General features: G+C 51.4%; 56 protein-coding genes. 19 read left to right on the plus strand and 37 right to left on the minus strand.

Annotated features, from left to right (window positions below):
- Positions 1 to 446 precede the first annotated feature (446 nt).
- Positions 447 to 578, plus strand: coding sequence for a hypothetical protein (locus JXQ85_RS00005; RefSeq protein WP_421746794.1), 132 nt, complete (start codon positions 447 to 449; stop codon positions 576 to 578).
- Positions 579 to 668: 90 nt separating this feature from the next.
- Here the strand turns inward: JXQ85_RS00005 and JXQ85_RS00010 are convergent, their stop codons facing one another.
- The 9 genes from JXQ85_RS00010 to JXQ85_RS00050 form a co-directional block, all read right to left on the minus strand.
- Positions 669 to 2,075: a phosphomannomutase gene (locus JXQ85_RS00010; RefSeq protein ID WP_421746795.1), complete on the minus strand. Its 1,407-nt coding sequence runs from the start codon at positions 2,073 to 2,075 to the stop codon at positions 669 to 671.
- Positions 2,076 to 2,277: 202 nt separating this feature from the next.
- Positions 2,278 to 2,616 carry a cupin domain-containing protein gene (locus JXQ85_RS00015; protein WP_421746796.1) on the minus strand — a complete coding sequence of 113 codons (339 nt, stop codon included), beginning with the start codon at positions 2,614 to 2,616 and terminating at the stop codon, positions 2,278 to 2,280.
- Positions 2,617 to 2,751: 135 nt separating this feature from the next.
- On the minus strand, positions 2,752 to 4,032 hold the full coding sequence (locus JXQ85_RS00020; protein WP_421746797.1) for a TRAP transporter large permease: 1,281 nt from the start codon (positions 4,030 to 4,032) through the stop codon (positions 2,752 to 2,754).
- A 1-nt stretch (position 4,033) separates the two neighbouring features.
- The gene (locus tag JXQ85_RS00025) at positions 4,034 to 4,582 is read right to left on the minus strand and encodes a TRAP transporter small permease (RefSeq protein WP_421746798.1); all 549 of its coding nucleotides are present in this window, start codon (positions 4,580 to 4,582) and stop codon (positions 4,034 to 4,036) included.
- A 60-nt stretch (positions 4,583 to 4,642) separates the two neighbouring features.
- Positions 4,643 to 5,632, minus strand: coding sequence for a TRAP transporter substrate-binding protein (locus JXQ85_RS00030; protein WP_421746799.1), 990 nt, complete (start codon positions 5,630 to 5,632; stop codon positions 4,643 to 4,645).
- A 332-nt stretch (positions 5,633 to 5,964) separates the two neighbouring features.
- Positions 5,965 to 7,473, minus strand: coding sequence for an ABC transporter permease (locus tag JXQ85_RS00035; protein WP_421746800.1), 1,509 nt, complete (start codon positions 7,471 to 7,473; stop codon positions 5,965 to 5,967).
- 11 nt (positions 7,474 to 7,484) lie between these two features.
- Positions 7,485 to 8,537, minus strand: coding sequence for a quaternary amine ABC transporter ATP-binding protein (locus tag JXQ85_RS00040; protein WP_421746801.1), 1,053 nt, complete (start codon positions 8,535 to 8,537; stop codon positions 7,485 to 7,487).
- Between the two features lie 73 nt (positions 8,538 to 8,610).
- Positions 8,611 to 9,573, minus strand: coding sequence for a glycine betaine ABC transporter substrate-binding protein (locus JXQ85_RS00045; RefSeq protein WP_421746802.1), 963 nt, complete (start codon positions 9,571 to 9,573; stop codon positions 8,611 to 8,613).
- Between the two features lie 49 nt (positions 9,574 to 9,622).
- Positions 9,623 to 11,950 carry a DUF1989 domain-containing protein gene (locus JXQ85_RS00050; RefSeq protein ID WP_421746803.1) on the minus strand — a complete coding sequence of 776 codons (2,328 nt, stop codon included), beginning with the start codon at positions 11,948 to 11,950 and terminating at the stop codon, positions 9,623 to 9,625.
- A 95-nt stretch (positions 11,951 to 12,045) separates the two neighbouring features.
- Between JXQ85_RS00050 and JXQ85_RS00055 the strand changes: the two genes are divergently transcribed.
- Positions 12,046 to 13,071, plus strand: coding sequence for a LacI family DNA-binding transcriptional regulator (locus tag JXQ85_RS00055; RefSeq protein WP_421746804.1), 1,026 nt, complete (start codon positions 12,046 to 12,048; stop codon positions 13,069 to 13,071).
- 1 nt (position 13,072) lies between these two features.
- On the opposite strand, the gene JXQ85_RS00060 is transcribed toward JXQ85_RS00055, so the two are convergent.
- A complete protein-coding gene (locus JXQ85_RS00060; protein WP_421746805.1) occupies positions 13,073 to 14,341 on the minus strand; it encodes a 3-deoxy-D-manno-octulosonic acid transferase in 1,269 nt (422 codons plus the stop codon).
- Positions 14,342 to 14,435: 94 nt separating this feature from the next.
- Positions 14,436 to 15,341 carry a lysophospholipid acyltransferase family protein gene (locus tag JXQ85_RS00065; protein WP_421746806.1) on the minus strand — a complete coding sequence of 302 codons (906 nt, stop codon included), beginning with the start codon at positions 15,339 to 15,341 and terminating at the stop codon, positions 14,436 to 14,438.
- Positions 15,342 to 15,615: 274 nt separating this feature from the next.
- On the opposite strand from JXQ85_RS00065, the gene JXQ85_RS00070 reads away from it, so the two are divergent.
- From JXQ85_RS00070 to JXQ85_RS00080, 3 genes are read left to right on the plus strand one after another with little or no spacing between them, the layout of a single operon-like run.
- Positions 15,616 to 16,380 (plus strand): sugar phosphate isomerase/epimerase family protein, encoded by a 765-nt coding sequence (locus tag JXQ85_RS00070; RefSeq protein ID WP_421746807.1) that lies wholly within the window; start codon positions 15,616 to 15,618, stop codon positions 16,378 to 16,380.
- Positions 16,373 to 17,497: a Gfo/Idh/MocA family protein gene (locus JXQ85_RS00075; RefSeq protein ID WP_421746808.1), complete on the plus strand. Its 1,125-nt coding sequence runs from the start codon at positions 16,373 to 16,375 to the stop codon at positions 17,495 to 17,497. The genes JXQ85_RS00070 and JXQ85_RS00075 overlap by 8 nt, the downstream gene beginning before the upstream one ends.
- Positions 17,498 to 17,505: 8 nt before the next feature.
- Positions 17,506 to 18,564, plus strand: coding sequence for a sugar phosphate isomerase/epimerase family protein (locus JXQ85_RS00080; RefSeq protein WP_421746809.1), 1,059 nt, complete (start codon positions 17,506 to 17,508; stop codon positions 18,562 to 18,564).
- A gap of 2 nt (positions 18,565 to 18,566) precedes the next feature.
- On the opposite strand, the gene JXQ85_RS00085 is transcribed toward JXQ85_RS00080, so the two are convergent.
- Positions 18,567 to 19,598 (minus strand): LacI family DNA-binding transcriptional regulator, encoded by a 1,032-nt coding sequence (locus JXQ85_RS00085; RefSeq protein WP_421746810.1) that lies wholly within the window; start codon positions 19,596 to 19,598, stop codon positions 18,567 to 18,569.
- 181 nt (positions 19,599 to 19,779) lie between these two features.
- Here JXQ85_RS00085 and JXQ85_RS00090 point away from each other — a divergent pair, with 181 nt between their 5' ends.
- The 5 genes from JXQ85_RS00090 to JXQ85_RS00110 all read left to right on the plus strand — a co-directional run bounded on the left by JXQ85_RS00090 (position 19,780) and on the right by JXQ85_RS00110 (position 25,192).
- Complete coding sequence (locus JXQ85_RS00090; protein WP_421746811.1) at positions 19,780 to 21,012, plus strand: ABC transporter substrate-binding protein; 1,233 nt, start codon at positions 19,780 to 19,782, stop codon at positions 21,010 to 21,012.
- A 195-nt stretch (positions 21,013 to 21,207) separates the two neighbouring features.
- Positions 21,208 to 22,035: a carbohydrate ABC transporter permease gene (locus JXQ85_RS00095; protein WP_421747452.1), complete on the plus strand. Its 828-nt coding sequence runs from the start codon at positions 21,208 to 21,210 to the stop codon at positions 22,033 to 22,035.
- Positions 22,032 to 22,937: a carbohydrate ABC transporter permease gene (locus tag JXQ85_RS00100; RefSeq protein ID WP_421746812.1), complete on the plus strand. Its 906-nt coding sequence runs from the start codon at positions 22,032 to 22,034 to the stop codon at positions 22,935 to 22,937. Before JXQ85_RS00095 ends, JXQ85_RS00100 begins: the two co-directional genes overlap by 4 nt.
- Positions 22,938 to 22,941: 4 nt before the next feature.
- Positions 22,942 to 24,030 (plus strand): ABC transporter ATP-binding protein, encoded by a 1,089-nt coding sequence (locus JXQ85_RS00105; RefSeq protein ID WP_421746813.1) that lies wholly within the window; start codon positions 22,942 to 22,944, stop codon positions 24,028 to 24,030.
- 19 nt (positions 24,031 to 24,049) lie between these two features.
- Positions 24,050 to 25,192, plus strand: a complete 1,143-nt coding sequence (locus JXQ85_RS00110; protein WP_421746814.1) for a Gfo/Idh/MocA family protein — start codon at positions 24,050 to 24,052, stop codon at positions 25,190 to 25,192.
- A gap of 40 nt (positions 25,193 to 25,232) precedes the next feature.
- On the opposite strand, the gene galE is transcribed toward JXQ85_RS00110, so the two are convergent.
- From galE to JXQ85_RS00135, 5 genes are all read right to left on the minus strand, one after another.
- Positions 25,233 to 26,228, minus strand: coding sequence for a UDP-glucose 4-epimerase GalE (galE, locus tag JXQ85_RS00115; RefSeq protein WP_421746815.1), 996 nt, complete (start codon positions 26,226 to 26,228; stop codon positions 25,233 to 25,235).
- Positions 26,229 to 27,119, minus strand: a complete 891-nt coding sequence (gene galU / locus JXQ85_RS00120; RefSeq protein WP_421746816.1) for a UTP--glucose-1-phosphate uridylyltransferase GalU — start codon at positions 27,117 to 27,119, stop codon at positions 26,229 to 26,231.
- A 218-nt stretch (positions 27,120 to 27,337) separates the two neighbouring features.
- Positions 27,338 to 28,219, minus strand: a complete 882-nt coding sequence (locus tag JXQ85_RS00125) for a glycosyltransferase family 2 protein (RefSeq protein ID WP_421746817.1) — start codon at positions 28,217 to 28,219, stop codon at positions 27,338 to 27,340.
- A gap of 27 nt (positions 28,220 to 28,246) precedes the next feature.
- Positions 28,247 to 28,933, minus strand: a complete 687-nt coding sequence (locus JXQ85_RS00130; protein ID WP_421746818.1) for a sugar transferase — start codon at positions 28,931 to 28,933, stop codon at positions 28,247 to 28,249.
- A gap of 146 nt (positions 28,934 to 29,079) precedes the next feature.
- Positions 29,080 to 31,170 carry a GumC family protein gene (locus JXQ85_RS00135; protein WP_421746819.1) on the minus strand — a complete coding sequence of 697 codons (2,091 nt, stop codon included), beginning with the start codon at positions 31,168 to 31,170 and terminating at the stop codon, positions 29,080 to 29,082.
- A 202-nt stretch (positions 31,171 to 31,372) separates the two neighbouring features.
- Here JXQ85_RS00135 and JXQ85_RS00140 point away from each other — a divergent pair, with 202 nt between their 5' ends.
- A complete protein-coding gene (locus JXQ85_RS00140) occupies positions 31,373 to 32,827 on the plus strand; it encodes an oligosaccharide flippase family protein (RefSeq protein WP_421746820.1) in 1,455 nt (484 codons plus the stop codon).
- Positions 32,828 to 32,835: 8 nt separating this feature from the next.
- On the opposite strand, the gene JXQ85_RS00145 is transcribed toward JXQ85_RS00140, so the two are convergent.
- Both JXQ85_RS00145 and JXQ85_RS00150 read right to left on the minus strand, forming a co-directional pair.
- The gene (locus JXQ85_RS00145; protein ID WP_421746821.1) at positions 32,836 to 33,798 is read right to left on the minus strand and encodes an acyltransferase family protein; all 963 of its coding nucleotides are present in this window, start codon (positions 33,796 to 33,798) and stop codon (positions 32,836 to 32,838) included.
- Positions 33,789 to 35,192, minus strand: coding sequence for a hypothetical protein (locus JXQ85_RS00150; protein WP_421746822.1), 1,404 nt, complete (start codon positions 35,190 to 35,192; stop codon positions 33,789 to 33,791). Before JXQ85_RS00150 ends, JXQ85_RS00145 begins: the two co-directional genes overlap by 10 nt.
- A gap of 127 nt (positions 35,193 to 35,319) precedes the next feature.
- Here JXQ85_RS00150 and JXQ85_RS00155 point away from each other — a divergent pair, with 127 nt between their 5' ends.
- Positions 35,320 to 36,426, plus strand: coding sequence for a glycosyltransferase family 4 protein (locus JXQ85_RS00155; protein WP_421746823.1), 1,107 nt, complete (start codon positions 35,320 to 35,322; stop codon positions 36,424 to 36,426).
- On the opposite strand, the gene JXQ85_RS00160 is transcribed toward JXQ85_RS00155, so the two are convergent.
- The 4 genes from JXQ85_RS00160 to JXQ85_RS00175 all read right to left on the minus strand — a co-directional run bounded on the left by JXQ85_RS00160 (position 36,384) and on the right by JXQ85_RS00175 (position 41,772).
- On the minus strand, positions 36,384 to 38,432 hold the full coding sequence (locus JXQ85_RS00160) for a hypothetical protein (RefSeq protein WP_421746824.1): 2,049 nt from the start codon (positions 38,430 to 38,432) through the stop codon (positions 36,384 to 36,386). The two genes, JXQ85_RS00155 and JXQ85_RS00160, sit on opposite strands and share 43 nt — an antisense overlap.
- Before the next feature lie 87 nt (positions 38,433 to 38,519).
- A complete protein-coding gene (locus JXQ85_RS00165) occupies positions 38,520 to 39,647 on the minus strand; it encodes a glycosyltransferase (RefSeq protein WP_421746825.1) in 1,128 nt (375 codons plus the stop codon).
- 6 nt (positions 39,648 to 39,653) lie between these two features.
- Entirely contained in the window at positions 39,654 to 40,895 is a 1,242-nt protein-coding gene (locus JXQ85_RS00170) for a polysaccharide biosynthesis/export family protein (protein ID WP_421746826.1), read from the minus strand.
- Positions 40,896 to 40,977: 82 nt separating this feature from the next.
- Positions 40,978 to 41,772, minus strand: coding sequence for a sulfotransferase family protein (locus JXQ85_RS00175; RefSeq protein WP_421746827.1), 795 nt, complete (start codon positions 41,770 to 41,772; stop codon positions 40,978 to 40,980).
- A 290-nt stretch (positions 41,773 to 42,062) separates the two neighbouring features.
- Here JXQ85_RS00175 and JXQ85_RS00180 point away from each other — a divergent pair, with 290 nt between their 5' ends.
- The 4 genes from JXQ85_RS00180 to JXQ85_RS00195 all read left to right on the plus strand — a co-directional run bounded on the left by JXQ85_RS00180 (position 42,063) and on the right by JXQ85_RS00195 (position 45,221).
- Entirely contained in the window at positions 42,063 to 42,356 is a 294-nt protein-coding gene (locus tag JXQ85_RS00180; RefSeq protein WP_421746828.1) for a hypothetical protein, read from the plus strand.
- 32 nt (positions 42,357 to 42,388) lie between these two features.
- Positions 42,389 to 42,934 (plus strand): hypothetical protein, encoded by a 546-nt coding sequence (locus JXQ85_RS00185; protein ID WP_421746829.1) that lies wholly within the window; start codon positions 42,389 to 42,391, stop codon positions 42,932 to 42,934.
- A 175-nt stretch (positions 42,935 to 43,109) separates the two neighbouring features.
- Positions 43,110 to 44,795 carry an acyl-CoA dehydrogenase family protein gene (locus JXQ85_RS00190; protein WP_421746830.1) on the plus strand — a complete coding sequence of 562 codons (1,686 nt, stop codon included), beginning with the start codon at positions 43,110 to 43,112 and terminating at the stop codon, positions 44,793 to 44,795.
- Positions 44,796 to 44,918: 123 nt separating this feature from the next.
- A complete protein-coding gene (locus JXQ85_RS00195) occupies positions 44,919 to 45,221 on the plus strand; it encodes a hypothetical protein (protein WP_421746831.1) in 303 nt (100 codons plus the stop codon).
- Here JXQ85_RS00195 and JXQ85_RS00200 read toward each other — a convergent pair.
- On the minus strand, positions 45,210 to 45,593 hold the full coding sequence (locus JXQ85_RS00200; RefSeq protein ID WP_421746832.1) for a hypothetical protein: 384 nt from the start codon (positions 45,591 to 45,593) through the stop codon (positions 45,210 to 45,212). The two genes, JXQ85_RS00195 and JXQ85_RS00200, sit on opposite strands and share 12 nt — an antisense overlap.
- Before the next feature lie 78 nt (positions 45,594 to 45,671).
- Between JXQ85_RS00200 and JXQ85_RS00205 the strand changes: the two genes are divergently transcribed.
- Both JXQ85_RS00205 and JXQ85_RS00210 read left to right on the plus strand, forming a co-directional pair.
- Positions 45,672 to 46,232: a TetR/AcrR family transcriptional regulator gene (locus tag JXQ85_RS00205; protein ID WP_421746833.1), complete on the plus strand. Its 561-nt coding sequence runs from the start codon at positions 45,672 to 45,674 to the stop codon at positions 46,230 to 46,232.
- A complete protein-coding gene (locus JXQ85_RS00210) occupies positions 46,229 to 46,615 on the plus strand; it encodes an META domain-containing protein (protein ID WP_421746834.1) in 387 nt (128 codons plus the stop codon). The genes JXQ85_RS00205 and JXQ85_RS00210 overlap by 4 nt, the downstream gene beginning before the upstream one ends.
- On the opposite strand, the gene recO is transcribed toward JXQ85_RS00210, so the two are convergent.
- From recO to folK, 13 genes are all read right to left on the minus strand, one after another.
- A complete protein-coding gene (gene recO / locus JXQ85_RS00215) occupies positions 46,593 to 47,321 on the minus strand; it encodes a DNA repair protein RecO (protein ID WP_421746835.1) in 729 nt (242 codons plus the stop codon). The genes JXQ85_RS00210 and recO overlap by 23 nt on opposite strands.
- Positions 47,322 to 47,388: 67 nt before the next feature.
- A complete protein-coding gene (locus tag JXQ85_RS00220) occupies positions 47,389 to 47,721 on the minus strand; it encodes a DUF1491 family protein (RefSeq protein ID WP_421746836.1) in 333 nt (110 codons plus the stop codon).
- Entirely contained in the window at positions 47,718 to 48,623 is a 906-nt protein-coding gene (gene era, locus JXQ85_RS00225; protein ID WP_421746837.1) for a GTPase Era, read from the minus strand. Before era ends, JXQ85_RS00220 begins: the two co-directional genes overlap by 4 nt.
- Positions 48,620 to 49,303 carry a ribonuclease III gene (gene rnc / locus JXQ85_RS00230; RefSeq protein ID WP_421746838.1) on the minus strand — a complete coding sequence of 228 codons (684 nt, stop codon included), beginning with the start codon at positions 49,301 to 49,303 and terminating at the stop codon, positions 48,620 to 48,622. Before rnc ends, era begins: the two co-directional genes overlap by 4 nt.
- Entirely contained in the window at positions 49,300 to 50,127 is an 828-nt protein-coding gene (lepB, locus tag JXQ85_RS00235) for a signal peptidase I (protein WP_421746839.1), read from the minus strand. Before lepB ends, rnc begins: the two co-directional genes overlap by 4 nt.
- Positions 50,128 to 50,180: 53 nt before the next feature.
- Positions 50,181 to 50,603 (minus strand): holo-ACP synthase, encoded by a 423-nt coding sequence (acpS, locus tag JXQ85_RS00240; RefSeq protein ID WP_421746840.1) that lies wholly within the window; start codon positions 50,601 to 50,603, stop codon positions 50,181 to 50,183.
- On the minus strand, positions 50,600 to 51,040 hold the full coding sequence (locus JXQ85_RS00245) for a hypothetical protein (protein WP_421746841.1): 441 nt from the start codon (positions 51,038 to 51,040) through the stop codon (positions 50,600 to 50,602). Before JXQ85_RS00245 ends, acpS begins: the two co-directional genes overlap by 4 nt.
- Positions 51,041 to 51,670 carry a LysE family translocator gene (locus JXQ85_RS00250; RefSeq protein ID WP_421746842.1) on the minus strand — a complete coding sequence of 210 codons (630 nt, stop codon included), beginning with the start codon at positions 51,668 to 51,670 and terminating at the stop codon, positions 51,041 to 51,043.
- Positions 51,671 to 51,687: 17 nt separating this feature from the next.
- Entirely contained in the window at positions 51,688 to 52,425 is a 738-nt protein-coding gene (locus JXQ85_RS00255) for a pyridoxine 5'-phosphate synthase (RefSeq protein WP_421746843.1), read from the minus strand.
- 72 nt (positions 52,426 to 52,497) lie between these two features.
- Positions 52,498 to 53,166 carry a DUF2062 domain-containing protein gene (locus JXQ85_RS00260; protein ID WP_421746844.1) on the minus strand — a complete coding sequence of 223 codons (669 nt, stop codon included), beginning with the start codon at positions 53,164 to 53,166 and terminating at the stop codon, positions 52,498 to 52,500.
- A gap of 11 nt (positions 53,167 to 53,177) precedes the next feature.
- Complete coding sequence (locus JXQ85_RS00265; protein ID WP_421746845.1) at positions 53,178 to 55,319, minus strand: RelA/SpoT family protein; 2,142 nt, start codon at positions 55,317 to 55,319, stop codon at positions 53,178 to 53,180.
- A gap of 27 nt (positions 55,320 to 55,346) precedes the next feature.
- Positions 55,347 to 55,703: a DNA-directed RNA polymerase subunit omega gene (rpoZ, locus tag JXQ85_RS00270; RefSeq protein ID WP_421746846.1), complete on the minus strand. Its 357-nt coding sequence runs from the start codon at positions 55,701 to 55,703 to the stop codon at positions 55,347 to 55,349.
- Between the two features lie 75 nt (positions 55,704 to 55,778).
- Entirely contained in the window at positions 55,779 to 56,348 is a 570-nt protein-coding gene (folK, locus tag JXQ85_RS00275) for a 2-amino-4-hydroxy-6-hydroxymethyldihydropteridine diphosphokinase (protein ID WP_421746847.1), read from the minus strand.
- 159 nt (positions 56,349 to 56,507) lie between these two features.
- Between folK and JXQ85_RS00280 the strand changes: the two genes are divergently transcribed.
- Positions 56,508 to 57,083, plus strand: a complete 576-nt coding sequence (locus tag JXQ85_RS00280) for an NYN domain-containing protein (protein ID WP_058316331.1) — start codon at positions 56,508 to 56,510, stop codon at positions 57,081 to 57,083.
- The last annotated feature ends 32 nt before the right edge of the window (positions 57,084 to 57,115 follow it).

Consider the following 57,115-nt stretch of genomic DNA (forward strand, 5'->3'; position numbering starts at 1 on the left):
AATGAGGTGGGAGGACTCAGATACCCTGAGAGACACACGACGAGCGCTAAAATTCAGCCTCCAAAGCTACAATCACACCGCTTATCCACAGAGTCACTCGCCTAAAGGCGTTGAGTCATCCTGAATCTCTGTGTGTCGTCCCGACTCGCGGCGTGAATCGTCTCGGAATCAGTTCATAGACATCTGGGCCATTCAGAATGATCCGCGAAACCCATTTCTAAGAGTATCGAGCTGCACAGAGACGTATATATACCGTAGGCACACCGCATCATCCTAAAGATCGCGGACGGCCTAAGACTGCTCAGTCACTACCACAGTATTTAGTCCCTTCACCATTTGTGCGCACCAAGCCTGAAGCAAATGCAACGCGGTTATGCAAAACCGGCAATAGTCCTTCAGCGTGATCAGCGTTAAGACGCACCCAAACACGCTTATGGAGACGAGACATGGCAACTATTGCACAAACAGTCGTGAAATTCCCTGGCTTCTCAGTTGTCCGCACGGTCGGTCAGTCTGTGATCGCCTTTTTGGACAAGCACAGTGTTGAGCACTGGTGTGAGTACATGAACAAGAAATAAATCGGCTCTCTGCAATCCCCTTGCAGATAGTACGAAAGAAGGACGCCGCTGGCGTCCTTCTTTCTTTTCTACACCCCATTCAAACTGACGCTATTCACCAGCCAAATGCGCCCCAATTTTGTTGAGATGGTTTTGCACCAGTTCCGCGGCACGGCGGGATGTCCCTGCTTCGGCATAACAGCGAAACTCTGGGGCATTGCCGGATGGCCTGAGGTGCACAATCTCACCCCCCGCAAAAGAGACGCGCAGGCCATCCAATGTGTTAACTCCTTGCTCTTCCGAGCCGACGTCAAAAAACGCACTCCGCGCCTGCACGTCCTGCGTTAACGTCGCGATAAAGGCCTTTGACTTCTCTGTCGGCACACCAACCAATCGATCTGCTGCAGTACACACAGGCGGTAATGTCGCCACAAGCTCGGCAATAGACATCTGTGCCTGATTGGCGGCAGCCAAAGTCGCAATCATTGGAAGGATACAGTCACGTGTCAAAAGTGGCGCTATTGTGAGAGCGCCAATCTGGCAGCGAAAGCCCAGTAGGAATCCGCCGTTGGCTTCAAACCCAACCACTTTGCAGTTTGCGCGCGCCTCTTGCGCGGTTTCCATGGCAGCAACAACATAGGGGGATCCGATTTTTGTCAGCGAAATGGTCTTAAACATCGACATGTGATTGACCATCGAATTCGACGATACTGGCGTACAGATAACATCGGCTTTCAAAAACGATGCCGTGATAGCTCCAAGCACATCACCAAGAATCAAGTCGCCTTGCGCGTCGGTCAACATCGGGCGATCTGCGTCGCCATCTGTCGAAAGCAGGGCATCAAGCTTATGCTCATGGCACCAAGCAGCAAATTTTCGACGCGACTGAGGGTCCATTGCTTCGGTGTCGACGGGCACGAAAGAGGCTGTGCGCTCCAGTGCTACAACTTCTGCACCAAGCTTTTGCAACACATCAACAAGCAGATCACGGGCAACAGAGCTGTGCTGATAAACGCCGACCTTAAGACCTGATAGATCGAAGGCCCCTGGCTCAGCGCAATATCGCTCCTGGAAAAGAGCCAAAGCCGCCGGACCGTCCTCCGTTAATGTGCCCTGCGTGCTCTCCAATGGAATGGATTGCCCGAGAGAGGAAACGATGCGTGCCTCATCATCCTTCGAAATCTCGCCAGATGTGGTGTAGAACTTAATACCATTGCGATCAGCAGGGATGTGGCTCCCAGTGATCATTATGGCACCCGCACGCGCCATCTGTGCCTGATAGGCTAAGGCTGGAGTCGGCAGAGCCCCACAGCTGACCACATGATTGCCTGTTTGGCGCAGCGTTTCGATCACCACCTCGGAAATCGCTGGAGAGCTTTCACGCAAATCCCAACCGACATAAACGGTGCCACCTGTTTCACACTGGCTTGCAAAGGAGCGCACGTAGTCAGAAACGCACGCCTCTGTCAGCTCTGTCACCAAGCCACGGACGCCGCTTGTGCCAAACTTAGGGGCCATATTGAGTGATCCTTAAATCATGAAACTAGGGAACTTTGATCATCAGCTTGATATGAAGGCGAGCTGCTTTCAAGTAGTCTGCTCATCCAACGATCACAATGCATTTCGATAGCGACGCTTCTTTGCTACAAACCCGCGAACCAAAATAGCCGGCACGCTTTTATGCATGCCAGCCTTGATCGCCCAGTGAGCGAACGAGTACTTAAAGCCCGTGCGCTTCCACAAAGTCTTTGCGCGTGGGTGTGAAGGCATCCGTGAGCAAGCCATCCTCAAGGCAAACACAGGAATGCACCACATTGGACGGCACCACAAAACCGTCGCCGGGCTCAAGAACTTTGGTGATATCCCCAACTGTGAATTCGAATTTGCCTGACGCAACGATAGTGCTTTGGACATGCGGGTGGCTATGAGGAATTCCCTTCTGCCCTTTCACAAAGCGAAACTGCACCATCATCAGTTCGTCGTTCTGGCAAACGATGCGACGCTCACCGGATTCTCCAAGTGACAGCCACTGATCCGGTGTATCTTTATTGACCTGCATGTATCCCTCCAGCAGCGCAAAGTTGAAAATAATTGTTATCTACATAAGCAAGTTGTAAATATTGGTCAACACAACGAAACAAGCAGGCAGAGTTACCCCTGCCTGCCAGTTACCGCTTAGATGCAATCGATCCGCTTACTCAATAATCGACGGCAGCCAAAGCGAAAACGCTGGAACATAGGTGATCAAAATCAGCGCTAAGAGAAGAGCCAGATAGAATGGCCAAATCGACTTAAGCGCCTCTTCGATTTTGATCTTACCCACGGCGCAACCCACAAAGAGACAGGTGCCGACCGGTGGAGTACAAAGCCCAAGTCCAAGGTTGATCAACATCATGATACCAAACTGGGTTGGGTCCATACCGAGGCTTTTGGCAATCGGCAGGAAGATCGGCGTACAGATCAAAATCAGCGCTGCCATGTCCATGATCATGCCTAGCATCAGCAGGATCACATTGATCATCAGCAGAACTACAATCTTATTCTCAGAAATACCGATCAGCAGATCACCCAGCTTTTCAGGAACTTGATAAAGCGCCAGAAGGTAAGCAAATGAGCTAGCGAAGGCGATCAAGACCATCACCATGGCCGTTGTGCGTACGGATGATGTCACCGCGGTCACAAAGGACTTCCAGGTCAAAGAGCGATAGGCAATCGTGGTTAGAACCAATGCGTAGATCGCACCGAAAGCACCAGATTCCGTAACCGTAAAGACACCCGAAAGTACGCCACCCACGATGATGACCGCAGTGATCAAACCTGGGATCGCCATGGCCGCGCTGTGCACAACAGCTCCGAAGCCTGGGAAAGGTTCCGCAGGATACTTATGCTTAAGAGCGATGAAATACGCAGCGGCAGCCAAGCAGACGCACATTAAAATGCCAGGCACAACACCTGCGAGGAACAGCTTAGAGATCGAAATCCCGCCGCCCGCGGCCACAGCGAAGATAATCATGTTGTGGCTAGGTGGGATGACGATACCAGCGATGGATGACGTCACTGTCACGTTCACCGCATAGTCAGGTCGGTAACCACGTTCTTTCATCACTGGGATCATCAAAGAGCCCAAAGCAGAGATGTCCGCGATGGCCGAACCTGAGATGCCTCCGAAAAGCATGGAAGAGAAAATGTTAACAGAGGCTAGGCCACCGCGCACATGCCCAACCAACGCAGACGCAAATCGAACAAGCCGAATGGCGATACCGCCGTGCAGCATAAGCTCGCCCGCGAATACGAAGAAAGGAATCGCAAGCAGCGAAAAGACAGACACGCCAGATATTGCGCGTTGGAAGGTCACAAGGATTGGAAAACCTTCGTACCAGAAAGCGATGAGGGCAGAGATGCCCATTGCGAAGGCGACTGGCATACCTATGACGACACCAACGCCAAAGACGCCTAAAAGAATTGCCAAACCCATATCAGCACCCTTCTTCTTGTTGTTGTGGCTGAACAACCGGGCCTTGAACCCAGGTCAAGATTTGTGAAACGACCCGAAGGCCAGCAAAAGCAACGATCAACCCACCAAAGAGCACAGTGGACAATGAGCGAAAGCTTTCAGGAATATTCAACATCGGAAGCAATGTGTCCCAACCGAACTGGAACAGCTCGAGGCTCGCAAAACACATGATCCCGCCAAACACCGCAAGGATGCCATCGATAAGAAACAGTGCAATTTCTTTTAGCTTCGCAGGAAGCATGTCCTGAAAAAGAGCAACGCCAAGGTGAAACCGTTCATGAACACCGACCGCCGCGCCAAGGAATGCAATGTAGGTCACAAGCAGCAACGCAAGTTGCTCAACCCACGTTGGGGTCACGTTTAAAACGTAGCGCCCAAAGACCAGCCAACCAAAGGTTACGATCAGGGTGATCATCGCGATGGAGCAAGCAAAGATGCAAAGCATTGCCAGTGCATCCTGAAATTTCAAAATCGCCGTTTGAAGGCGCGTTGTAAGAGTAGTGTCAGACATCTTAAGCCCCAGAACGAGTCGATGCCCCAGCATAGCTGGGACATCGTCATTCATTTTAAGTTAGTAGGATTGGAACAGTTGAACCAAACCTGCCAGATCTGGGCTTTGCTCCAGGAACTGAGCGTAAACAGGCTTCATCGCATTTTGGAACGGTGCTTTGTCAGCAATCTCGTTCACTTCTACGCCGCCATCCAGGACCACTTTCATGGACGCTGCTTCGCGCTCACCCCACAGCTTACGCTGCAGATCGGTAGAGTTTTTACCAGCTGCGGCAACAATCGCCTGGTCTTCTGCAGACAGGCTGTTCCATGTCTTCAAGGACATGCACAGGCATTCTGGGATGATCAGGTGTTGCGACATGGAGTAGAAGCCCGCCACTTCGAAGTGGTTGGTGGATTCGTAAGATGGTGGGTTGTTTTCCGCACCATCAACAACACCAGTTTTGATGGACTGATACACTTCCGCAAAAGCCATCGGTGTCGCATTACCACCCAAAGATTCGATCATGCCAACGAACAGGTCGTTGTTCATGACGCGCACCTTCATGCCAGTCACGTCCGCAGGTTCGTTGATCGGCTTGATGGAGTTATAGAAGCTCCGTGCACCCGCATCATAGAAACCCAAAGCTTTGATGCCTTTTGCTTCCAGACCCGCGCTCAGCGCGGCACCTGGTTCGCCGTCCATCAGGCGGTACATGTCGGGTACAGATTTGAAGATGAATGGCAGCGATACAACGTTGGCTTCCGGCACAACTTGGCCCATTGGCCCAAGGCTGAATACGCCGAAGTCAAGCGCGCCCAAACGGATTTGCTCGATTGCGTCAGGCTGAGACCCCAGAACGCCGCCGTGGAATACTTTGCCTTTTACAGCACCGCCGGTTTTATCTTCGATTTCAGCGATGAACGCTTCCATGCCGTGTGATACCGGATAATCTTCGACGTGAATGTTCCAACCGCGCAGATCAGCGGCAGCAGCAGCCGTTGTCAAAACAGCTACGCTGGCAACAGCAGCAGCGCACCCGCTGAGCTTTTTAAAAATAGATGTAGCCATTTGGTCCTCCCTTATTGGCATGGGTCAAAACTAGTGCATAATTACAAATTATTACAAGTTAATTTCCAAAAAAATACCAATCCCCTGAATTCACTTGATTTTATTTGGAAACGACCCCCTAACAAATTGGGAAACAAATCCCATATTTACAAATTAATCAAATTCCCGCGAGAAATGAACAACTTTTACGTATCAGCTTTGGAACTTCGATTCGTACATGCCTCTTAAACAGAAATCAGATCGCGCCGTGATTTCTGACCTTTCTTTGCACCCGAAACAAAAAGAGGGCGCCACCTGGGCGCCCTTTAAGTCACTTCACGGGGAGTGAGGTATTATTTTTTACCAGCCACGATCCGGTCAAGGATCAGAGCGCAGAACAGAATGGCGAGGCCCGCCAAAATGCCCTGCCCGGCTGCCGCGTATTGCAACGCTTCCAGAACGTCTTCGCCAAGACCTTTCGCACCAATCAGAGATGCAACCACAACCATGGCCAGCGACAGCAGGATGGTCTGGTTGATGCCAGCCATAATGGTGTTGCGCGCCAAAGGCAGATCTACGCGCCACAGCAGGTAACGAGGCGTTGCTCCAAAGGCCAAAGCCGCTTCACGCACTGTCTCAGGTACTTGCTGCAGCCCCAGAACAGTAAAACGGATCACAGGAGGTGAACCAAAGATCATGGTCGCAACCACGCCCGCTGGCTTACCGGAACCGATGAAGGCCACAACTGGGATCAGATAAACGAAGGATGGCATGGACTGCATGAAATCTAGGATCGGCCGTACAAAGGAATAGACCTTCGGGCGACGCGCACAATAGACTCCCAGCGGAATACCCAGCGTGATCGAGATCAACGCCGCGGCCCCTAGAAGCGCGATTGTGGTCATCGCTTTTTCCCAGAAGTCCAAGAGACCCAGGTAAGCCAGAGCCGCACCAGTGAAGATCGCAACGCGAGCACCTGCGGACAGGTAAGCCAACATCACAATCACAAAGGCAACGACAGGCCATGGTGTGTCAACCAGGACAACTTCGATCCAATCCAGCAACGTCCGCATGCCGAATGTCAGTGTATCAAAGAAGCCGCGACCATGTAGCTTCGTCCAGTCAAAGGCCGCCTGTACACCATCACCCACGTTCAATCGCCAGTTTCGATCCGTCGGGAAGGCTGACAAAATTGAGAACGCATCAGGCTGCGCAAATTTAATGCTGGTCAGCACCACAACGCCAAAGGTCAGAACCGCGGAAATGATCATCCGAACTTGTGACCAGCCACTGTTTACACTGCGATCAGAGCGCCATTTGGCAAATTGCATCTCAAGGGTCCAGTTGGCAAGCGCTGCCTGCATAAGCTTGAAGCCCACCAAAAGCACAATACCAACAATAAAGAAGTACGTGCCGGTACTATCCGCAGAAATCGCAGCCTGCTGCGCATTCGCCAAAGCACCCTCAAGGCTCTCGGCAGCGCGTTTTAGTGAATCCAAGGACGATGCCCCGGATTTCTCAGCCGCCTCAATTTGTTGGCGACGCAGTTCTAGCGTTTGCGCGATTTGATCCGCACGTTCACGGAAGTCACGCCCCAGGTCTCCAAACAGGCCCATGCCAATTTGTATATACGCCAAGGTTTCCAACAGTAGGAAACCAAGCATCCAGTTCCAAAGGCCACGCGCACCGAACCAGATAGGTCCCAAAAGGCCCGCTATCCAGTTGAGTGTGAACCGGTAACCCGGCGCCTGCATCATGTAACCAAAGGTCTCTTTGTAGTAGCCTTGGTTGCTTTCAACAAATTCACCGATTAGCCCGTTTAGGCGTTCTGCGGTTTCCGGTTGAATATCTTGATTACTCATGACCTGTCCCCTTACGCTTGGCTGTCTTGAATGGCGCGGATCAAGCCCGCGCGGTTGATGACGCCGACCGTTTTGTGGTCTCGGTCTGTTACAGCCACGATCCCGTGGCCTTCGACACATAGATTCATCAGATCACTCAGATCCATATCCGGACGGGCTGCTTGCGCATCCTTCGGAACATCGCCATGTTTGGCTTGGAACTCGTCGACCGGCTGCATAACGGAATGCGCGAAGATCATATTGAGCTTCGAGATACCCGCCACAAAGTCAGAAACATATTCATCAGCTGGATTCAGAATAATTTCTTCCGGCGTCCCAATCTGAACGATACGGCCATCCTTCATGATCGCGATGCGGTGACCAATACGGATCGCCTCATCAAGATCGTGAGTGATGAACATGGTGGTTTTCTTAAGACGATTGGACAGTTCCATAAACTGATCCTGCAGCTGCTTACGAATAAGCGGATCAAGTGCAGAAAACGGCTCGTCCATTAGTAGGATTTCAGGATCAGAAGCAATCGCGCGGGCCAGGCCAACACGCTGCTGCATGCCACCAGACAGTTCATGGGCGTATTTATCTTCCCAGCCGGTCAGCTCCACCAGATCCAAAACGCGATCCGCTTCTTCCCAGCGGCGCGCTTTTCCGGTGCCGCGAATTTCCAGCGGCATCGCGACGTTGTCGCGCACGGTACGGTGCGGCATCAAACCGAAGTTCTGGAAAACCATCGCAACACGACGGTTGCGCAGATCGCGCAGACCATCCGGCGCCAACCCCATCACATCATCATTGCCAATGGTGATGCTGCCCGCCGTTGGTTCCAACAGGCGGTTCACGTGGCGCACCAGGGTCGATTTACCCGAACCTGACAGACCCATCACACAGAACAGTTCACCTTTTTCAATTTCAAAGCTCGCATCGGCAACGCCGACCACGCAGTTAAAGCGTTCGAGCACTTCGGCCTTACTCAGGCCCTCGGCGTGGATGGCCTTCAACGCTTCTTCTGAGCGGTCGCCAAACACTTTCCAGACACCCTTGGCGTCAATTGCAATTTCTTTAGTCATCCCATCCCCACGGAGAAACGTTGCTCCCTCGGCAACCGAAATCGCCGAGGGACTATTGGTGAAATTTAACGACTTAGCTTAGGCCGAGCCACGCATCGACGATGTCACCATTGTTTTCGATCCAGTCGGAAACAACTTCGTTAATGTCGCCACCTTGAACCACAACTTTGTAAGTGAGTTCAGACAAGGACTGCGCGCTCATGTCGATATTCGCCAGCAGGGAAGCCGCCGCAGGGTTGCGTTCGTTCAAAGAGTTGGAATACGCAACAGTCACGGTTTTCACAGGCTCGCCAGTGTCAACGCGGGACTTTTTGTACCAGTCCGCATCTTGGTCTGGCTGAACCATTTTATAGGTTGCTGGATCATTTTCTGGTTCTTCCAGAATTGTAACCGGGTACAGCGCGTGCACATAGTGTGGGGCGTAGCAATAGAATGCAGCACCTTTTTTCTGATCGATCAGATCTTTCAGACGCGAATAGAAGACTGTTTCGTCTTCGGTTGTTGGCTCGAGGAACGTTTCAATGCCGTAGTCACGCACACGTACTTTAAAGGTGTTTGTAGACGCCCAACCAGAAGCACCAACCCAAACTTCACCTTTGCCGTCACCGTTTGAATCAAACAGATCCTGCGCAGTTGGCGTGGCAAGGTCGTAGATAGACTTGATGTTGTGCTCTTCGACCATGTAATTTGGAACACAGATACCCGCGCGGCCTTCGTAAGAGCCTGCGGAGAGTGAAACTGTGCCCTTTTCATCTACATATTCGTTTGTGAAAGAGGATTGGTTTGGCAGCCAAACATCCGGGTGCACGTCGATGTCACCGCGACCACCGTCCATGGACGCAAAGATAACCGCATTTGCACCTGGTGCATAACCGGCTTCACCACCCAAACGGGTTTCAATGATCTGGCCGATGATGCGGCTCATGATTTTCGCGCCCGGCCAGCTTGGCTCACCAACCATAACTTTGTCTTGCGCCATCGCACCTGTCGCGCCAATCGTAAGCGCCAGAGCGGCCGTAAGTGTCAATTTTTTCATACCATAGTCTCCCAGTATATTGGTTTTAGTGATGTTGGATGTTGTGGGCTTATGCCCGCGCCCGCTTTCGTTGCGGGTCTATAAATGGAATGTCAGTCACCGTTGCGTTCAGGCGCTTCATGCGACCATCCAGCAAACCGACCTCCAAAATTTTATCGTTTTCAGAATGTTCAATCGCGATGCGTGCCATTGCGACGGCGCGCTCCAGCGAAGGAGAACGCGTCGCAGATGTGATTTCACCCACTTGGCGTTCGCCTGCGTAAACTGGTGAGCCGTGATGAGGAACATCATCACAGTCAAACAACAGCCCTTTCAGGACGCGGCGAGGGTCACGGGAATTACGTTCCAAAGCCTCTTTGCCGGTAAAGGCCTCTTTCTTGAGATCCACCGCAAAGCCCAGTCCTGCTTCAAATGCATCTACGCCGGGGGCAAATTCTGCGTTGGCAGCCGCCAGTCCCGCTTCGATCCGAATGATTTCAAGCGCATCAGAGCCCATAGGCTTGATGCCGAATTCTTCACCCGCTTCCATAATGGCGTCCCAAACGGCAACGGCATCGGATTTTGAGCAAAAGACCTCGTACCCCAACTCGCCAGTATAGCCGGAGCGAGACAACATGAACGGAGCACCGTCACGGTCATTCAAACGCGCGACGGACACGCCAAACCATTTCAGATGATCAAGGTTCGGTACGTTTGGCTGGAAGAAACAGATTTTCTTTAGCAAATCACGGGATTTTGGACCCTGAATCGCCAAGTTTGGCAGGCTGTTGCGCATTTCATGGATACGCACCTGCAAGCCCAACTCTTCTGCCAAAGCATTCAGAGTGCGTCCACTTTCTTCTGAACCACAGAACCAACGGAACAGGTGATCACCCAGACGGAACAACGTCCCGTCGTCAATCACCTGGCCGCTATCATCACACATCAGCGTGTAAGTTCCGCGCCAAACTGCCAGCTTGGCGATATTGCGGGTCAGAGCCTGCTGCAGCAGGGCTTCAGCATCTGGTCCGATGATGTCATATTTGCGCAGACCGCTCATGTCCTGAAGGGTTACCGCATTGCGGCAAGCCCAGTATTCTCCAAGCGTCCCCGTGCCGGGAAAGCTGACCGGAGTCCACAGATCCCGCGCGGGTGCAAAATGTTCTGTCAAAGGGGCCAACCGCTTGTGGAAAGCGGATTCCTGACTGATTGACATTGGGGCGTCTTCCTTTTCACGATAAGCCACAGCGCGCCGAATGGGCGTTTCTGGCCGATAAATTCGCACATGCACATCGGTTGGATTCCAACCGTTGATGGGATCGATATCGTCTGGACAAGCGGTTGAGACCCCAACAAGGTCTTCCATTGCCCGCATCACAACATAGTCTCCCGGACGGGAATGAGATTCCGCCGTCATCAGGTGATTACTGTTGTGATCGATCCAAGTGTTCCAAAAAAAGTTAATGGCAGGCCAAGCGCTGCGGCGGCCAACGCCGTAAGGTTCAAGCGCATGGGACATATTATCTGAACAGTTTACATGCCCCGGAAATCCACGTTCTTCGTAACCCCGCGCTGTGCAGGCAAGTCCAAAGGCATCGTGCCGGCCACAGGTGTCTTGCACCACATTGATCAGCGGGCGCATGTCGTGGTCATAAAATTTGTCTAACATGCCCGGACCTGGATAGGCACGGCCCACCATAGTCCGAGTTGCAGTGGAATCGATCATGATCTCCTGACCGCGATCCAATCCCGCCGTACAGAAAGCGGAAAAGTCAGAGCATTGCTGACCTTCAATGTCGATAATCTGCAGAAACTCGCCTTTACGAAGCTCATAGGCAATGCCTGTGCCGCTTTTAACCGTGAACTCATCCCGCGTATCACCAAGCAAAGGCGGTAGGTGACTAGAAGTATAAGACGCAAGTTTATGGGTGACGGAAACGATGCCGTTGCCCAAGGCCGAAATCAGCGCAAACGCCTCGACCGGACGATACAGCCAAAGGGTCACACTTGCCCGAGATTTCAAAACCAGAGCTTCTTCTTGGCCTTCAAAACGCGCACAAGGTATCTCTGCTTGTAGATCACCGCCGTTGCTGACGATCCAGCCAGACAGCGCATGAGAGTCAAATTTGCTTAGATCCAACGACCCTGATGCTGGTACATTCACCTTGCCCAGCGCCGGGCGGCCATCCGGCCCAAACCCCGCGATTTCCAAGGGAACTTCCGGCGCAGCGCCTTGAATTGTTAATAGATCACCCGCTTCCATCTCAATTTGAATCGCTTCGCGACTCGCAACACTGTGATGGCGCACGCCAGTGTTCTTCTCAAATCCTGAGAAGTGGCGGCGGGACTGAAGAAACCCCATATTACTGAAGTCGTGGAGAACGGTTTGGCCAAGCATATCTAGATTCGCGCTAATGTAACTAGTTACATATGCTGATGTAACTGGTTACATGCGTCAAGAATATTCTGTTCCACAAGTAGAAAAATTAAGTTATGGCTGAATTTATGCGCGCAATTGGTGACAAAAAGAGAGCAAACCTTCGAGATGTCGCCAAGGCTGCGGGCGTATCGGTTGCGACTGTCTCTCGCGTTTTGAATTCTCCGAACTCAGTTGCCCCTAATACCCGCGAAAACGTACAACGAGTTATTGGCGAATTGCGTTTTACTCCAAGCGCAGCCGCGCGTGCAATCAATAGTGGCAGAACTCGATTTGTTGGGGCTTTGGTACCCACACTCGACAATGCGATCTTTGCGCGCTTCCTCGCGGCACTTGAAAACACACTTGCAGAATTTGGCCTGGCTTTGGTGGTCTCCACAACCGGAGAGGACCCAAATACCGAAGTCGAAAAAGCCAAATCTCTGATCGACATTGGTGCAGAAGCTTTGGTGCTTTCTGGCGTTGCACATGCACCGGCGCTCTTTGAACTCACTAAGGCTGCGCAGCTTCCAACACTGGCGACCTCATATTTCGAACCAGACGGCCCCCTGCCGACAATTGGTTATGACAATATCGTTGCTGCTCAAATGAGCGTGCAGCATTTGCTCGAACAAGGCCATCATCGGATCGCAATTGTACATGGTCCGGTACATCGGAATGACCGTACACGTGCGCGCTTGAATGGAGTCCGGTCTATTTCCGGGATCTCTTACAGTTTCCAAGAGGTAGATTTCTCTTTCGAAGGCGGGGCGCAGGCGGCAGATAATATCCTAGCGCTCGAGCCACGCCCAACGGCCATCGCTTGCATGTCTGACGTCCTTGCAATTGGCGTCTTGCAGCGCCTTCAAAGGCTAGAAGTCAGCATCCCGAATGAAATTTCGGTGCTCGGGATGGATGACCTGCCGATTTCCGAACATACCTTCCCGGCCCTCTCGACCATTCACTTACCTGTGAAACGTATGGGCGCCGCTGCAGGGAACGCCGTGGGCAATTGGCTTGAACATGGCGTGTTTCCAAATGCTGAAAAGTTGGAGCCAAAACTAATAACGCGTGAGTCTGTGGCCAAACTACGAGATCAGTAAATTATCTCAGCCAGCTCAGAACCGCATCCCGAACGGACGCCGTGACTGAGGTGTCGTTCTTTAATGCCGCCTGCGCTCTTTTCAACAAATCTTCACCCTGTGCGCGATCCATCAACCGATCTACATGTTCAGACAACTCATCACTGTTGTGCACCACTTGGTAACCCTTGGCAGCTGCAAGCACCGAATAGACATCCGCAAAGTTCCCTGTGTGGGGTCCGGTAACTACATTTGACCCCAACAACAGGGGTTCAAATGGATTATGCCCGCCAACCCCAGTCAGGCTGCCACCAACAAAACTTACTGGAGCACAACGATACCAAAGACCGAGTTCGCCAAGCGTGTCCGCGATATAGACCTCAGTCTGATCGGTCAATGGATCTGCAGTACTCCGGGTCGCAACATTGAACCCTTCAAATTTGGCCATTTCTGTAATTTCAGTACCGCGCTCAGGATGGCGCGGCACCAGGACCAAAAGCGCATTGGTTGCCAGAGCTTTATGGGCCTCAAGGATCAGCTCATCTTCACCCCGATGGGTAGAAGCGGCCAACCAACACCGACGCGCGTGCAACGCTGACATGATTTTAGTAACATCAGAACCAGTCGGCATAGCTGGAGCCAGTTCAGATTTAAGTGACCCAGTGAGGCTTCGCTTGTTTTCGGAAATGCCAAGGCCACTCAGTAGTTCATTGGTTGCCTGATCTTGAACCAAAATATGATCAAACAGAGAGAACAATCGCTCTGCAGCGCGCCGTGCGAAAGTCCAACGCTCAAGCGTTTTCGCAGACACACGCGCATTCAGCAAAAGCATCGGAATGTCACGACTTTTGGTTTCGACCAGCATCCGGGGCCAGATTTCGCTTTCAACCCAAATCGCCAAGTCAGGCTGCCAATGGTCCAAAAACCTCTTAATTGCTTTGGGTGTATCTATCGGGGCAAATTGATGGATGGCGCGATCGGGCAGATCACGCTCCATCAAACGTGCAGACGTCACTGTCCCGCTGGTCAACAGAATGCTCAGGTCAGGCCTCTCTTCAAGCAATGCCGGGATCAAGCCCAGCAAAGATTGGGTTTCTCCGACGCTGGCTGCATGTATCCAAATCAGTTGCCCCGCGGGTTTTGCTATTGTCGTCTGGCCAAATCGTTCTGGAAAGCGGGTCTTGTGCTCTTTGCCTGCAGCGCGGCGTCGCTGAACGGCATATCGATAGATCGGGTGCAGCACATGCGTCAGCCCCAAATACGCCGTCAAAATTTTGGAACCGCTCGCCACGCTATTTGCCTTGCATCGATGCTCTTAAGAACCGGGCTTACCTGCCCCACGCTTCGATGTCGAGCGTAGAGCCAAAACTCACATAAAGTCAGGTCTACTCCGCAGCTTCACGATGCGGCACATCCTTCCAACGCCGATGGAACCAAAACCATTGCTCCATATTCTCACGCACATGATTTTCAAGAATATCATTATAGGCTTGTGTCATTTCTGACGGAGTACCAACAGGAATGGGCGCTTCGATGATCGCCTCAAATGATATGCCGTCAGCCTGACGCACGGCAAAGCAAGGCACCAGCAAAGCATTATACTTAACCGCCATTTCTGCCATCGACACCGCCGTCCATGCGCGGTGCCCAAAGAAACGCAAAGGCTCGCCATTTCCAGCACGCACATCGATCAATGCAGCCAATGACCCACCTTTTTTCAAATGGCGCAACATTTGTCCCAAACCTTGGCGCCCGCGTTGGAAAAGCGGGGTACCAATGGTTGAGATATTGTTAAGATAGTACTCATGAAACAGTGGATTGTTCATGCGGCGATACAATCCGCCAACATCCAATCCGCGTGCAATTAGAGCAGAGCGGATGACATCGTAATTGCCAAAATGACCAGAAACAAAAATAACGGGCTGCCCAGCATCCCGAGCGGCATCAATCGCTGCTACTCCAGGGCCGGTCAATTCAACCGTCCGCGCAAGGGGCGCAAACTCATTTGGCGAAAACAGCTCTGCCAGTGTTCGCCCAATGTTATTCGCTGTGCGTCCGACCATTTCCTTGCGTTTATCCGCAGGGATTTCGGGCGCGACCAATTCCAAGTTCTCGCGCACCCGCTTGCTATATCCTGCAACCGGCGCAATCACGTGCTGCATCACTCGCCCCATCGCTCTGATCCTCAGCCGATAAGGCATCGCATGGATCATCGCGAGAATCGAACGGATCACGCTATATTCGATGCGCTGAAGAATCGTCACACGTCGTTTTTTGTTCGCACTTGCCATAATCACGACTTATCGCCGAAGGCACAGGAATTGAAAAGGGCGCAGCGCGTATCGGCGTCAAACCTCTGTCTGTTCTAGAAAATTCCAACCTGCTCCGCTCGGATCGGTGGGTCCAAATACCCAAAAATGTAATCGATTACTTTTCCCGTTGACATCTGCCCCAATCAAGCCTCATGAATATATGTAATCGATTTCATGGCTCGTTCAGGGTGTATTACCCAGCCGTGATGTCCGTCAAAAATATATGCTACCAATAGGGAAAATGGAGAGCCACATGCCGCTGTCACTTCAGCTGTATAGTATGAGAAATTCAACGACGCCGGAGCGTATCTTGCCGGAATGTGCGGAACTGGGCATCCAAGGCGTAGAAGGTTACCGCGCGGTCATGGAAGACCCGAGCACCTATCAGCAAGCTCTGAAAGCCACAGGTTTGACGATGCCCTCTGCACACTTTGGGCTCGATGATATTCGTGACAATGCAAATGACGTGATCAACCGCGCGAAGGCGCTTGGGATATCCAAAGTCTTTGCTCCATATTTAGACGCGTCACAACGCCCAGAAACCGCACGCGGCTATGGCGAGATCGCCGACCTTTTGCATGAAAAAGGTAAGCTCTTTGCTGACCACGGCATATCATTGGGTTGGCACAATCACGACTTTGAGTTCGAAGCACTTAGCGATGGCGCTTTGCCGATGCAGGCGATGTTTGACGCACAACCAGATCTGCCATGGGAGGCTGACTTGGGCTGGGTCATTCGCGCAGGCGTTGATCCAATGTCTTGGCTCAACAATTACAATTCAAACATTGAAGCGATCCACGTCAAAGACCTCGCCCCAGCGGGAGAAAACCTGGATGAAGACGGTTGGGCAGATCTTGGAGATGGCACCGCCGATTGGGCCGCGATTATTTCAAGCGCTCATAAGTCCAACCCTGACATGTTGTTCATTTTAGAACACGACAATCCAAGCGATCCGCATCGCTACCTTGCGCGCTCTGCTCGCGCGTTCCACGGTATTATGGAGACCCTCAATGGCTGATCTTGGCGTTGGCATCATCGGATGCGGTAATATCTCTGCGGCTTATCTAAGATTGGCCCCACAATTCAAAGGCTACCGCATCCTCGCAGTCGCCGACATCAACCAAGCCGCCGCAATGAATCGGGCGGCGGAGTTTGGCGTGCGTGGTCACTCGGTCGAAGAGCTTTTGGCCAGCGATGACATCGATCTGGTGATCAACCTCACCATCCCGGCTGCGCATTTTGTAGTTTCAGAACGCATTCTAAACGCAGGCAAACATGTCTATTCAGAAAAACCGTTTGTTCTGTCTCGCGATGAGGGCCAGCAACTTGCGAATATCGCAAAAGAAAAAGGCCTGCGGATTGGCTCCGCTCCGGATACCTTTATGGGAGGGGCACATCAATTTGCTCGCAGCCTAATTGACGAAGGCCAAATCGGTAAGGTGACTTCTGGGACAGCAGTCGTTCAATCCCACGGCATGGAGCATTGGCACCCAAACCCAGATTTTTTCTTTAAACCTGGTGCGGGCCCGGTTCTGGACATCGGCCCTTATTACATTTCCAATTTGATTCAACTGATCGGCCCTGTTGCGCGTGTCACTGCGATTGCTGGCAGCGCGCAAGCGACACGGACCATCGCGAACGGGCCACGGCTGGGCGAAGAGATTCCAGTTGAAACACCGACAACGATTCATGCAATCCTTGAGTTTAAAAACGGAGCCATCATTACCCTGCTTTGCAGCTGGGACGTCTGGACGCACGATCATTCGTGCATGGAGCTATACGGTTCTAAAGGCACGATGTACTTGCCTGATCCCAACTTCTTTGGCGGAACAGTGCGCGTCACTGAAGAAAAAGAAGATGTGGCCCTTGAGCCGTGGCTACACCCATTTGCAGTTGTAAATGACGACGATCAGGCCAATTACCGCGGAGCCGGCCTGTCTGATATGGCGCTTGCGATTGCCGAAGGCCGCACCCATCGATGTTCAAATGATTTCGCGCTTCATGTTGTGGATGTAATGACCTCGATCCTCAGCGCAGCTGAAACACGCACAGTCCTTGAAATCCAAACCACTTGTGAACGGCCTGCGGCCCTTAGCCCAGCAGATGCTGCCGCGTTGATGACGGACCAAGCATAGGAGCCAACATGTCAAAAACAATGAAAGGCCCCGCGCTGTTCCTTGCGCAATTTGCAGGGGATGAAGCGCCGTTTAATTCACTGCCGAATATCGTAAAATGGGCAGCTGGCCTTGGCTATAAGGGCGTGCAAATCCCTTCTTGGGACGCGAGGTTTTTTGATCTCGCGCGCGCTGCAGAAAGCAAAACCTATTGCGACGAAGTCATTGGCATCTGCGCTGAACATGGTGTTGAAATCACAGAGCTTTCCACTCATGTCCAGGGCCAATTGATGGCCGTTCATCCTGCCTATGACGAAGCCATGGATGCGCTCGCCCCTGCCGAAGTTAAGGGTAATCCAAGCGCACGCCAAGAATGGGCTAATGAACAAATGCTCCTTGCGGCCAAAGCCAGCCGTAATCTTGGGCTGGATGGCTCCGTCAGCTTCACCGGCGCACTGGCCTTTCCATTCCTTTACCCCTGGCCACAGCGCCCACCGGGATTGATCGAAGAAGCCTTCAGCGAACTTGCAAGACGCTGGCGACCTGTGCTGGACGCTTACGAGGATGCGGGGGTCGATGTTGGCTATGAAATCCATCCTGGAGAGGATGTGTTTGATGGCACAACGTTTGAGCGTTTTTTAGAAGCCCTCGACAATCACCCACGATGCCAGATCAACTATGATCCTAGTCATTTCGTGCTACAGCAACTCGATTATCTGGACTTCGTTGATATCTATCACGAACGTATCTGCGCTTTTCACGTCAAAGATGCAGAGTTCAACCCTACAGGTCGCCAAGGCGTCTATTCTGGTTATGCGGGATGGACAGATCGCGCGGGCCGGTTCAGATCGCTTGGTGATGGGCAGGTCGATTTTAAAGGTGTCTTTTCCAAACTTGCACAATATGGCTATGACCGTTGGGCCGTTTTGGAATGGGAATGCTGCTTAAAGCATCCTGAAGACGGTGCCGCAGAAGGTGTACCCTTTATCAACGACCATATAATCCGTGTCACTGAAAAGGCATTTGACGATTTTGCCGGTGGTGAAACTGATAAAAGCCAGATCAAGCGGATGCTTGGCCTTTCTTAAATTTAAATCAGCACAGAGGTACTCTCGCGCGAGACCAATTCAACGCCGAGCACCTCTGGCTGGTTGCCCGTCGCGCGAACACTCTTTGAGGTCTGCGTCAGCCGCTCCAACAGCATTTCTGCTGCCCTTGCTCCAATGCTCTGACGGTCTTGGCGAATGGTGGTGAGTTTGGGCACGAAAACTTGTGCCAACTCAATGTCATCAAACCCAACCACAGAGATGTCTTTGGGCACATGAATGCCAATGCTCTCAAGCCCGGATACTAGACCAAATGCTACCTCGTCTGAGGCACAGAACACTGCCGTTGGACGATCAGGCATCGCTAGTATTTTCTGAGCTGCATCCAACCCTGATTGTACCGAAAAGTCGCCCCGAATAACCCATTCTGGGCGCGTTTCCAGCTCTAGGCGTTGACGCTCTTCCATCATGCCCGCACGGCGCTCGGCAGTTAGAACGTTGCTTTCTGGCCCCGTGACATGAGCGATCTTACGGTGTCCGAGGTCGTAAAGGTGCCGCACGGCCAGCTGCGCCCCCATGGCATTGTCAACGCGCACGGATGGATAGTCACCATCTGGCACCCACTCGCATGCAAACACGATCCGATTTGCGCCAGCACCTTGATCAAAGCGCTTCAACTCATTGACCGTAAGATCCCCGTCCAATGAAATCATTCCATCAACGCGGGAATCCAAAAGGAATTCTGCTAGCTTGCCTTTTTGCCGTTTCTCCGAGCTGTCAGCGATCAAAACTGAAAAATCACTGTCCGCCAAAACCGAGTTAATTCCAGCCAAAATTTGGCTAAAAAATGGGTTCCCGAGGTTCGGCACCAAAATAAGAATCGCCCCGGATTGCTGCTTGCGTAAGTTCCGTGCAGCCTGATTCACCCGGTATCCGGTTTGCTCGATTGCCTCGAAAACCGCATCACGTGTGGGTTTTGCCAATAAGTCGGGATTAGAAAGCGCGCGGCTTACAGTGGCCGTTGACACGCCTGCGACACGGGCAACATCCTGAATTCGAGCGTTTTTCGGGGCCATCGGGTGTTTCTCCTACTCTCCTTATTCGCTACCTGTGCAAAGACGTCTTGACAAGAGGCCTCGACTCAATGAATTCTCCATGCAATCGTTTACATATCAGTGCGCCCGCAAATGTAATCGATTACAAAATACAAAAGCGGGAAAACAACAGGCGCGGAATCCGCGCTCATGGGAGGACCAAATGAAACTGAAACGCATGTTCCTTGCGACCACTGCTGCCCTAGGTTTGGCAACAGCTTCGCATGCGGTAGACCTAGAAGTCACACACTGGTGGACATCCGGTGGCGAAGCAGCCGCTGTTGCAGAGTTTGCCAAAGCATTCAACGAAGGCACCGATCACAACTGGGTGGACGGCGCGATCGCAGGGGGCGGCGGTACAGCGCGTCCTATCATGATTTCCCGCATCATCGGCGGCGACCCAATGGGCGCTACACAGTTCAACCACGGTCGCCAGACCGAAGAGTTGATCGAAGCCGGTCTAATGCTTGACCTTACCGATGTTGCCGAAGCTGAAGGCTGGGCAGATATCGTGAACCCATCCAGCCTGCTCGCAAGCTGTACTGTTGATGGAAAAGTGTTTTGTGTTCCTGTGAACATCCATTCTTGGCAGTGGCTGTGGCTTTCTAACAAAGCCTTCGCTGATGCTGGCCTAGATGTCCCTTCCAACTGGGATGAATATGTTGCTGCGATGCCAGCCCTGGCTGAAGCAGGGAAAGTGCCATTGGCGCTTGGTGGTCAAGCATGGCAAGCAAACGGCGCATTTAGCGTGATGGCCGTTGCTCTTGCAGGCGAAGACAATTGGCTGAAGGTGAACAGCGAAAAAGACGCAAGCGTCGCAGCTGGCCCAGCTTACACCAAAGTATTTGAGGCCGCCGCAGCAGCGCGTGAATTCTCAAAAGACACAAACGTTCTTGATTGGAACCTTGCAACTGCGAAGGTGATCAATGGCGAAGCAGGTGGCCAAATCATGGGCGACTGGGCTCAGGGTGAATTCGCTGTTGCTGGTCAAGTGGCTGGAGAAGACTACACTTGTTTGCCCGGCTTGGGCGTAACCGAAGTCATCTCTACAGGTGGTGACGCCTTCTACTTCCCTAAAAATGACGATGCAGAAGTTGAAGCCGCTCAAAAAGAGCTGGCGTCTCTGATGATGTCAAAAGCCGTTCAAGTTGCCTTCAACTTGAAAAAAGGCTCGCTGCCAGTGCGCGGTGACGTCGATCTGACAGCCGCCAACGACTGTATGAAAAAGGGTTTGGATATCCTGGCTCAAGGCAACATTCTAATCAGTGGCGATCAGGTCCTGTCTGCCGATACAACAGGCCAGATTGATGATCTGATGACCGAGTTCTGGTCCACCGATCTGTCCGCGGCTGACGCACAAGCGCGTTACGCAGACATCATCGCAAGCGCAGACTAACCCACGCACGAAACCCGGCCGAACCTGTTTTGGCCGGGTTTTTTGTGCCTAAAGTGGCACATCGTCCGTGCACAGAGAGCTCAAATGGCTGATATATCCCAATCAAACCCACCCCGCGAGGCATCCTCGGCCCGCTCGGCTAAACCGCCTTTACGGCTGTTCAGAAACCTAAATGCTAAGATCGCTGCCACCCCCATGATTTTGACCGCACTGGTCATTTTCGTTGGCTGTTCGGTTTGGACCATCGTGTACTCCTTTACCAACTCGCGACTACTGCCCAAGACCAATTTTGTTGGTTTTGATCAATACGAACGGCTTTGGAGTACAAAACGTTGGATGGTTGCTGTTGAAAACGTCGCCATCTACGGCGTGCTTTCGTTGATTTTCACGATGATCATCGGCTTCTTCCTTGCTGCTTTGCTTGATCGCAAAGTCCGTTTTGAAGATACATTCCGCACTATATTCCTGTACCCATTTGCGCTTTCGTTTATCGTGACGGGCCTGGTTTGGCAGTGGATCTTAAATCCAGAATTTGGAGTGCAGAAAATTGTGCGCAGTTTTGGATGGGAAAGCTTTACATTCGATCCGCTCTTTAACGCAGATATCGTCATCTACGGCATCCTCATCGCTGGCCTATGGCAGGGCACCGGCCTTGTGATGGTGATTATGCTCGCGGGCTTGCGCGGCATCCCCGATGATATTTGGAAAGCCGCCCGCGTTGATGGGATCGGCACCGCCAAGACCTACACACATATCATTCTGCCCATGATGAAACCTGTTCTGGTCACCGCATTGGTGCTGATCTCTGCAGGCATCGTGAAAGTCTATGACTTGGTTGTAGCGCAAACCGCCGGCGGGCCCGGCATCGCCTCAGATGTGCCCGCGAAATATGTCTACGACAGCCTCTTCCAGCGCCAAAACCTAGGCCAGGGTTTTGCGGCCTCCACCATGATGCTTGTGATGGTGATCATCATCATCATCCCCTATCTCTACCTGCAATACGGGGGAAAGAAAGACAAATGAGCTCCACCGTTCAAACATCCCGCCAAACCCCCAGAGGCCCCAAGCCAAAGCGCGCTATAACGCCAGCCAACATCATGATCTATGGCACGTTAGTGATCGTCTCGATCTACTACTTACTGCCACTTTATGTGATGGTCATGACCTCTCTGAAAGACATGACTGAGGTCCGTGTCGGCAATATCTTTGCCCCGCCAGTTGAAATCACTTTCGAACCATGGGTCAAAGCTTGGGCTGAAGCGTGCACCGGCATCAACTGTGATGGTCTGTCTCGCGGTTTCTGGAATTCAGTTCGCATTCTTATTCCATCTGTTTTGGTCTCTATCGCTGTGGCCTCGGTGTCCGGCTATGCGCTGAGTTTCTGGCGCTTTAAAGGCTCCGAACTCTTCTTCAATATTCTGATTGTCGGGGCCTTCATCCCCTACCAGATCATGCTGTATCCAATCGTAATCATCCTGCGCGAACTTGGTGTTTACGGATCACTGACCGGCCTTGTGATGGTGCACACCATCTTTGGCATGCCGATCCTGACGCTGCTGTTTAGGAACTACTTTGCAAGTGTTCCTGAAGAGCTATTCAAAGCAGCCCGTGTCGATGGGGCAGGATTTTGGGGGATCTACTTCCAAATCATGCTGCCTATGTCTCTGCCAATCTTCGTGGTCGCGATCATCTTGCAGGTCACGGGCATCTGGAACGACTTCCTCTTTGGTGTCGTCTTCACCAAGCCAGACATCTACCCGATGACAGTACAGCTCAATAACATCGTGAACTCAGTGCAAGGCGTCAAAGAATACAACGTCAACATGGCTGCCACGCTACTGACCGGTGCTGTGCCACTCGTCATCTACTTCGTCTCAGGAAAACTCTTCGTACGCGGCATCGCCGCCGGCGCTGTCAAAGGTTAAGAACATGGATCAAATCGTAAACCCTAGTATCTCTATCAAGAACCTCGACCTTAGCTTTGGCGCAGTTGAAGTCTTGAAGGACCTCAACCTCGATATCGCTGACGGAGAGTTCGTCGTCCTACTTGGTTCCTCCGGCTGTGGCAAATCCACCTTATTGAACTGCATTGCAGGGCTTTTGGACGTGACCGACGGGGAAATTCATATCTCTGGTCACAACGTCACATGGGCGGAACCATCACAGCGCGGCATCGGCATGGTGTTCCAGTCCTATGCGCTCTACCCGCAAATGACAGTTAAAGGGAACCTCAGCTTCGGTCTGCGCAATGCAGGCATCTCTAAGACCGAAATCGCCGAGCGTGTGGCTAAGGCTGCAAAAATCTTGCAGATCGAACCTTTGCTTGATCGTAAACCTGCTGCACTTTCAGGCGGGCAACGTCAGCGTGTTGCAATTGGGCGTGCATTGGTTCGGGATGTGGATGTCTTCCTGTTTGACGAACCCCTGTCCAACCTAGATGCAAAACTGCGGGCAGACCTACGAGTCGAGATCAAACAGCTGCACCAGCAGCTAGGCAACACCATGATCTACGTGACTCATGATCAAATCGAGGCCATGACGCTTGCCGATCGCATCGCGATTATGCTGAACGGCAACGTTCTGCAATTTGCCAGCCCATTCGAAATCTATAACCACCCAGCCAACAAATATGTGGCCCAATTCATTGGCTCCCCAACAATGAACTTTATCGATGGCATGATTTCTGAAGGTCAGTTTGATTGTGACCTCGGATCGCTGTCATTGGCGGGCTATCCATTTGCAAACGAAAAGACCGGTGGCGCCGCATGTCTTGGCATTCGTCCTGAACACATGGCAACGGGCGATGAAGCGGCGACGAAACCCATCCAACTATCTGGAACTATTGAGTTCGTTGAACCCTTGGGGTCAGACACATTGGCGCGGGTCCAAGTTGGACAATTGCAAATGTGGGTACGTTTGGACGGCCAAGCCAAAGTTGCAAATGGCGACGCCTTGACCCTCGGTTTCCACTCCGAGAGTTGCCACTTATTTGATGCTCACACCGAAGAACGCCTTTAAGCGCAGAAGGAATTTTGCCATGACACAAAAACTGCGTTTGGGAATGGTCGGCGGCGGACAAGGGGCTTTCATCGGAGAGGTCCACCGCATTGCAGCTCGGTTGGATGGCCAATGGGACTTGGTCGCCGGCGCTCTCAGCTCTGATCCAGACCGCGCGCTGGATTCGGCGCAAGATTTGGGATTGGATGCAGACCGCAGCTACCACTCTTTTGAAGAGATGGCAGCTGCAGAAGCTCAACGCCCAGATGGGATTGATGCAGTCGCAATTGTGACTCCTAACCACATGCACGCCGATCCGAGCATAGCGTTTCTCAATCAAAACATTCATGTAATTTGTGACAAGCCACTGGCGGCAAACTTAGAACAAGCCCAAGCGATCTCTGCAGCAGCCAAACGCTCCACAGCGCATTTCATTCTGACCCACAATTACACAGGCTATCCGTTAATTCGCCAAGCCCGTGCAATGATCGCGGCCAGAGAACTGGGTGACATTCGTGTAGTTCAGGTGGAATACGCTCAAGATTGGCTCACCGAAGAGGTCAGCAACAAACAAGCCGACTGGCGCACCGATCCCTCCCGGTCCGGTGCTGGCGGCTGCGTGGGTGACATCGGCACCCACGCCCATAATTTGATGTGTTTTGTGACTGGCTTAACATTGGAAAGTCTTTCGGCCGAACTTTCTACTTTTGTGGAGGGGCGACAATTGGATGACAACGTGCAAGCAAAACTTAGGTTTACAGGAGGTGCTCGAGGCAGTCTTTGGGCAAGCCAAGTCGCTGTGGGCAACGAAAATGGGCTACGTCTTCGGATCTACGGAACAAAAGGTGGGCTCGAATGGTCGCAAGAAAACCCCAACCAAATGAACTTCACACGCTTTGGCCACCCCAAACAAATTCTAACACGCGCTGGCGTATCTTCTGACGCATCAAATCAAGCTGCCTCGCGCATTCCTGCGGGACATCCAGAAGGTTATCTTGAAGGATTTGCCAATTTATACCGCGACGCTGCGGATTTAATCCGCGCAACACGTGACGACAGTTTCCAAGCACCCGAACACCACATTGGGTTGCAAGACGGCATGGATGGAATGAAGTTTATATTGGCCTGTCTACACTCTTCACAGCAGCAAGGGACTTGGGTCAACTTACTTGATGTAAATTAGGTCATGTGAACCTTAATCAGAAAAATGGGGCCTCACGGCCCTATTTTTTATAGTGATTGGCCACATTTTGATGCCAACGCCAAGCGTCACTGATCATCGCGTGCAGATTTGATCGTTTTGGTTCCCAGCCTAGCTCCGAGACGGCGCGATTTGAACCAGAAACCAGCTTGGTGCAATCTCCCGCACGCCGCGCGCCTTCAACATATGGCACTTCACGGTTTGTAATGGCCCGACTGTGATTAATCACTTCACGCACCGAAAAGCCGTCACCCGTACCCAAGTTGAAAATACGATTACCCTTACCATCCAGCAACCATTTCAAACCTAGGACATGCGCATCGACCAAGTCGCACACGTGGACGTAATCACGAATGCAAGTCCCGTCAGCCGTATCATAGTCTGTTCCAAAAATCGTCAAAGCGTCACGCTTGCCGTCGACGGCATCCAACATCAAAGGAATCAAATGGGTCTCAGGTTGATGAAATTCTCCAACTTCAGCATCAGGGTCAGCCCCCGCGACGTTGAAATATCGGAAAATCATATGGCGCAAACCATTGGCCGTTCCGAAATCTTGCAAGATGCCTTCAATCGCCTTTTTAGAAGCCCCATAGGCATTGATCGGCAATTGCACTGAATCTTCATCAAGAACCACGTTGTCCTGATCACCGTATGTGGCGCAGGTCGAACTAAAAACAAAGTTGAAACATTTGGCTTCAACTGCGGCTTCCACAAGATTAAGCGCACCGGTGACATTTTCACGCCAGTAGCGACCGGGTTCCTGCATGCTTTCGCCAACTTGGCTCAAAGCAGCGAAATGCATGATGGCGATCGGTTGATAGCGCTCAAAGGTCTCTTTCAACGCCGCCTGATCCATCAAGTCAGCTTTCACAAGCGGGCCAAATTTCACCGCTTCTTCCCAGCCTGTCGAGCAATTATCATACGCAATAGGCGTGTAGCCAGCAGCCTTTAACGCCTTACAGGCATGCGAACCGATGTACCCCGCGCCACCTGTGACCAACACATTCTTGGAAATCATCTACTCAGCTGCACGGTTGATGTTGGAAATGTCAGTCAAGAATTGAGAGAACTCATCTTTCAACTCATCACGCGCCAATCCAAAGGAAACTGTCGCCTGCAAAAAGCCAGCCTTCGATCCACAATCAAATCGCTGACCTCGGAACCGGTAGCCATAGACATTACCTTCTGTGCCAATCTCCTTGGCGATCGCATCCGTCAATTGGATCTCTCCGCCGGCACCGACTTGGGTTGCATTCAAATTATCAAGAACTTGAGGAGACAAAATATAGCGCCCAATAACGGCGAGATTGGAAGGCGCGGCGCCAGCTTCAGGTTTCTCAACCATTCCTTTCACGGAGACCATATGCCCCATGTCTTCTTTCACGTCCAAGATCCCGTAAGACGAGGTCTTATCTGCAGGCACTTCCATCGCGGCAACCATATTGCCGCCAGTTTCTTGATAGGCTTCTACCATCTGCTTCAGACAAGGTGTTTCAGCGGCAATAACGTCATCCGGTAGCAAAACCGCAACCGGTTCGTCGCCCACCAGTCGCCGCGCACACCATACTGCGTGACCAAGACCCATCGCCTTGTGCTGTCGAACGTAAGCCACAGCCCCAGAGTCCATATTTGTATCGCGCAAGACATCGAGCAGTTGTGCCTTGCCTTTCGCCTCTAACTCAGCCTCAAGCTGCGGAGCATGGTCAAAATAGTCTTCAAGTGCGCCCTTACCTCGAGACGTGACAAAGATAAATTCTTTGATGCCTGCCGCACGCGCTTCATCGATCGCATATTGAATCAATGGACGATCTACGAGAGTCATAATTTCTTTTGGTACAGATTTGGTCGCGGGGAGAAAACGTGTCCCCAGACCTGCCACAGGAAAAATCGCCTTTGTAACTTTTTTCATCTGCTTCCCTTACTCTTAACCATTTATTTCACACTTTAGACCTTCGAACAAACCCGGACCAAGACAACCCGTTGCGTTGTAAAGTACATGCAACGATCGCTTCAAGAACCTGACCATAAGTACTAAATGCTATCCTGTTTGGTTTTGTGAGTTGCTTCCATTGTCGCTGTGAATCATTCATTTCCTATATCTTGCGCACCAATGTCGGCAAATTCGTGTCATTTGAGTGAGATTTTCTGCACCCGCGACGGGTGCATTCGGCCCCTCAAAATATCCCAAAAAGCGGTCAAATTCCCTAAAGCGCGTGCAGGGCGATCAATCCATGGCTCTGAAAATGCCAGTCTCGCAAAATTTGCAGCGACATTCCGACCCATCTGTCTAAACGCATGTTTTGTGGGCAATGAACCTTTGCGCCATAAATAAACAACATTGGCGATTTGGCTGTAGCCGAGCCGAACCCCCACCACCTCGCGCCCATTTGTTGTCCCCAAATGCACACCTGAGAACCGATTGGTTTGTATCTTTAGACCCTGTAGCCGCATTGAAAAATCAACGTCTTCTTGCCAACCATAGAGTGGTAGATTTTCATCAAAGAAACAGTCACCAATAGCCTTCACGCGAAATGCCATGTTGCAACCATACAAACTTTCGACTGTTTCATCTTGGAACTCTACGTTTTGATCACTAAACGCCAACAGCGCATTGTGCGCACTTGCGGCGTCTAATCCGCCCAACCCTATCCCGTCGCAAATAACGTGCCCCGTCGCCCCGTTCACGTTTGGATAACGGTCAAATGTTGACTGAATTCCCGCTAAAAGACTTTGAACCGGCCAATAATCATCATCCATAAAGAAAATCACATCATGATCATCTTTCAATACTTCAATCGCCTTGTTGCGTTGGCGTGTTAATCCTTTCATCGAATAAGCGACTTTGACGTTCAAGGCATTGAAAACCTCGGCTTCCTCCGGCAAATCATCACGCTGTGTCACAACAACCAATACCTGTGATGGTCTATCATTTAGATCGGTCAAACGAACCAAAGTTTCAGCCAACACTTGGGGGCGGCCAACCGAACATATGGCGATTGCGATTTTCAATGGCATCTTCCTAGCTGTTGATAGACCTCACATCCCATCAGGGCGTAAAACCTTCAAAATTGTCTTAAAGAGAATGCGCAAATCTCCTGCAAATGACAGATACCGCACATAGTGCTCATCTAATTCCACCCTCTTCTGATAACTCAATTCATTGCGCCCTGAGACTTGCCAAAGCCCGGTGATGCCAGGCCGCACCGCCTCATAAGCTACATGCGCATCGCCATATTTATGAAGCTCTTGCATCGTGACTGGCCGCGGCCCGACTAGGCTCATGTCGCCTTTGATTACATTCCAAATTTGCGGTAATTCATCCAAATTGGTTTGACGTAAAAACCGCCCGAAACGAGTGACGCGCGGGTCACATTTTAACTTCTGACGCATCCGCCATTCCGCACGCAGGTTAGGATCATTGCGCAACAAATCCTGTAAACGGGCTTGCGCGCCATGTTGCATGGTCCGAATCTTCAAACATTTAAAAATTCGCCCACCCCGCCCAACGCGTTTATGTGCATAAAATCCAGCGCCCCCGCTCAATTTCACCAAGCCGTATAGAACCAGGATGACTGGCAGGATCGCAGGGATCAAAAGGAATGACAGAACAAGATCCAATGCTCTTTTGGCTGTCCGCTCATAATTCATGACCGAAAATTTTTCATTAGCCTTGCGCGCAGCGCAGAGATTTTCGCTCGTTGAATAGAAAGTGTTGGCCATCATTCACTCCTTCCCCAAACATCGAAAAGATACGCTGCCTAAAAACCGATCAGACAGATAGCAAATTGAAAACAAAGAGAAATTAACTTGGTCGTCTCTTGAATTCATTTGACCGCTTGGAAGTTAAATAACCCTTAAAGGAAACGCATTTACTGGGTTGAGAAAGTAGGATCCGTTCCACTGGGGACTTCTGTGAGCACGAGGCCTGTAGGCAAAACACCTACGTCCCCTAAGGCATCCAATGCGGAATAAACTGATTGCCGGAGCGTTTTTCGACATTGCACGACCATTAGAAACTGCGCGACGTGCGGTGCCAAAACAACTGCGTCCACACGCGCTTGAACCGAGGGAGCATCAAAGATCACATAGTCATAGTGTTCTTCGAATGTCTCAATGCGAGCTTTAATTTCGTCGGGTGAAAGGTGAAGTTCTTTCAAATCCAATGTGGTTAAATTCAGGTGCCCCCTTTGGCTTCCCGCAAAGTTATTGCTTGCAGCTTGCTTAGAATGAATCGCTTGAATCTGGCTGCGCCTATCCCCAAGTGAAACCACCAAAGTTCGGTGTCCAGCCGATTGAGCTAAGCGCGCCAGTTCAAGAACCAATTTGGCTTGCCCGTCACCTGGCGCCGCGGCTGATATGAGAAGCTTCTGACAGTGCCCAGAAGATGTTCTATCGAGGGTGGCCCTCAATCGAAACAATCGATCAAACCAAAGATGATCCGTCGCTTGCATTGCCCCATTTCGGGACTTTAAGTTTTTATTTCTCAATTCAGGTAAACTTGTCAGCACGCGCAAACCCGTCGCTTTTTCTAACTCTTTTGCGTTGCTAAACCCCGGCCCAAATGCCTCCAAAACCAACACAACCAAAAACCCAACACTGGTGCCAATTGTTGCCCCAAAGAGGCCCATCAATTTTGGGCGTGGCGCGCTTGGTCCGGTCGGTATTTGGGCATAGGTCATGACCCTTGCTTCCGAGCGCTGAATTTCAGCCTGAGCACGCACATTTTCCAAACGTGCCGACAGGGTCTCATAAGAGTGTCGGATAATTTGAGAATCCGCCTCAAGCTGGCGCAATTCTAACATGGCCCGAGATGCGGTCACCCGCCCTGCTTCAAGTTCCGAAACGTCGTTTGCCAGGCTCTCTTCACGCAGATTTAACATTTCGAGCTCGTTGCGGTGCGACTGTAAGAGCGTATCGACTTCCAAGGTTATCTCGTCATGGACCAATCTAAGGTCTGTTTGAAGAGCCAACCGTTTTGGATGATTGGCACCGAAGACAGCAGCGAGTTTCTCGCTTTCATCTGACAGTGTTTGTGCTTTGATACGTAAATTCCGAAACACTTCCGTAGGCTGTGTCTCGGCCACGGCCTCATCCCCCGCACGCGTCCGATGACTTTCGATCTGGCTTAAACGTGCAGCCTGCGCGGCAATGTCTGCGCGGCTGATCGCGCGTTGCCTGTTAAGCTCTGCAATTTGCTGCTCAAGGACCGACCCAGTCATCCCGTCTTCTTCGATCCAATTTTCCATAAACTGTTGAATGGCGATTTCCGCTTGCAACAAATCTGAACGTTGCCGTTCAACCTGCGCTGCCAGCCAATCTTCAGCGGCTTTCGCGACCAGCTTTCGCTCAGTAAGTTGTTGCGCCATGAAGGCTTGTACCAACCCGTTTGCCACCAACGCCGACACTACAGGATCGACAGAAGATACCTGCAGTTTAATTACATAAGAATTGCCAATTCTTTGAGCGTCGATCCCCTGCAGGAGGCTAAAGGATACATGGGCCAAACGTCGTTCTTTTTCCGAAACAACTTCTAGATTTGGATCCAACGAGCGGCGCCCAATAATCGATTTGATCGTATCCAACGTGCGCCCCAACACTCCGTAATTACGCGGCTTAGGCTGGATGTTTGCAAAGGCCTCCATACCATTTTCTGCAATGACTTCTCCTAACAGGCTTTCAGATCGTAAAACTGCAACTGCGCTTGCCAGCGTCGCAGTTGTCAGTTGCAGATCATCCACCACTTGGATCTGCTCTGAAACAATTTGCTGACCACGAGGATCAAGCAACATTGTCGCATCAGCCGTATAAACTTTGGCCTGCCGAGCGGCGATCGAGAAAAACGCAAGTCCAATGAAAAAACCACACGCCAGAACATGCCATCTCCGACGCCAAATTGCGCGGAACACCTCAAGCGCGTCGGCAACATCCGGTTCAATTAGAACGCGGCGTGGTGCAGCCATAGTGTCTGCTTCCCGCTCCTGCGTTGCACGTATTTGACCTCGCGCTCTGACACTCGTGAAACCAATCAATGCCAAATTCCAATCTGCGCTTCACCGCCCATGCGTTCAGTAGCCGCGAAGGATTGGATGAAGAGTTTGTTTACCAATTAATGAAATAACTCAGAGAGTTTTAACAATCTGTTTACAAGCCGAGTTTCTTAACGTGGAAGCCTCCGTTGCCCAATCGAAAGACAGACGCGCCGCAGGTACTGCGGCTTTGGCTTTTATCGGGCTAACGTCGCAGCAAGTCACATCACTTGTGATGACACTTTGCGCTGCAAGCTTGATTGCATTGTCAGATTACGGGGCATTTATGCTAGCCGTGGTGTTCGCCGAATTTGCGACGGTTCTGATCTATTCAGGTTTTTTTCATTTCACGGTGCAGTCGCGACATGCCGATGAACAGGTCCACACGACGATGTTCTGGGCTATATCGGGAGTCGGCCTTGTAGCTGGAATGGTCCTAGGCCTGATCGCCCATCCCGCCGCTCAGGCCTTTCGCGCACCCGAACTCACACCTTTGCTATTTGGTTTCGCAATCCTTCAACCCTTTGCGGCCGTGATCGCCTGGGCTTCGGCCTGCCTTAACCGTAGCGAACAACTGCGCGCATACTTCTGCTGCCTCGCCAAGAGTAATCTCAGCGCCTTGATCTGCGGACTCACGCTGTTGCTGATATGGCCTTCGATCTATGCGTTGCTGGCTTATCGCGCAGCGCGCGTCGCCATCGGACTGGTGCTATTCTGCAAGACCAATAAGATCATGCCTCGCTTTACTTTTTCCACCAGCATTTTCAAAGAAGCCACGTCTTTTTCGATCGGTCTTTACGGGACTCGTCTGCTCGGATTTTTCTCCAACTTTGGGACGGATTTGATTCTAGCCTATGTGTTTTCAACATCAGAGTCTGGCCTATTCCGGATCGCCAATCGCTTGGCATCGGCAGCAATAGATATCGTAGCGCAGCCACTGCGTAGTTTTGCCCTAAAATGGTTTGGGGCCGCAGCACGCAAGAACCAAGATTTCCGATTTGAGCTTTTGACCTTTGCAAGCGCTGGATATTTCTTTTCTGGGGGTGTCGCTTTGACAGTCATTGGACTGGGGCCTGTTTTAATCGCAACATTTTTTCAGCCAGAGTATATGGTGTTGGTCCCTGCTTTCTTCGCGCTATGCCTACGTTGGGCTTTGGCCTTTGGACACAATTTGGTCGAACCGTTTTTTTCAGCTTTAAACGAAAACACGCGGGGCATGCAGCACCATTTGATCTGGACCAGCGCTTTCTGTGCTCTTTCGGCGTTCCTGGCTCCCCAAGGCATTTTTGCGCTTTCCCTCGGCCAATGCGCCGTCAGCCTTTTGTCAACATTGGCAGCCTTCTGGATGTTTGAATCCCGCCGGAAAATCGACACTCAGTATCTGTTAAAAAAACTAGCGACCGCCACCTTGATACTCATAGGCTTTGGCGTGTGCTTTCTCTCAACGCTCGGGGTGTTGATAACCCACATTCATGACTCGAAGAGCATTCTAATCCTAGGATTGATCGAAGCGTTTTTGTTCGCAATTTTGGCAACAACAATCGCTGTTAAGTTCAAGGTGGTTTCACCTAGAGTATTCCAAAGCCGATGAGTCCGGCATTACGCCCACCCCAACACTTTATTTATCCCAATCTGTCGCACGATAATCGAGCAAATCAGCGGCACTAAGACGCCTAAAAGCGCTGCGATCAAGATCAACCAAGTTGTCTGCGTCATCCCGAGTTGCATCAAGACGATCCGTGCACCAGCGACAATAAGAATATGCATCAGATAGATGGCCATACTATTGCGCCCCAGAAGCTCAAAGCCCTTCCACAACCAAATCAGCGCTTTCTGCCGTCCTAACGTTGCCAACAAAACCGGCCCAACTATCATCATAGGAAGATAAAATATCGAGCCGGCTGGATATCCCTGTAGCACGTATTGCGATTGCAAATAGCACGCGCAGATATAGCCAAACAAAATCACAGCCAAACCAGTTCGAACCGATTTACTGAACCAGATATCTGAGAGAACCATGGGCAAGTTTGTCGCCAACATATACAGCCCAACAAACCGTAGGTTTAGATAAGCGGCATCGACATAATAAGGCAGGACAAGCACAACAACGCCCAGCGCCATGCCAACACATCGAGGCTGATCCTTCAAAATCCAAAGCACAATTTGGCAAATCGCCAATACATAAAGAAACCACATCACCGCTGGAGGCTTCCATAGAATGGTCCATGGTTGGAACTGCGTCACTTCGGTATTTGTGTAACCGCTCATGAAGAAATGCGTTGCGAGAAGTACAACGCTCCAAAGCACATAGGGCCAAAGCAGCCGCCTCCAAAGTCGGTTTAAAAACGCCTTGAGATTCAAACTGGGAATACGCTCGGAAAAATGCGCCGAAAGGATAAAAAATAACGGCATATGAACGCTGTAGATCATCAAAGTTAAAAATCGATGCAAGCGTGTTTCATCAATCGCGCTGGCAACGCCTACAATCGCGTGACCTAAGACAACCAGCAGAATCCCCATTCCGCGCAGCCGGTCAAAGATCGGGTCACGGATCACTGGCATCGGGCCATTCTGGCATTAGACAATGCATGAGCTAATCGCCCGTTAAATTCTCTCTGCCGGGCGCCCTGACCAATTCCAAGCCCCACTGCAAGACCAGCCATCAGAAAGAACTGCACACCCAAATCCGGAAAAGGTTTGGTCAGGCATGATTGTAAAACTATCGCCCAGCATCCCCATTTTAACGCCGATGAAACACATTTTGTGTCAGCCGATTTTGACCGAAAAATCTCGACCAAAAACCATAGGTATATTGCAGTCCCCAACACTCCCAAGCTTGCCAAGACTGACATAAGCCAGCTTGAGGTACGTACACTGCCAATCCCCGCACCCACTCCGTATGTATCAATAATATTCTGCAGCGCTTGTCGGTTCCAACTCATCCGCTCTTCGCCCGATGTCGATACCGCCTTATTCCAAATCAAATCGTTGATCAGATCCGATCCCATAGGCGAATAACCCAATGAAACAGACACCATTGAATAGAGCGCCGGTAATATTCCAATCATGAACAGCAAACCAAACAACCGTGCCCGGCTTTTAAGGATCGGCGTGGCATAAAACGCAGGAAAAAGGATGGTCAGCATAACCAAGTTGCTGACTGTAGCCGACGAAGTCGATCGAAGCGCTAAACAAAATAAGATGATTGTGAAGGCCCAAGCTATCACTGAACGTCCATTTTCAAAGCCATAACGCGTCCAGAACCCAAGCAAGCCCATCGTAAACAGACCGAAACTCGCAGGTTCGGTGTATCCGCCAATGATACGTCTTAAACTTGGAAATGTCTGATCAACCAAAATAGCCTGATCTACCGTGCGAAGCGGATCAAGCACCCAGGCCAAACCAAGCGGATGGCCGATCCAATCAACCAACGCCACCAATACATGCACATATGTTGCGACCTTAATCACCTGCAATGCCCAGGTTTCACTCGGCTTTAGCTGAGCTGCGGACGCCACCAATACAAACGCCATTCCTCCAAGACCCAAACGTGCGAGCTGGCCATAGTTACTCCCGGATGGAGCCAAACCAGTTTCAATGATCGCAGGCCGTCCCTGACTGAGCCCAATCGCGAAAACATCCGTTTCACCAACAAAAACACGAGGAAAAAACACAGCACTAATGATCGCGATGATTAAAAGTACGACAAGCAAAAAGCCGGCTTCTCCTGGTCTAATCGTATTGAGTAAAACCCCTATCGGCATGCGTCCAAGCATCGCCATCAATCCCGCAACGACACAGGCATCCGTTAATGTGACATTGCCAACGCTCGGCACATTCAAAGCCGCTGCCGCACCGAGTGGCAAAGTTAAAAACAAAACCCACAAACCGCGAATTGGCCCCAACATAACAATGGCCAGAACCAAAACCGCTGCAATTGGCGTCGATGCCACCATAACTGCGCTCATCCTTTCCAAATCAGATCAATGCAATCGGTCAATCCAATATGAAGAGGTCACCGTTAACATTTTCCAAAGACTTTTCTTAAAATCTAACCAAAGGGATCAAGCCTTTGGAGGCGCTATGCAACGTGCAGTCGTAAATGGGCGATTTACAGGACGGGTACCGACCGGTGTCGACCGCGTTGCCCTAGAACTTTCCAAAGCACTGATGCAAAATCACAGCGATACAATGGGACGCGACCTCTCAATTCTAACACCGAATGGCCCAAGGCATTTGGTGGAGGTATCCGCGCATCAAACCCCACAATGGCGTGAACATTTCTGGGAGCAATTTCAATTGCCGTTCATAAATCCTCGGCAAACGTTGCTGTCTTTGTGTAATTCCGGCCCCATCTTACGCCGCAACCAGATCGTCATGATCCATGATGCTCAAGTCTGTATTGCGAAGGAAAGCTATAGCCCGGTTTTTCGTGCCTGGTATCGGGCAATGCAGCCGATATTGGCTCGACGGTCCCGCTCGGTTGTAACGGTTTCGGAATTTTCCCGCCGCACTTTGGAAGATCACAAAGTTATCCCTAAAGGCAAAGCCGTGGTTATTCACAATGGCGCAGATCACATCCTACGAACCCGCCCAGATATCCCGCAGTTTTCTTCGTTTGCTCTAGAACCAAGGCGTTACTTTTTGGCACTCGGCAATCTTGCGCCACATAAGAATTTAAAGATGTTGATCCGCGCCGCGGAACAACGCCAAAACACTCATATTCCGCTCGTGCTTGCTGGCGGAGCCTCGCGTCAGGATTTAAGGCGCGCTGGCATCAAAGAAAGCAAGTCATTGCGCATCTTAGGGCCGGTTTCTGATCAGTTACTCAAAGCATTGTACGAGAACGCCCTCGCCTTCTTGTTCCCTTCAAGAACCGAAGGTTTTGGCCTTCCCCCACTCGAAGCAATGAATTGTGGCTGCCCGGTCATTGCCTCAACGGGTGGCGCGATCCCTGAAATCTGCGGCGATGCAGCGATGCTATTAGATCCACATCAACCAGCCCAATGGGCTGCCAAGATGGACATCTTTGAGCAAGAGATGAGTCTACATCAAAAATTCTCAGATCTTGGCAGAGTACGGGCCGCTAAATTCACCTGGTCCACCGCAGCCACCAAACTGGCCGCGGTCGTCAACAATATGCAGGCTCACGCGGATGCGCCAAATCCTGTCGGGGCACTAAAACTTTGAGTGGTGCTGTCTTCATTCAAAGTGACCGAAGCGCCCGCGACTGGCTGCACGCCAGCATAGGCATATATATCTCCAATCATGCCATCGATCAGCAATCCGCCTAGGCCCGCTGATGGGTCAGCAAGTGGATCGTTATTCCAATCTCCCGAATTGTTCTTCCGAACCCAAATCGCCTTTAAATCCACATCAACTGCCATTTGCACAACATCATTTTCATTCAAGGCCGCCCCCATTGCATGATTGCCGCTAGAATGGAAAAATAGGCTTCCACTCCAAAAACAACGTCCCGTGCCAAAGGCTCCGCCGCTTAATGCTGTCACGTCGTTTGTTCCAAGCCCGACACCCAAAACGTCCGCGCCAACATGAAACTCAAAATAGGATTTTCCATTGTACGCAGTTGCACCTCGTACGTGGCGCAATCCAATTATTGAAGCTGATGCAGTTACAGTCCGATCACCTTGTGAGTAGTTCAATTGAAGCGGCGTTCCGCTATTCAAATCGGTATTCCACCCGAATTCGCCAGTAGAGGGTATCACCAAATCGTCCACGGGCTGGTTTTCAACATGAAATGCCATTGAGCGACGCAATTTAATGGTGGCGGTCGCACCCGCAGTGACCCTAATTAAGACTTGAAAGCTTTGCGTCGATTGAGAATCCGCATAAGCCTCATCCCGAGTCCGAATGTTGTAAACGCCAGGCGAAATTGCCCAATCCGGATCAAGGGTCATGATGCTGGACCCTTGCCCAGACACGCCGATGGTCCGCATGCCAGTCGCGCCACTTCTCAACTCGATTTCAGCGATAAAATTAACGATATCTCCCGCCACAACATCAACGCTTACGTCCGGCAGTGTCACTGCTAAAGTACTATCCGTTGCCGCATCCATCACAGACACCTCAAAGCATCCGTCGGTATCGTAACCACACGACCAGTCTGATGTACCCTCAGTTCGATTAACGTTCCAATTCAGCGGTATCGTTCCTGTGACGCCAGTCGCGGAAGCAGCGCGTGATCCACCAAATGCACCGCTCTCACCAAGCAAATTAAGTGCGTTTTCATCTGCAAACACATCTTGGTCCACAAGACTCAACAGCACGCCAGAAATTTCCTCTGCAAGATAGCGCGCGCCCGAGGCATTAGGATGAGACACATCAGATTTCATCGCATCACGATCGAAATTCGTTACTGGCACCGGAAAGAAATGTTCATGCGCCGGGACGGAATAGATGCGACCCAGATATTCTACCATTCCGCCATCGCCATATGCATTTACCCAATTGGCCAAAGCAATCTTTTTGTCATCCTGTGCTGTAACGCCCTGCCCATCTAATAGTGTTGGTACAGCGACAATCTTGGCACCAGCCGACAAATAACTGGCAAAGATCGCGTCAAGATAAGTGATGATCTCTTCAAATTCATCATCCTGTGCAGTTTGATTAGCACCGATTGGCCCGACTAGAACGACAGAGTTACCCCTATTAATCTTGGGCAGTATTTCGGGAACTGATTCAAAAATGGCGCGTGCAGAGTCTCCTCCAATAGCGCCGAGGTATCCTTCAGAAAATCGATATTTATGCCCCACCAACTGTTCCAAAAACACGCGTGTGCCGGGGATATTCTGCATCACACTGTCGCCATCAATGAACAACAGCGGGCCGCGCGGTCCTGCAACAAGCCGGGTCGTTTCTGACGCCGGTGCAAGAGATGATCGACGCACCAATCGACCCTCAGCGATTAAGTTCAAACGCCCTCCATCACGCTGCCATAAATTATATCGGCAAAGTATTCCTTCAGGAATGTTCCGGAGCATGTCGTCCGATACGCGGATACTCTCAATCCCAACACTTTCAACCAGCGGGACATCGTCCATGTTTTCACCAATGGTCAAAACACGTTCCCCGAAGTTAGGAGCGTTTTGAAACTCAAAATTCAAAGATTCTCCTGCTGGAAAATCGATCGCAATATTCTGATTTTCATCGTGGAAGTTGATTGAAACTGTGTGCATCTCTAACCTCTTGTCCTGCCTGAGCAAAAGGTGATCGAAATTAATTGAGGAAATGGAAATCTCACGTCCTGTGAGGATGCAACAGGCTTAGCCGCGCATCAATGGCTGGATGCTCTGAAGGATTTTCGTTTGAAAAGCTTCCCCGGAAAACCTTTGAGCGCGCGTAAGACAATCCTGTTTAGCGGAAAAACACAGATCAGATTTTTCAAATTGCATCACAGCGTCCACCAATCCTTCAACTGACTGGTGGTCAAAAAACCATCCGGTTTGACCGTGAACAACACTGTCAGTCACACCGCCTCGACCATACGCAATGACTGGCCGCCCAGCCGCCATTGCTTCGACTGGTACGATGCCAAAATCTTCTTCTCCCGGGAAAATCAGCGCGCGGCATCGTTCTAAATAATACTTTACCTTGTGAAATGGCACCTGGCCCAAAAATTGCGTATTAGGACCTGAATGCCGTGCGAGTTTCTTAGCATCCCTCTCTGGACCGCCAATCACAACCAAGGGTCGATCCAACCGTTTAAACGCCTCAATGGCCAAGTCAGGGCGTTTATAAGCCGTTAGATTTCCCACCCATAAGTAGTAATCTTCAATCTCGTGGCTCTTCACAGGGTCGAATTTCTCAATTGCCACCGGCGGCGGAACCACTTCACTGTTGCGGCGCCAATATTTTCGCACCCGCGCAGACACTAAATTTGAGTTTGCAATAAACTTGTCAACGCGTGCTGCCGAACTCACATCCCACAACCGCATCTTGTGAGCGATGCCGGGCATAAAGGCACGCGTCACGGCACCTGAGTTTTTGTAATAAACGTGATACTGATCCCAAATGTACCTCATGGGTGAGTGGCAATAACACAAGTGAGGAACGTCTGGCGGCGCTATGACACCTTTCGCAGGGCCCGCCTCAGAGGACAAAATCAGATCATATCCGGATAGATCCAATTGCTCTAATGCGCGTGGCATTAAAGGTAGGTATTTTTGATAATGCCGACGCGCAAACGGCAAGCGGCCAATCCTTGTTTCGATAATACGATGTCGCCGAAGCTGAGGAGAAATCGCTGTCGGGTCAACGACGTGCGTAAATATATCGGCATTTGGAAACAGTTCACACAGCGACTCTAAAACCTTTTCACCACCGCGCATGCCGACAAGCCAATAGTGGATCAATGCAACTTTTTTAGCTGCCAAGGCCGCTGTACTTTTCATTGAGCCTCAATCATTTGCCAGGCTAATGGGAAGGGCCCGAACAATCACGGTATCCCCGGGGTGAACCATGGCATCAAGCTTAGGTGTTTGCACAGCGCCACGCCCACTCCTGATTTGAATACTTAATTCAAACAAATCATCCTCAAGCGCAGCATTGCTGATCGGCGCTTTGAGCAATCTCAGCTGCTTGCGTATCCTGTGTAGATCTATTTGAGCGAGATCCAAATTCTTTTCTGATTGCTGCAATTCAGCCAGCAGATTTTTGCGTCGCTGACTAATAAAGCTGTCTTTTTCAAGTTGAGCTTGAGTTAACAGTGTCGCCGCCGCAACTTGAGCAGACTGCAATTCCAACACATCTGAACGCGCATTGGCCTCACGCAATTCAACCGTCACCATTCGCGCAGATGTTTGCAATCCCTTCGATTGAAGATCCTTGGCAATATCGAGCTCAGTCTTAGCAACAGCCGCAATTTCCGTTCGTACCTTTAATCGGTCTGAGTAAATCGATTGCTGCAACTCAATCGTTTCAATTTCTCGATCCCAATTGCTAACAAGCCTGCGCACGCGATCATTGTCCGCCTCTAAGATACGCTGTTCCAGCAAGTGCGACATTTCAAACTCGACAATGCTATGAGTTTCTGCGCCATCGCTGTCGTTGGTCAAATTTATAGTTCCAGCACCCGCCAGGGCTGCATTAATACGCGAAATGCGCATTTTTTGCGTTTCAACTTCTAGATGCTGCCGCTCCAATTGGGCTTGTAGATCGGTTCGCAGATGAAGAATCTCTGACTCAAAACGCCCCTGGCGCTGCAATCCCCCTGCGCTCGCAATGAGAGTTTCAACTGTCATGCCAGGTTGGAACTCCAAGCGACCAGGGCTCGTAACATCGCCACCAGCAACAACTGCTGCGTGTTCCACTAGGGCGATATCGACGCGAGGTTCTAAAAACAGATCAGCCGCTTCGATGACATTTTTAATGGCATCAACCGCCTGATCAAGTTGGAGTCCCCGTACCGCAATCGGACCAAAATCAACAAGCCGAATATGCCCATTTAAATCAACGGTCGATATGATAGCCGCATCCGTTCCCGGATGACTAATCGCCAGAACATCACCAGAAACGAGCCGATAGCCCTCCGCTTGCAAGGGAGAAAACCAACCGAAATACGCAACAAGACAACACAATATGCGCAGCCAAATTCGGCTCGTTATATGATACATAAATCTGCGGGTACGTGTCATCGTCATGTGATCCCCAAATCGCATTTTGGCGTCTAATTGGCGTCTAAAATTCACCTCACAAGACTGAGCTCATATAGTTGAGTTTCGGTTAACCATCCTGGAAGCTCTTGCGTTCAGGCTCGTCTATGATCGCTTTCCAATCCAAAAACTGTTGCATGCAGGCCTTCGAGAGTTCGCGCGAAACCCCTGGAATGGGCGCAAGATCAAAGGGATACGTATGCGGTATAATTCGCTGCACCTCACCACTCAGGATCGGGTCACCCCCTCCGGGTAATAGCGAAGCAGGATGACTTTTGTAACTGGTACCTAATTCGCTCTGCAACCCGAGCCATGCTCCGATGTCTCGACTATAGGTTTCCGGATCAGAAAGCAGATCTTCAGTAAATAATCCAAACCGATGTCGAGGGTGAAATTGAAACCATGTCGCCTTTAGGTCTAGCAAACGATCCAAGTAATATTGGGCTGCTGCTTGAGGGCATTGATAACAAACATTTCCCGTGTGCCGGGCGAGCCGAACAATTGACTGCACCGCTGGTGTCGGAGAACGAATGAGAAAGATGGCATGCGCCTCAAAAAAATCGGTCCCGCTCGCCATGTGCAGATCGCCGTGTAAAACTTTATCAAAAATAAAACGCGCCTTAGGCTCCCAAGCGCAGCGTATCATCAAATTCACAACAGTCTGACCAACGCTTGCTTTGGAAACGTAAGAAACATGTGTTTCACCGTACCCGGATATTTCGGGGCATGAACACAGCACGTTTGATAACGCAGTTGTCGCGGCACGCATGTGGGACAACACGAAAATCATATTTCGGTAGCGTGCTTTTGGTATCGAATAGATCATTGCATGAGCAGCAATTTTCTTTGTTGTCGATAGCAGCATTTCATCCCTCCAGTTTGAAGGGGACGCAAACTTTACAAATAATTGGTTAATACTTGTCTTGGCGCCAGAATAATTGCTGGTCCTTATGACGAACAATTCAATCGTGTCACCGACGGCGCAAACCAAAACAATAAGCAACCGAGACTTGACCAAAAACGCCAACAAAATGTAAAGATCGCGCCAGCGCAAACAGGTTCAAATATCTCTGTTGGATTTAACCAAACGCTCAAAAAGTAGATGATTTTTGAAACTTAACCACCTATAAGTCTCAATATGAGGTATGAGTAACGATGACAGATATTTCCAAACTTGCTGAACTCCGTAAATTGCTTCTCGGCATGGAACGCGCCATGGGTCTTGAGGACCTTAGCGCTGTTGAACGCGATATTTATTATGCCGCGACAGAACTTGCCTCGAACAATCATGGAGTCCGCACGACCGGGCTTCTGTCCCACAGTTTGGTCGCAAGCATCTCTCGTCCAACCTTCTTCCGGGCGCTTAAATCCCTCGTAAGCAAAGGTTATCTATCACAAAGCTCGACATCCCGCCGTGGCGTTTATATGGTGCACTCACCACAGGTCTAAATTGACCAAGCGCTAGGGAGCACATATTGGGGTTGAAGTCGCTTGCTGCTGAGACAGTGATTGCCTCAACAGCTTATATCATCGCTTTCTTTCTAACGTTCGAAGCGTTGATGCCCGTTCAGAACCTATTTTTTGCGGATTTTCACAGCAGCGCGAGCTTGCTGTTTTTACCCCACGGCGTTCGCGTACTTTCCGCTTGGCTACTAGGCTGGCGTTCATCGATCGCCTTACTGCCTGGCGTCTTGCTCACCTACGCTTATCTTGCCGGCAGCAACGTCTTTTTACCCAGTCGAATGGCAGGTATTGCAATTGCGGTTTTAGCAGCGCCTCTCGTCTTTGAGCTTATCGCCCGTCTTTGGAAAGATATTCGCCCAAATTCAGAGGTTGAGCCCTGCTGGCCCTGCGTCATGGGGGCTGGTGCCATTGCAGCAATTCTTGGGGGTATTTTAACGAATCTTGCCTTTGGCAGCCCCCCTCTTGATTACTTTGCCTTCTTCATCGGAGACTTTGCCGGTCTATTTTTCCTCATGTTGCTGCTGATGCTTGTGTTCCGGCAACTTCGCGTACGCTCAAATTAATTTCATAAATTACAACTGATTACCTATGGCATCGCTCAGATTAGTGGGTGGACCTTTGACGCGAAAAAATTCACCGCGTAATTATACAATCATCCCAGCGTCACTTTTTGTATTTTTGTTGCGCTGCAACTGCAAAAGGATTATGTCACGGTGCAGCAAAACAAGGATGTGATTCATGGCTCATGACGGACAGGACCTTACAATGACCAATTCTGCCATTCTGCCCGATCTTCTGGATCTGACCAAAGCCGCGCTGCCGCCGGTGGGTGCGATTGTCGAAACCGCTACCACCAAGCTGCGCGCTGCAACATTAGACGGTGAACGTGTTTCCGGTGCAAAAATTGAAGAGAACCAAGTTGCTGCTCATGCACTTTCTTGGCTCGCGACATATGACGAAGCCTTGAAGCAAATGCAGGCTTGGGCGGAACGTTTAAAGGCGGATGGTAGGTTCGGCGAAGTCGAACAACTGATCCATCAGATCGCATTTGGCGAGTACCTGTGGCAGATCTACGGCGGCATCCCAATGAGCCAGGGCGAAATCATCCGCCTGCAAGACATCGGCCTATCCCAAGATGAAATGCGCGGCCTAATGGAACCTGCGGTGATGACGCTTTGTCAGAACGGCAACACACAAGCCGCACGCACGCGCCTTGTTGAATTGATGCAAGAACAGGCCGCGAATATCACCGTTGGCACCTCTGGCCTGGATGAAGAACTTGAAATGATCCGCGAGCAGTTCCGACGCTACGCGGTCGATAAGGTCATCCCACACGCACATGAATGGCATCTAAAAGATGAATTGATCCCGCTTGAGGTGATCCAAGAGCTTGCCGATATGGGCGTATTTGGCCTGACCCTCCCTGAGGAATACGGCGGCTATGGATTGACCAAAGCAGCCATGGTTGTTGTCACCGAAGAACTGTCTCGGGGCTACATCGGTGTTGGTTCATTGGGAACCCGCCCAGAGATCGCATCTGAACTGATCCTGTGCGGCGGCACCGAAGAGCAAAAACAAAAGTGGCTACCCAAGCTTGCCAGTGGCGAGGTGCTGCCAACGGCCGTCTTCACCGAACCCAATACTGGTTCCGATCTAGGGTCCTTGCGCACACGCGCGGTCAAAACCGACGACGGATATGAAATCACCGGCAATAAAACATGGATCACACACGCGGCTCGTACGCAGATCATGACCTTGCTGGCGCGGACGGATTCCAACACCGACAACCATAAAGGCCTGTCGATGTTTATCGCCGAAAAGACACCGGGTACGGATGAAAATCCTTTCCCTACCGACGGCATGACCGGCACAGAAATCGAAGTTCTGGGTTATCGTGGCATGAAGGAATACGAGCTCAGCTTTGATGCTTTCAAAGTCAAAGAAGAAAACCTGCTGGGCGGCGAAGAGAACAAAGGCTTTAAACAGCTGATGCAAACCTTCGAAAGCGCGCGAATTCAAACAGCGGCTCGTGCCGTTGGCGTTGCGCAGGCCGCGCTGGACGTTTCGATGCAATATGCAATTGACCGGAAACAATTCGGTAAATCATTGATCGATTTCCCGCGCGTTTCAGGCAAACTGGCAATGATGGCCGTCGAGATTATGGTTGCCCGTCAGCTTACATACTACTCCGCATGGCAAAAGGATCACGACAAGCGCTGTGATCTTGAGGCTGGCATGGCAAAGCTTCTGGGCGCGCGCGTCGCCTGGGCGTCTGCTGATAATGGCCTACAAATCCATGGTGGTAACGGTTTCGCTTTGGAATATGAGATCAGCCGCATCCTTTGTGACGCGCGTATTCTGAACATCTTTGAAGGGGCCGCTGAAATTCAGGCACAGGTGATCGCGCGCCGTCTTCTTGGCTAAACCAGATCACATGACCAAGAAGGGCGCGTGCAGAAATGCACGCGCCCTATTCTTTTCTGTAGTTTGCTTTCCAAGTGAACTCCCTATATTTAACCTAATTGTTAAATATAGGGAGGGAAAACCATGCGTGGGATCACAATCACTTATGACTACTCTGGCGACGAAGTCCCGTGGCGCGCTGCCATTCAGGACTTTATCGACGCGCTAGACGCAGATCCGGGAGCTGCTAACTTTAGCTATCAGGTGTCAGTTGCGGACAACGGCATCAGCCGCATTCATTGGGGGCGCTGGGACAGCCAAGAAACCTTGGCGCATGTGCAAAGTCAGGACTATTTCAAAACCTTCGCAGCAAGAGTCGGAGGGTTTTCAGGCGGCACACATAAGCCCGTGCCTGCAGATGTCACCGTCAAAACATCAAGCTGGTAAAGCCTTTTGTCTCAACGTCCCGGCTGCCGAAATGGCCGGGATCAGCAAGAAAACAATCCACTGGGGCATCGGCCAGATGGTTCCAAGCAGAGTGGTTCCGTACCAGAGGAACAGCGTCGCAAAACCCAGCTGAGTGGCGCCCAGGACAATGGACAAGGCTTTGTTATCGTTACGCGCAAGCCAAAGGTAAGCCAGCGCAAATACAGCCAAAATGACGCTGACGGCGTGCCACAAGACCGCACTGATGGCACGAAGATACTCTGAAAGTTCACTTGCCTGAATGGCTACGTGAACTTCGGGGCCCCCGGCAAAAACATGCACTCCAAAAGTTAAAGCCATTAAGACGGCAGCGGCCAAATTCAAACGATTCATGTCACACTCCTGATTCCATACGCTACCGTATGGATAACGCAACTTGCTCCTATCGGCAACGCCAATTAGTCCTGTTGCATGGCAAAGAATCGACTATCTCGCGAGCTGTGGCTGGCAGCAGGCTTCAAGGCACTGACAGAACAGGGGCCGGTAGCCCTTAAGGCAGAACCATTGGCACGCCGTTTAGAAACGACAAAAGGGTCGTTCTATTGGCACTTTCAAGATGTTCCAGCTTTTCAATCTGCCATGTTGGAGCTGTGGGAACAGCGCGCCTATTCCGAAATCGTGGAAGCCCTCGAAGCCGAAGAAAATCCTATAAAACGACTGCGCACACTTGGTGACATCGCCACCAAATCTGCACCCGAAGAATTTGGCGGTTCAGGTGCAGAACCTGCCATCCGCGCCTGGGCACGTGAAAACACTGCTGTTGCCGATGCGATGGACCGGATCGACGGTAAGCGGATGGGATATTTGAATAGCCTGCTTGCAGAGATCGGCCTCACCAATGCGGAGCTTTCCCGCATCATCTATGGAGCCCTGCTGGGAATGCAGGAACTTTCTACACGAGATAAAACAGACAACAGGCAAGCGATGGGGACCTTGGTTGACCTCATCCTCGCCCTATATGAAGACACATGAGACTTCTTGCCATTCTCCTTCTGATCAACGCTTGCGTGCGTGACGAAACGTTGACCGCCTATGGCGCAGATGGTTCGTGGAAACTGCATCAACTAAATGGGCAACCCTTTAGCGCGACCGCCACAATTCGTTTCTCCGAAGATGGTCAGATTGATGGGGATGCGCCTTGTAACGCATATAGCGCGGTTCAAACGGCCCCTTATCCTTGGTTTGAGCTGGGTCCAATTCTTTCAACAAAGCGTGCTTGCGCCGCTTTGGGTGTTGAACAGACCTATTTTGCTATGCTCACCGAGATGACTTTGGCAGAAGTTTCAGGAAACGTGTTGATCTTAAGCAATGATGCCGATCAGACCCTGTTGTTCACAAAGTTGCCCGACGGCTAAGCGCATCAAGGTATCTGGCACGGGCGTCAGGAAGCGCCTTATTGCCTAGGCTAGGTGCCAGTTTGTTTTCCAAAAAATAACCGGTTGTCTTTAATGCTGCTAAAATTGCTTGGTCAGTGTCATCGCCGCGCCCTGAAAGGATCTCAGGGAGCGGAAGCATGCGATCGATCCATTCCCCGGCCCCTTCACGCGTCACCGCTCGGCCCGATTTAGGCGATATGTGTGTGAGCCCGTCGGTTTTTCCGGTCACCGCACAGCTGCTAAGATCCAGACCAAAACCAAGCTCATCAAGCAACGCGACTTCCCATTGCAGATAGGCCAAAGGCCACACCTCGTTTTTTCCCAACAAGTCCATCAAAGGTTCTGTCTTTTCATATAGCGCAAGATGCGCTTCACGTTCTGGCAAAGCAAAGGACAAAAGTGCCGTCACGGCGTTCAACCCAGCTAAGGCAAACCTATCGCCAAGTGCCAAGGCGCGGCTGCGAATTGGTTCAACCGTAAAAGACCCAATATGTTCTGAAAGCCGCGCTTTCCATTGTACTTCTACTTGTCCGCCGGGCTGCAAGATAGGCGTCATTTTGCGGCTGGTGCCACCACGTACAACCCCGGCATGTCGCCCCTGCGTCGGGGTAAACACCTCAAGGATCACAGAGTTTTCCCCATGTTTGCGAGATGCAATAATGATGCCTTGGTCACGCCATTCCATAGCTGCACCCTAAGTGGTTTGGGGCAACGGTCGCAATTGAGTATTTGAGGAAAAGTGACCGCAGGGATCAGTCTTTGAGGCCGGGTTCATCTAGTAAATGACGACCTTGGCGATCTTCGACTTCGACCACCCAGAGATCGGGATCAAAGCTTCGTTGCTTGGCCAAGGCTGCATCAACGTCTTTTTCAGGGCCTTCCGACAGGACCACCCATGTGCGCTCACCGCTCATCAAATCAAAGGACCTTTGATAGGCCGATGCCTGGCCATCTAGCGTGTTAAGTTTAACGAGAACCGAGCCTGCGGTATCGTCACCATGTGTAACAACAAAGGCTGGAATTTCATAAAGGCGCAGGCGTGTTAGATAGGCCTGCACCCAAAATTCCGCCGTGAGGCGTGTCATGTGTTGCCGTCTTTGAAATCAAGGCCCATTTCCGAATAGCGCTCGGATTCTTCAAGCCAATTCGGGCGTACTTTGACCTGCAAGAAGAGGTGTACTTTACGTCCCAGAAATTCAGTCAATTCAGCACGGGCTGCGGTTGAAACAGCTTTGATGGTCTCGCCACCTTTGCCTAACACGATGCCTTTATGCCCATCACGCATCACATAGATCAACTGATCCACACGTGCTGAGCCATCTTTGCGTTCTTCCCATTTTTCGGTCTCGACTGTCAGCTGGTAAGGCAACTCTTGATGCAAGCGAAGCGTCAGTTTCTCGCGCGTCATTTCTGCCGCGATCATCCGCAAAGGTAGGTCTGCGATCTGGTCTTCGGGATAAAGCCACGGACCCTCAGGAAGCTCGGCAGCAAGCCAAGCACGCAGATGTTCAGCGCCATGGCCTTTTTCCGCAGAAATCATAAAGGTTTCGACAAAATCGTAGCGGCTGTTCAAGTCTTGCGCGAGCCCAAGCAGTTTCTCAGATTTCACCATGTCGATCTTGTTGATCGCCAGCGCGACTTTGCGCCCCTGCGCGATCTCTTCGAGGCCTTCCAAAATAGCCTCGACGCCTTCGGTGATGCCGCGATGGGCTTCGACCATCAGCACCACAATATCCGCATCCGCGGCTCCGCCCCATGCGGCTGCCACCATGGCACGGTCCAAACGGCGGCGTGGGCGGAAAAGACCCGGGGTGTCGACAAAGACAATTTGTGACTCCCCCTCGATGGCAACGCCACGAATGCGGGCACGCGTGGTTTGCACTTTGTGGGTTACTATCGACACCTTCGCACCAACCATGCGGTTGGTTAGGGTCGATTTACCTGCGTTTGGCTCTCCGATGAGGGCTACGAATCCTGCGCGTTTCATGCGCTCTCCAATCTCGTCAAAAGCGCCTTCGCGGCGGCTTGTTCGGCTTGCCGTTTAGACCCTGCGGTGGCCTCTTCGACCTCACCATTGTCCAGAACGGCCTTGATGGTGAACACAGGCGCATGATCTGGCCCCGCGCGTTTCACCAGTTCATATTTTGGCGGCGACAAGCGGCGTGCCTGCGCCCATTCTTGCAGCGAAGTTTTCGCGTCTCTCGCATCCGCCTCGACCTTTGTGACCCGATCCCCCCATAGGCGCACAATCAAGGCCTTGGCAGCATCAAATCCACCATCTTTGTAAACGGCTGCGATCACCGCCTCCATCGCGTCCCCAAGCAAGGCTTGCTTACGACGTCCACCCGACAGCATTTCAGAACGGCCCAGCTTAAGAGCCGCCCCAAGTTCGATCTCACGCGCCACATCGGCGCAGGTTTCTTTGCGCACCAAAGCATTGAACCGCGGAGCCAATTGGCCTTCGCTTGCTTCAGTGTCCGCCTCTAGGATCGCTTCAGCCATCACCAAGCCAAGAACCCGGTCCCCTAGGAACTCAAGACGCTGGTTATCCTGACGTGTCGAGGACGACATCGAAGAATGGGTAACGGCCCGCACCAAAAGCTCCGGGGCATCAAAGTGATGCCCCAGCCGCGTTTCCAGTGCTTTCAATTCGTTAGATAGTTTCACTCAATCGCCTTGAAAAATCTGTCACCACGCCAGGTCCAGAATGCAAACATAGACCGGCCCGCAGACGAGAACATAACACGATCCGCCCGGCCAATCAGGTTTTCATATGGAACGAACCCTACACCACCTCGGCTTTGTGGAACCCGGCTGTCTGTAGAGTTGTCGCGGTTATCACCAACAAAGAAGAAATGTCCACGCGGAACTGTGAAAACACCTGTGTTATCGACAAAGGAGTTTTCGATATTCAGAACGGCATGGCTTACGCCGCCTGGCAGGGTTTCAATCAAACGGATTTTGTCACATTGGCCGCCATGGCCTACAGGCCCATTTTCGCAACGTGGCAAACCACCGTGTGGTCCTTGTGGCTCCATCACTTCGGAAAAGACGCCACCGTGTTCGAGCTTAACTGCGGCCTCATTGATATGCAGCACACCATTTTTCATCTGCACCTTGTCACCCGGCAGGCCAACAACACGTTTGATAAAGTCGGAACCCGTCACCGGGTGGCGGAAAACCACAACGTCTCCGCGCTCAGGTTCTGAGCCCATGAAACGGCTATTTTCGCCATCAAACGCCGCACATATTTTCTTGGCATCAATGCCAAGTGGCGGGATCGAGGGGCAGGAAGCATAGGAATAGCCATAAGCGAACTTATTCACGAACAAGAAGTCACCAATTAGCAATGTGTCTTTCATCGACCCTGATGGGATCCAGAATGGCTGGAACAAAAGCGTGCGGAACAGGCCCGCAATCAGCAGCGCATAGACAACCGTTTTGATGGTCTCAACCAAGCCGCCTGATTTTTTTGTGGCCTCTGATGACATACTTGCCTCTCCGAATTCAGTTCGAGGTTACATGCGGTTCACAAGGGCCGAAGTCAACCCGAAGCACCGATCCCCGTCCCGATCGGCAAAGCTTCGATGACCACAAAGGCCTGTGCCCAAGGATGATCATCGGTCAACGTGACATGAATCACCGCCTCATGCCCTTTTGGCGTCATTTGGTTAAGACGGTCTTTTGCCCAGCCAGTCACCTGCATGACCGGCTGCCCGGTACGTAAATTGGTGACATGCATGTCTTTCCAAGAAATCCCCATGGCCAATCCTGTGCCCAGCGCTTTGGAGCACGCTTCTTTGGCAGCCCAACGTTTTGCATAGGTTCCAGCCACATCTTTGCGACGCTCTGCTTTGGTTTGCTCCGTCTCTGTGAAGACGCGGTTTTTAAATCGGTCGCCGAACCGATCCAGCGTGCCTTGGATACGTTCAATATTCGCCAGATCCGATCCAATACCCAAAATCATTCCAGAAAGGCCTCGATCCGCCCCGTGGCTTGGTTCAATGAAAACAATAGGTCGCCAGATAGATAATCCGCAAATTCTCCATCAAAATATTGCACCTGCACGCCAAACATGAGGCCAAAGGCCGGATCATACTCGGCTTGAATTTCCTCAAATCCGATCCCGGAGAAACCAATTCCATTTGACAAGCCGATGGTTTTGCATTGCCGCCCGCCCAACTCGTCATAGGGCGGCGAAAGCACCAAGAGATGGAAGGATCCTGCGGCTGGTTCAATCGTATCAAGCAAGGCTAAACGAACATCCCCACTGGCATAGGTTCGAGAGAACTCTTCCCAGGGCTCATAAATCGCGTCTGCCCGGGCATGCCAATCACAGTCTACAACTTCTTGCGAAACGGCAGGGCTCGCTACCAATACAAATGGGATCAGATATCGCAGCATTTAAACCTCCAGTCGGGCCGTTAGGATTTTCAGGCTTGCAGCGCCGAACAATACAGCGAAAGCCACGTCAAACCATCTTTTCGCAGCCATATAGACCCGTACGACGGCCGGATGCGAGAACAGAATGCCATATCCGATGAATACCAAAGTCGAGGTTGCAACCAGCATCAGAAACAACTGCCAAATCGCATCAGATTTGGCGTTAGCAGGCAAAACAATCGCATAGATCGCCCCCCAAGCAAGGATCGCCTTGGGGTTTGTAATGTGGATTAAAAAGCCTTTCAGAAATAGACGCTCATGGGATTGAGCCGACATATCGATCTCGGCCTTGCTGCGCGCCGCAGAAAAGGCACTACGCAGGGATTTGAACGCAAGAAACAAAAGGTAAGTCGCGCCTAGATAACGGATCACTTCAAAAATCCAAGCATTGGCAAGCATCAAGGCACTCATTCCCAACGCAGCGGCAATGCCCCAACTGGCAGAACCCACGACAATACCCGATGCAACAGCAACACCCGCAGAGCGGCCAGAGGCCATCGCCGTCCCTGAAATCGCCAAGGTTGCTGGTCCCGGGCTCCCACAAGCGACGGCCCAGCCCAATAGAATAAGCCAGATTTCAGGCCCCAGCATGCATCACTCCTTTAACCTTAGGCGGCGCGCGCCTCATCCATCAGGCGACGCATGTCTTTGATCGCGTTTTCCATGCCAATAAACATCGACTCGCCCATCAGAAAATGGCCAATGTTCAGCTCTTTGACCGTCGGGAGGGCTGCAATCGGTTGCACCGTATCATAGGTCAGCCCGTGCCCAGCGTGGACCTCTAGTCCAAGATCATGCGCAAAGGCTGCCATATCCGTCAGACGCGCCAGCTCATCATCACGCTCAGCGAACTTACCTTCGGCATGGAAATCACAATAGGCACCCGTGTGTAACTCAATAACAGGAGCACCAATACGGTGCGCAGCTTCTATCTGCTTTTGATCAGCGCCAATGAAAATGGAAACGCGACACCCTGCATCTCGCAGTGGAGCAATATAATGCGCCAACCGGTTTTCTTCACGCGCCACTTCCAAACCACCCTCAGTGGTTTTCTCTTCGCGCTTTTCAGGGACAATACAAACCGCATGAGGCTTGTGACGCAAAGCGATCGCTTGCATCTCGTCGGTCGCAGCCATTTCAAAATTCAAAGGCACCCTCAAAGCTGCCATCAGCCCATCAATATCATGATCCATAATGTGACGGCGATCTTCGCGCAGGTGGGCCGTAATGCCATCCGCACCCGCGGCTTCCGCCAGCAACGCCGCCCGAACAGGATCAGGGTAGGCCCCGCCGCGTGCATTTCTCACGGTGGCCACGTGGTCAATATTCACACCAAGACGCAACATGTCATGTCTCCAAATCATCAGTTGCGCCGACCCTAGGAGGTCATTTGCAAAGATGAAACCGATTCCTATCGGTTAGTCGTCCGCAGAACTTTCATCGCTGACCTGCTCAACCACTTGCTGCGCTTTGGTTTTCAAAGCTTCAAATTTCGCCTGAATCTGTTTTGCGCGACGTTTTTGATACGCACGGATCACAGGAACGGTCAGGTAATACGCAACTGTTCCCGCAACGATCCCCGGCACAATGCCCCCGATCAGATACGGGTAAAACACCTCATCCCAGAAAATCGACAACCCGTGCCAATCCATTTTTTCATCAGTGAAAACAGCCCATGCATTGTGCAGCAAGTCATAGCCTGCATCGGTAAATTTCCCGATCAAGCTGCTTTCCTCACCTTCTTCAAACTCGGTCCCCAAAAGAAAGTGACCGGTTTTCAACGAAATCACACCGATGGGTAGATAGGTCAGTGGATTGCCAAAAAACGTACCAAGCAATGCCGCCAAAAGATTGCCTTGAACAAAGCGAGCAAAGAGGGCGGCAACCAGAAAATGGACCCCGAAAAACGGCGAAAATGATGTGAAAACGCCAGCCCAGATTCCGCGAGCGATCCGCTCAGGTGAGCCAGGTAAGCGATGCAACCGATGGCGGACATAATAAAACGCACGCGTCCAGCCCCCGCGGGGCCAGAGAAAATCCAGCACAATCCGCTGAATAGGTCGTCTGTCCCGGCGCTTAAAGACCACTTTGTCCGTCCTTAATGTTTCGCAGGGGCAGCGGCTGCCACCCGGTTGGGATCACGATGCCGTTGCACAGCTGCGACCTCGCTTTCAGCCTGCAAGGCCAACATTAAGGAATGCAAATGTTCAACATCCCGAAGTTCAACGTGCACCAACAAGCGAAAGAAATCAGGTTTACGTTCGGTGAACTCAAGGTCTGAAATATTGGCTTTATGTTCGCCAATGACCGAACAGACGCGGCCAAGAACGCCAGCATCATTTCCGATCGTCAGATCAATGGTCGCACCATTTTCAGCCTTGTGCTTACCCATCTGCCAATGCAAATCCAACCAACGTTCTGGCTGATCTTCGTAACGGGTCAAGTTATCACAATCGATGGTATGGACCACGACACCCTTACCGCGCGACGTTATCCCGATGATGCGCTCTCCCGGCAGAGGATCGCAACAGCGTGCACGCTGAAAACTTTGGTCGTCATCCAGGCCGATGACTGCCCGTTCCGCAGAAACTTCGTCTTTGTCTTCTCTGGACAATTCCGGGAAGACAGCTTGGACGACTTGGTTGGCACTTAGCTCCGCACTGCCTAGACGTGCCAGCAAGGTTTCACGACTATCCAGTCGCAATTGCTTAGCGGCCATATCCAGAACTTTGTCAGATGGTTTTTTGCCAACATGTTCAAAGGCCGCACGCGCCAGTTCAAAACCCAGCTTTACAAACCGTTCATGATCGATCTCACGCAATGCGCGGCGGATCGAAGATTTGGCTTTGCCTGTTGTTGCGATCTCCAACCATGTCGCCTGCGGCATTTGACCATTGGCCGTGATGATCTCGATCGACTGACCGTTCTTAACGCGAGTCCAAAGTGGCACGCGCATATGATCGATTTTGGCCCCCACACAGGCGTTGCCAATCCGCGTATGGATCGCATAAGCGAAATCAATCGGCGTCGCCCCGCGCGGTAGCTTCACCACATCGCCCTTAGGAGTGAAGCAAAACACTTGGTCCTGAAACATCTCAAGTTTCACAGCTTCCAAGAAATCTTCGTGATCTTCCTCAGAATCAAACTGCTCGGAAAGCGACCGGATCCAGCGTGCGGGATCAACAGCAAAAGGGTTTTCGCCACGAACACCATCACGATAGGACCAATGTGCCGCCACGCCGGTTTCCGCAACATCATGCATTTGGCGGGTACGGATTTGCACCTCTACGCGCCGCCCATCGCGACCTGACACCGTTGTATGGATAGAGCGATACCCGTTGGATTTGGGCTGGCTGATGTAATCTTTGAACCGGCCTGGCACCGCGCGCCAACGCTGATGGATTGCTCCAAGCACGCGATAACAGTCGGCCTCGTTCGCTGTGATGATCCGAAAACCATAAATATCAGACAGTCGCGAAAAACCCTGATCTTTGGCCTGCATCTTTCGCCAGATCGAATAGGGTTTTTTCGCCCGTCCAACGATTTCAGCTTCGATGTCGGCTTTTTCCAGCTCGAATTCCATGTCGTCCGTGATCCGCTGGATCACATCGCCGGTTTCTTTTTGCAGCGTGATGAACCGCCGCATGATCGAGGCCCGACCTTCTGGGTTCAAAACTTTGAAAGCCAAGTCTTCCAGCTCTTCGCGCATCCACTGCATACCCATGCGGCCCGCAAGCGGTGCGTAGATATCCATGGTTTCACGCGCCTTGACGATCTGCTTCTGTGGCCGCATCGCGCGGATCGTCCGCATATTGTGCAACCGGTCCGCCAACTTTACCAAGATCACGCGCAGATCTTTGGACATCGCCATAAAAAGCTTACGGAAATTTTCAGCCTGTTTGGTCTCGGTCGAGCTGAGCTGCAGGTTGGTCAGCTTGGTAACACCATCCACCAACATGGCCGTCTCTTCGCCAAAAAGTTTCGCAACTTCTTGGTAAGAGGCTTTGGTGTCCTCAATCGTATCGTGCAGCAGGGCTGTGATGATGGTGGCATCATCCAACTGCTGTTCCGTCAGGATCGCTGCAACTTCGATAGGGTGGGAAAAATAGGGCTCTCCCGAATGCCGGTACTGGCCCTCATGCATCTCGAGGCCAAATTCATAGGCCTCGCGAATAAGCTTTTCATTTGTCTTGGGATTATAGGCCCTTACGAGTTCGACCAGATCGTCAGCCGGAATCATGTGGTGCCTTCTCTATCCCCTGGGGCGTTACCCCTGGCCTTGAGCTTCCATAAGTGCGCGCAGCAGCTTTTCTTCGGACATATCGTCGTCAGATGGCTTGTCGGCAGTTTCCGCGCCCATCAACAGCGCCATGCTGTCTTCTTCTGGCTCGTCCACTTCGATCTGATGCTGGTTGTTCTCGATCAGACGTTCACGCAGCTCATCCGCAGTCTGGGTCTCGTCTGCGATTTCACGCAGAGACACAACTGGATTCTTGTCGTTGTCACGCTCAACAGTGATCGCAGAACCGGCGGAAATCTCACGCGCCCGGTGTGCTGCAAGCATCACCAGTTCAAAACGGTTTGGAACCTTATCTACGCAATCTTCGACTGTCACGCGGGCCATTGAGGGCTCTCCATTCTAGGAAGGGATCAGAAGCTGAGTATTTAGGCCGCTTTAGCATCGGTTACAAGCAGATAGTCAGCGTTCAGGAAGCCGAACAACCGCGTTTCGATCACTTTCAGGGAGCTTTTGCAGCATTTCGCTCACAGTGAGGCCCAAAACCGGGTGAACCCAGTCAGGAAGAAGCTCAAAAAGCGGTACTAAGACGAACGCACGATCCTGCAAACGTGGATGAGGAAGAATCAGTTCCTTTGGTGCAATTTCGCTCTGCTTTTCAAGCTCAAGCTCATTCCACTCTAGGTATACCTCGTGATCGGGCAGGACAGCCGAGCCGCAGGCAATCAGATCGATATCCAGAGTTCGCGCCCCCCACCGCTGATCGCGCACGCGACCACACTGGGCTTCAATTTTGTGCAAAATGTTTAGCAAATCGCCCGGCTTATGCTCCGAATCACACAGGGCAACAGAGTTCACAAAGTCAGGGCCAGAGCCGCTTGGGAACGCGGGGGTCACGTAGCGTAAACTCTCCTTTAAGATGTTCACGCCATATTGCTCAAGTGACTTAAGCGCGAAATCTAGTGTCGAATTGGGACCACCCACAGAAGACGGAACATTTCCGCCCAAAGCTAATATGCTGAATTCTCTCATGATTTTAATTCTATATACGAATGGATTTCAGATGACACCAAAACTTGACCCTTCATCTCTTTGCCCACCCGCAAAATTACTTTAGTTTATTAGGCCATGCGCGCCTCGCATTTTGATAATCACAGGCATTTTGGCGCGTATTAGCAGGAAGGAAACTGGATGTTTTATAAAGACGAACGGCTCGCGCTGTTCATTGATGGTTCGAATCTGTATGCGGCCGCCAAGTCGCTCGGGTTTGACATCGACTATAAGCTCCTTCGTACCGAGTTCATGCGCCGCGGCAAACTGCTACGGGCCTTTTATTATACCGCTCTCTTAGAGAACGATGAGTATTCACCTATCCGTCCTTTGGTTGACTGGCTGCATTACAACGGCTTCACCATGGTGACGAAACCCGCCAAGGAATACACCGATAGCCAGGGCCGCCGTAAGGTTAAGGGCAACATGGATATCGAACTTGCGGTGAATGCTATGGAGCTTGCACCTCACGTTGACCACATTGTGCTATTCTCAGGAGACGGCGATTTCCGCCCGTTGGTAGAAAGCTTGCAGCGTCAGGGTGTGCGTGTGTCTGTGGTGTCGACAATTCGCAGCCAACCGCCAATGATTTCAGATGAGTTGCGCCGTCAGGCCGATAACTTCATCGAACTTGAAGGTTTGAAAGATGTGATTGGTCGCCCGCCGCGCGATCCGATGCCAGGTGAACCAGAAATGGATTACACCGCAGGAAAATAAATCTGCAGAGAACCGGGGCCGAAACGCTCCGG

This window comes from Cognatishimia sp. (genome assembly GCF_049116455.1).
Lineage (GTDB): Bacteria > Pseudomonadota > Alphaproteobacteria > Rhodobacterales > Rhodobacteraceae > Cognatishimia.

What these genes read in the sequence shown, in the direction of transcription:
- JXQ85_RS00055 (WP_421746804.1), top strand. Translation starts at nt 12,046, where the DNA reads ATGGCTGAATTTATGCGCGCAATTGGTGACAAAAAGAGAGCAAACCTT.
- JXQ85_RS00005 (WP_421746794.1), top strand. Translation starts at nt 447, where the DNA reads ATGGCAACTATTGCACAAACAGTCGTGAAATTCCCTGGCTTCTCAGTT.
- JXQ85_RS00165 (WP_421746825.1), bottom strand. Translation starts at nt 39,647, where the DNA reads ATGAAAAGTACAGCGGCCTTGGCAGCTAAAAAAGTTGCATTGATCCAC.
- JXQ85_RS00110 (WP_421746814.1), top strand. Translation starts at nt 24,050, where the DNA reads ATGACACAAAAACTGCGTTTGGGAATGGTCGGCGGCGGACAAGGGGCT.
- JXQ85_RS00095 (WP_421747452.1), top strand. Translation starts at nt 21,208, where the DNA reads ATGATTTTGACCGCACTGGTCATTTTCGTTGGCTGTTCGGTTTGGACC.
- JXQ85_RS00040 (WP_421746801.1), bottom strand. Translation starts at nt 8,537, where the DNA reads ATGACTAAAGAAATTGCAATTGACGCCAAGGGTGTCTGGAAAGTGTTT.
- JXQ85_RS00100 (WP_421746812.1), top strand. Translation starts at nt 22,032, where the DNA reads ATGAGCTCCACCGTTCAAACATCCCGCCAAACCCCCAGAGGCCCCAAG.
- JXQ85_RS00255 (WP_421746843.1), bottom strand. Translation starts at nt 52,425, where the DNA reads ATGTTGCGTCTTGGTGTGAATATTGACCACGTGGCCACCGTGAGAAAT.
- JXQ85_RS00075 (WP_421746808.1), top strand. Translation starts at nt 16,373, where the DNA reads ATGGCTGATCTTGGCGTTGGCATCATCGGATGCGGTAATATCTCTGCG.
- JXQ85_RS00175 (WP_421746827.1), bottom strand. Translation starts at nt 41,772, where the DNA reads ATGCTGCTATCGACAACAAAGAAAATTGCTGCTCATGCAATGATCTAT.
- JXQ85_RS00130 (WP_421746818.1), bottom strand. Translation starts at nt 28,933, where the DNA reads ATGATGGCCAACACTTTCTATTCAACGAGCGAAAATCTCTGCGCTGCG.
- rpoZ (WP_421746846.1), bottom strand. Translation starts at nt 55,703, where the DNA reads ATGGCCCGCGTGACAGTCGAAGATTGCGTAGATAAGGTTCCAAACCGT.
- JXQ85_RS00190 (WP_421746830.1), top strand. Translation starts at nt 43,110, where the DNA reads ATGGCTCATGACGGACAGGACCTTACAATGACCAATTCTGCCATTCTG.
- JXQ85_RS00025 (WP_421746798.1), bottom strand. Translation starts at nt 4,582, where the DNA reads ATGTCTGACACTACTCTTACAACGCGCCTTCAAACGGCGATTTTGAAA.
- JXQ85_RS00065 (WP_421746806.1), bottom strand. Translation starts at nt 15,341, where the DNA reads ATGGCAAGTGCGAACAAAAAACGACGTGTGACGATTCTTCAGCGCATC.
- JXQ85_RS00015 (WP_421746796.1), bottom strand. Translation starts at nt 2,616, where the DNA reads ATGCAGGTCAATAAAGATACACCGGATCAGTGGCTGTCACTTGGAGAA.
- JXQ85_RS00145 (WP_421746821.1), bottom strand. Translation starts at nt 33,798, where the DNA reads ATGCCAGTGATCCGTGACCCGATCTTTGACCGGCTGCGCGGAATGGGG.
- JXQ85_RS00250 (WP_421746842.1), bottom strand. Translation starts at nt 51,670, where the DNA reads ATGCTGGGGCCTGAAATCTGGCTTATTCTATTGGGCTGGGCCGTCGCT.
- JXQ85_RS00010 (WP_421746795.1), bottom strand. Translation starts at nt 2,075, where the DNA reads ATGGCCCCTAAGTTTGGCACAAGCGGCGTCCGTGGCTTGGTGACAGAG.
- JXQ85_RS00045 (WP_421746802.1), bottom strand. Translation starts at nt 9,573, where the DNA reads ATGAAAAAATTGACACTTACGGCCGCTCTGGCGCTTACGATTGGCGCG.
- JXQ85_RS00090 (WP_421746811.1), top strand. Translation starts at nt 19,780, where the DNA reads ATGAAACTGAAACGCATGTTCCTTGCGACCACTGCTGCCCTAGGTTTG.
- JXQ85_RS00200 (WP_421746832.1), bottom strand. Translation starts at nt 45,593, where the DNA reads ATGAATCGTTTGAATTTGGCCGCTGCCGTCTTAATGGCTTTAACTTTT.
- JXQ85_RS00070 (WP_421746807.1), top strand. Translation starts at nt 15,616, where the DNA reads ATGCCGCTGTCACTTCAGCTGTATAGTATGAGAAATTCAACGACGCCG.
- galU (WP_421746816.1), bottom strand. Translation starts at nt 27,119, where the DNA reads ATGAAAAAAGTTACAAAGGCGATTTTTCCTGTGGCAGGTCTGGGGACA.
- lepB (WP_421746839.1), bottom strand. Translation starts at nt 50,127, where the DNA reads ATGTCATCAGAGGCCACAAAAAAATCAGGCGGCTTGGTTGAGACCATC.
- JXQ85_RS00020 (WP_421746797.1), bottom strand. Translation starts at nt 4,032, where the DNA reads ATGGGTTTGGCAATTCTTTTAGGCGTCTTTGGCGTTGGTGTCGTCATA.
- JXQ85_RS00050 (WP_421746803.1), bottom strand. Translation starts at nt 11,950, where the DNA reads ATGCTTGGCCAAACCGTTCTCCACGACTTCAGTAATATGGGGTTTCTT.
- JXQ85_RS00030 (WP_421746799.1), bottom strand. Translation starts at nt 5,632, where the DNA reads ATGGCTACATCTATTTTTAAAAAGCTCAGCGGGTGCGCTGCTGCTGTT.
- JXQ85_RS00170 (WP_421746826.1), bottom strand. Translation starts at nt 40,895, where the DNA reads ATGACGATGACACGTACCCGCAGATTTATGTATCATATAACGAGCCGA.
- JXQ85_RS00265 (WP_421746845.1), bottom strand. Translation starts at nt 55,319, where the DNA reads ATGATTCCGGCTGACGATCTGGTCGAACTCGTAAGGGCCTATAATCCC.
- JXQ85_RS00035 (WP_421746800.1), bottom strand. Translation starts at nt 7,473, where the DNA reads ATGAGTAATCAAGATATTCAACCGGAAACCGCAGAACGCCTAAACGGG.
- JXQ85_RS00150 (WP_421746822.1), bottom strand. Translation starts at nt 35,192, where the DNA reads ATGGTGGCATCGACGCCAATTGCAGCGGTTTTGGTTCTGGCCATTGTT.
- acpS (WP_421746840.1), bottom strand. Translation starts at nt 50,603, where the DNA reads ATGATTTTGGGTATTGGATCGGATCTGGCGAATATTGAACGTATCCAA.
- JXQ85_RS00220 (WP_421746836.1), bottom strand. Translation starts at nt 47,721, where the DNA reads ATGACACGCCTCACGGCGGAATTTTGGGTGCAGGCCTATCTAACACGC.
- JXQ85_RS00245 (WP_421746841.1), bottom strand. Translation starts at nt 51,040, where the DNA reads ATGCTGCGATATCTGATCCCATTTGTATTGGTAGCGAGCCCTGCCGTT.
- JXQ85_RS00155 (WP_421746823.1), top strand. Translation starts at nt 35,320, where the DNA reads ATGCAACGTGCAGTCGTAAATGGGCGATTTACAGGACGGGTACCGACC.
- JXQ85_RS00105 (WP_421746813.1), top strand. Translation starts at nt 22,942, where the DNA reads ATGGATCAAATCGTAAACCCTAGTATCTCTATCAAGAACCTCGACCTT.
- galE (WP_421746815.1), bottom strand. Translation starts at nt 26,228, where the DNA reads ATGATTTCCAAGAATGTGTTGGTCACAGGTGGCGCGGGGTACATCGGT.
- JXQ85_RS00205 (WP_421746833.1), top strand. Translation starts at nt 45,672, where the DNA reads ATGGCAAAGAATCGACTATCTCGCGAGCTGTGGCTGGCAGCAGGCTTC.
- recO (WP_421746835.1), bottom strand. Translation starts at nt 47,321, where the DNA reads ATGGAATGGCGTGACCAAGGCATCATTATTGCATCTCGCAAACATGGG.
- folK (WP_421746847.1), bottom strand. Translation starts at nt 56,348, where the DNA reads ATGAGAGAATTCAGCATATTAGCTTTGGGCGGAAATGTTCCGTCTTCT.
- JXQ85_RS00080 (WP_421746809.1), top strand. Translation starts at nt 17,506, where the DNA reads ATGTCAAAAACAATGAAAGGCCCCGCGCTGTTCCTTGCGCAATTTGCA.
- JXQ85_RS00160 (WP_421746824.1), bottom strand. Translation starts at nt 38,432, where the DNA reads ATGCACACAGTTTCAATCAACTTCCACGATGAAAATCAGAATATTGCG.
- JXQ85_RS00180 (WP_421746828.1), top strand. Translation starts at nt 42,063, where the DNA reads ATGACAGATATTTCCAAACTTGCTGAACTCCGTAAATTGCTTCTCGGC.
- JXQ85_RS00195 (WP_421746831.1), top strand. Translation starts at nt 44,919, where the DNA reads ATGCGTGGGATCACAATCACTTATGACTACTCTGGCGACGAAGTCCCG.
- JXQ85_RS00210 (WP_421746834.1), top strand. Translation starts at nt 46,229, where the DNA reads ATGAGACTTCTTGCCATTCTCCTTCTGATCAACGCTTGCGTGCGTGAC.
- JXQ85_RS00280 (WP_058316331.1), top strand. Translation starts at nt 56,508, where the DNA reads ATGTTTTATAAAGACGAACGGCTCGCGCTGTTCATTGATGGTTCGAAT.
- JXQ85_RS00135 (WP_421746819.1), bottom strand. Translation starts at nt 31,170, where the DNA reads ATGGCTGCACCACGCCGCGTTCTAATTGAACCGGATGTTGCCGACGCG.
- era (WP_421746837.1), bottom strand. Translation starts at nt 48,623, where the DNA reads ATGAAACGCGCAGGATTCGTAGCCCTCATCGGAGAGCCAAACGCAGGT.
- JXQ85_RS00085 (WP_421746810.1), bottom strand. Translation starts at nt 19,598, where the DNA reads ATGGCCCCGAAAAACGCTCGAATTCAGGATGTTGCCCGTGTCGCAGGC.